We start from the raw sequence: 56,674 nt of genomic DNA, 5'->3' as shown, positions 1-56,674 counted from the left end.
CCACCGCCACAGCATCGTCTTCCCGAAAGGCTCGTCGCTGGCGGGGTTGTTCCCGAAGACGGGCGAGGCACTCGTCAATTCCATCCACCATCAGTCGGTCAAGGACCTGGGGCGCGACATCACGGTGGAAGCGTATTCGCAAGGGGACAATATCGTCGAAGCCATCCGCTACCAGCGGGCGCGCTTCGTCATGGGCCTGCAGTGGCACCCGGAATTCCATTCGGCGGGCGGCGTCGAACTGCTCGATTGCACACCCATCCTCGATAACTTTTTGCGCGCGGCGCGGGAGACGCGGTTTTGAGTACGCACCTGATGCGCCGGCGCATTGTGCTGGCCGGCCTGCTGGCGCTGCCCCTGGCTGGCTTGCGCGCGGCGCCGCGTCCGCATGAAGGCGCGCTGCCGTTTGCGCTGACGTCCGCCGCGCGCGCCCGCACGCTCAAGGCGCGGGTGGTGCCGGCCATTGCGGAACAGGTGGTCAAGGCGGCGCGCAAGGATGCGGCGCGCCCCGTGCACCTGATGGCCGAAGTGCGCACGGGCGGCTTGCTGAAGGGCGAGGGCGGACGCGAGACCAGCCAGCAGGCGCAGGAAGACTGGCGCCAGGCGCGCCTGCAGGCGCTGGCCTGGAGACTATCGGGCGAGATGGCGCATTTCGAGGCGGCGCGCCAGCTGCTGCTGGCCTGGAGCGGCGCCTACCAGCCGTCGTTCAGTCCCGTCGACGAGACGGAGCTGGCCAGCCTCCTGATGGGCTTTGACCTGGTGCAGGAACGCTTGAACGGCGTCGAGCGCGAACAGGTGCAGGCGTTTTGCCGCACCCTGGCGCACGGATATCTGAGTGACCCCATCAAGGTGGGCGGCCCGTCCACGGCGCGCAACAACTGGCATAGCCACCGCATCAAGATCGGCACGGCCGCCGCGTATGTCACGGGCGACGCCTTGCTGATCGCGCGGGCGAAGGAACGCTTGCTGGCGCACGTGCCGCGCAATATCGGCGTCGGCGGCGTACCCTTCGACTTCGAGCAGCGCGATGCCCTGCATTACACCACCTACAGCCTGGAGCCGTTGCTGACGACCGCCCTGATGGCGCAGGCGCATGGCGATGACTGGTATGGCGCGCCGGAAGCGCGGCGCCTGGCCGAGGCGCTGGCCTGGCTGGCGCCGTACGCGCAGGGGAGAAAGACGCACGAGGAGTTCGCCAAGAGCGCCGTGCCCTTCGACCGCAAGCGCGTGGCGGCCGGCGAAAAAGGCTTTACGGGGAATTGGGAGCCGAAGGGCGCCGCCAATGTGTATCTGCTGGCGGCGCGCTTCGATCCCGCTTACCTGCCGCTGGCGCTGGAATTGCACCCGCCAGCCTGGGCGCTGGCGCTGTATGGGAGCTGATTAAAACTTCGTGCGCACGGTGAACATCACATTGCGCGGTTCGCCGTAAAAGCCCGTCTGGAACAGGCCGAGGCCCGTGAAGTATTTCTTGTCCAGCAGGTTGTTCACATTGACGCTGGCCGTGACGTTCCTGCTGATTTCGTAGCGCGCCATCAGGTTGAGCAGCGCGTAGCCGCCCTGCTTGATGCGTGAATTGTCCTCGATGGCGGGGTTCCAGATATTGCCGTCGTAGCTGCTTTGCCAGTTGATGCCGCCACCGACGGTCAGCTTGTCCAGGCTGGCCGGCAGGCGCCACGTGCCTTGCACGCGCACCAGGTGGGCAGGCTGCGTCGTTTTCAACATGGTAGAAAAGACATCCTTGCCATCCGCATCGCGCACGTGGGTGTAGGTGTAGCCGGCGCTCAGCCTCACATCCTTGGCCACTTCGCCCGTCACTTCCATTTCCACGCCACGACTGGTGACGCCGTCGATGGCTTTATACATTATCTCACCGTTGACTTCGCCCACAGGGCTGGCCACGTTGCTTTGACGGATCTGGAACAGGGACGCGCTGGCATTGACCTTGCCATCGAGGTACTCTGCCTTCACACCCGCTTCCACACCCTTGCCGCGCACGGGCGACAGGAAGTTGCGGTTGATGTCGCGGCTGCTTTGCGGCGCGAAGATGCTCGTGTAGCTGCCGAACACGGAATACGTCTTGTCGAGGTCATACACGACGCCCGCATACGGCGTGATGACCTTGTTTTCCTCGATGCGCGAGGTGATGCGCGCGGTGCCGGCGTCGAAGAAAGTGCGGTCCTGCTCCTGCTTGTAATCGCTGACGCGTGCGCCGAGAATCACCGACAGCGCGTCAAGCGGATGCAGGCGCACGGCGCCATACAGGCCGCTCTGGCGCGTGCTATCGTTGTCGTTGCCCAGGCGCTTGAACGCCAGTTCCGCGTACTGGCCGCGCCAGTCGAAATAACTGCCTTCGACGGGCGGGTAGACCGAATCATAGACGGGACCATCCTGCTTCGCCGTCGAACTGGAATAACCGATCATCGCTTCATGCTGGCGGCCAAACGCGGTAAACGGGCCGCTGGCGTCGACGTTGACGGTGGTCTGGCGGCGGTCGCCCTTGTATTTGCCCATGAAGAAAAACGCGCCTGCGCCCGTGGCGGGGTCGGGATTGCCGCCGCTGGCCGAACCGAGCACGCTGTCATGCTTGCTGCGCAACTGATTGGCGCTCAATTTCACTTTCCACGCGTTGGCGAAGCTGTGTTCCAGCGACGTAAATAGGGTGGTGTTCTGCATGTCGCGGCGGCTCCAGTCCGTGGCCGGGTTCCACGAGGTGGGGAAATCCGTGCGGGTGCCGTCGGACAGCAGGACGGGGAAACCGGTCCAGGTCGACCCGCGCGGCTTGTAATCCTGGTGCGTGAAGCCGGTCGTGAGCAGGGTGACGGGTGTCAGGTCCGCCTCGATGATGCCGTAGGCGACGGATTTCTGCTGCGTGTAGCGATCCAGGTAGGAGTGCTTGTCCTGGTAGGCGCCCACCAGGCGGCCGCGCACCGTGCGGCTGGCATTGAGCGGGCCGGAGACATCGGCTTCACCGCGGTAGTTGTCCCACGATCCCGCGCCCAGGGTCGCCGAACCCTCAAAGCTGGCGGTGGGGCGCTTGCGCACCATGTTGACGGTGGCCGACGGGTCGCCCGAGCCGCTCATCAGGCCCGTCGCGCCTTTCAGCACCTCGATGCGGTCATAGATGGCCATGTCGCTGTTCGTCGTGCCCCAGTCGTAGACGCCGTCATAGATGGCCGACACGCCGTCGTACTGGAAATTGGTGACGGCAAAGCCGCGCGCCTGGAAGCTCCAGCGGTCGCTGTCGTAATTTTGCACGCTCACGCCATTGACGTTTTTCATGACGTCGGAAACGGCATTGCTGTTCTGGTCATCCATCTGCTGGCGCGTGACGATGGTCAGCGACTGCGGCGTTTCGCGCTGGCTCAAGGCCAGGCCCGTGGCGCCGCTGGCGGGGCCGCCCATGTAGCTGCCGGTGCCGCCCGTCACGGCGCTGCGCTCGGCCGCCGCCACCACGGTGACGCCGCCCATGACGGCCACGCCGCGGCTATCCGCAGTGGAAGCGTTCGCGCTGGTGGCGATCTTTTGCAGCAGGTAGCCGCCGTTCGATTGCGGCACGGCTTGCAGGCCGCTGCCAGCCAGCAGCACGCGGAAACCATCGTGCACGCCATAGCTGCCTTGCAGGCCGGCGCTGCGCAAGCCTTGCGTGGCGTCGCTGGAGAACGACAATAAAATGGCGCTGTCGCTGCCGAAGCGCGTCAGCGCATCGCCCAGCGCGCCGGCGGGGATACTGTAGACGCGCACTTGCTGGCTTTGTGCCTGGGCCAGCGCCGGCAGGGTGAGAGCCATGCCGATCTGCGACAGGGCGCAGGCCAGGACGGTGCGGGTAAGGAGGGAACGCGAAGCGTGGTACATGGAATAAAACCTTTCGTGGATGCGCAAGATGGAGACTACCTATCTTCCAAGTCACGCGAGCACGCCGAAACAGCTCACTTTGCAGAAAATTTAATTCAGCGGGCCACCAGTTCGATCCTGACGACTTGCTGACCCCAGAAGCGCGTAACGGTATTGCGCCGCAATTGCAGGCTGGCGCTGACGGCGTCGAGGATGGCGCCGACATTGGCCAGCGGGAAGGAACCGGAGACGCGCAGGTCGGCGATGCCGGGCGCGCAGGCCAGCGGATGCTCGCTGTAGCGCGCCAGCTCGGCGAGGAAATCGGCCAGGCGCATGTCGCGCGCCACCAGCATGCCGTCGAGCCAGGCGCCGCCATATGGCGCCAGCGCCTGGCGATGATGGCTGTTGCTGTCGAAATGGGCACCTTCGCCGGGATGCAGCACCAGACGCTGGGCGCCATCGCTGGCCAGCACGGCGACGGCCCCTTCGAGCACGCCGGCGCTGGCATAGTCATCGTGCAGGCGCACGGTGAAGCGCGTGCCCAGTGCCTGCAGGCTGCCATGCGGCGTGGCGACGAAGAAGGGGCGCCGCGCTGCATCTATGCCGGTGGCGATGAAGATTTCGCCGGCCAGCAGTTCGATGCTGCGCCGCTCGCCGTCGTAAGCGATGTTCACGGCGCTGCCGGTGTTGAGCGTGAGTTGGGTGCCGTCATCGAGGGTCGCCATGCGGCGCTGGTTGACTGCCGTGCGGTAATCGGCCATCCAGCCGCGCCATGGGCTGCGGCGCTCAAACGCATACAGCGAGGCGCCGCAGGCCAGCAGCAGGGCCAGGGTCTTGACGGCATGGCGGCGCGGCGCATTCGCTTGCACGCAGGCGCGCAGTAGGGAAGCGTGCATGGCGGGCGGCAGGTGTTCATGCTGCGTTTGCAACTGCTGCCACGCCTGCGTGGCGCTGCCGGCGCGCTGCAGGTGGCGTTTCACCGTGGCCAGCGAGATGCCGAGCTGGCGCGCGATGTCTTCCTGCGGCAGCTCGTCGAGCTGGCGCAGTAAAAAAGCCCGTTTCACGGGAGGCAGCAAGCCGTCGAGCATGCGGTCCAGTTCAAACACGGTTGCCAGCAGCAGTGCCCGCTCCTCTGGCGATGGCGCATGCCGGGGCGGCAGTTGCGCCAGTACGTCGAGGTAAGCCTGTTCGAGTTTCTGACGGCGGTAATGGTTGAACAGCACGCGCTGCGCGACGATGGCGAGAAAGGCGCGCGGCTCGCGCGCGGCGATGGCGTCTTCGCGGTCGAGCAGGCGCATGAATGTGTCGTGCGCCACATCGGCCGCGCAGGCGGTGCTGCCCAACTTCTTGCGCAGCCAGCCTTGCAGCCAGCCGTGGTGGTCGGCATACAGTGTCGCGATGTCCTGGCGTTGTAGCGGCTCTGCCAGCGGCATCGCATTCCCCTTGCATGGCCGGCCCGGGTGGGCTGGTGTTTTTAAACAATAATAAGAATCATTCTCACTTATTGTAACAAGCGGTGGTGGCGGATGTAAACGATGGGGAGATGGGGTGTGGTTTTTTTGGGTTTGACGTTGTTGAATGCTGGGGGCTGACCCGGCAGGTCAGACCCCATGGACGCGACGTTGGCTGGACCGGACAGCGTCAATAGTTCATCGGTTCACCGCGAAAACATCTGATCGCCGAATCGACCATGCCCTCGGCACTGCCCTGCAAGCTGTGCTGCTTGCGCAGGTATTGCGCGTCGCTCCATTGCTTGGCCACGTCCGACAGGTGTTTCAGGGCTGGCGTGCCGCCCAGCGCCTCGGCGTGCGGTTCCATCTTGCGCAGGGTGGTCATGATGTCTTCGCGCAGTGACATCGTTTCGTAGGTTTTCGGATGCGTGATGGCGCCATCGAGGCCGAAGCGGCAAGCCTGGAAGCGGTTGTAGTTATATACGAGATAATCGTCTTCCACCGGCGGGGTTTCGCGGCGTTCGAGCAGGTAACGGCACAGCGCTTGCAGGTAGGCGGCCAGCGCGGCGGCCCGTTCCACCGTCAGCGGCGTGTCGCACACGCGCAGTTCGATGGTGCCGAATTCCGGCTTGGGACGGATATCCCAGTAAAAATCCTTCATGCTCTTGATGATGCCCGTGTTCTCCATCTTGGCGAAATACTCGTTGGAGAACTGGTCCCAGCTCAGCGTAAACGGCGCGCGCCCGCTCATGGGAAACGCGAACACGGAATTGAGGCGGGCCGAATCGAACAGGGTGTCGCGTCCCTGCACGTAGGGCGAGGACGCCGACAGGGCGATGAAGTGGGGGATGTAGCGGTTCAGCGAATGCAGCAGGAACATGGCGTCGTCGCCCGAGGCGCAGCCGATGTGCACGTGCTGGCCGAAGATGGTGAATTGCTTGGCCAGGTAGCCGTAAAGTTCCGAAATCTCCTGGAAGCGGGGCTTGGAAAAGATCTTTTGCGACGACCATTGCTGGAACGGGTGCGTGCCGCCGCCCGCGATGCCGATATTGAGCTTGTCGCCGGCCGTGATCAAGGTGTCGCGGATTTCCTGCAGCTGCTCCAGCAGGGGGCCGTGATGCGTGTGCACGCTCGAGTTGATCTCGATCATGCTCTCGGTGATTTCCGGCGTGACGTTGCCGGGGAACGGTTTTTTGTTCAGCAGATGCAGCAGGTCGGGGCTGGCGGCCGTCAAGTCATAGTCCGACAGGTTCACCAGTTGCAGTTCGAGTTCGACGCCGAAGGTCAGCGCGGCCGATTGGCCAAAGGGTTCCAGCGGCATTTAGCGCTCCTTGATTTCGTGGGTTTCTTTGGCCAGCATCAGCACGCGCTGCACCAGCACGGGGCCGACCAGTTCCAGTCCCAGGGTGATGGCGGCCAGGGCGTTCAATTCGTCGCCGAAGTTCACGCCGTGCTGGCGCGCGTGCTCCAGCAGCAGGATGATGAAGACGGAGACGGGCGTCAGCGCCACGCCCGTCAGCACGCCCTTGCGCCAGGAAATGCCGCTCACATGCGAGAACGCGGCCACGCCGACGACCTTCGTCAGCAATCGCCCGCCGACGACGGCCAGGGCCAGGCCCGCGCCGGCAGCCACGCTGGCCCATTCCAGGGTCGAGGCGGCATACACGAACAGCAGCACCGTCAGCAGCTCGCCCAGCGCGCCGAAATTGCGCTGCGCCTGGCTGAAGGCGACACGGCGGTGGCGCGCCACCAGGCCGAAGGTGAGGGTGGCCAGCAGCGGCGACAGGCTGGTGGTGTAGGTGAGGGCGACGAGCAGCATCACCGACAGCGCGAAGGCCACGGTGGCATCCTGCGCCATATTGCCCAGGCGGCGCAGCATGGCCGGCACGACGATGCCGAAGACGGTACCGGCGGCCACCGAGGCGGCCAGCACGGCGGCGCTGCTGCTGCTCGCTTCGATCAGGTCGGTGGAACTCTGGAACATCCAGAAGCCGACGATGATGTTGAACGTGAAGACGGCCAGCACGCAATTGAGAGCGGTGAGGTGGACGATGCGTTCCGTGACCTGGCCCGAACTGCGCTCCTCGTTGATGACGCGCATGATGGTGGCCGGCGAGGTGGACATGGCCAGGGACGCCAGCAGCAGCGCCGTCATCGAGGTGGAACCGAATTCGATGCCGATGAAGTAGACGACGGCAAAGGTCAGCAAGGATTCGACCAGGCCCGTGACGGCGATCCACGGATTGTTCTTCAGCCAGCGCAGGTTGATGCGGTAGCCGACTTCGAACAGGATCAGGCCGAAGGCCACGTCGGCCAGCACCAGCATGGGGCCGGCGTCCGTCTGCGGCAGGATGCCCACCTGGGTTTGGGCGAGGACGAAACCGATCACGCCGTAAAAACTGATGCGCGGCAGGCCAGTCCAGCGGTGGCCGAATTCGCCCACCACCCAGGCCAGGGTGATGGCGAACGGCCAGGACAGGTCGGCGGCGATCGAGATCAGACTTTGCATGCTCATTCCTTTGAAAATGGCGCTGGCACCGGCCGGCAGCACGGGGGCTGGCGCGGCAATGTCATGGTGCAGCGATGGTGCATGGTTTGCGCAGAGCGATGCGCCGATTCTACCGGAGCAGAAGGCGCGCACGATGTGCGCAATCGAACAGTGTCGCGGCCATGGCGGCCGCGCACAGGATGCAGCAGGTTGGGCAGGGCTGGTATCAGCGTATGGTACCCGCCCGCAGCGGAGAGGCTCCGCACGGTAGTGCCGTGTCGCAGTGTACGGCATGGCGGCCCCCTGCCGCCATGGACTTTTTGTTGCGTGCTTTTATTTACTGAGCAGACGCATGCCCCGTTCCAGCCCGTCGATCGACAGGGGGAACATGCGGTTGTTCATCAACTGCCGCATCACGCCGATCGACTGGCGGTACTGCCACAATCCCTCCGATTCGGGGTTGAGCCAGATGAATTTCGGGAACGCCTGGGTAAAGCGCGCCAGCCACGTCGATCCCGCTTCCTCGTTGTTGTATTCGACGCTGCCGCCCGGCTGCAGGATTTCATAGGGGCTCATGGTGGCGTCGCCGACGAAAATCAGCTTGGTGTCGGGCGGGTACTTGCGCAGCACATCCCATGTGGGAAAACGCTCGGCGTTACGGCGCCGGTTGTTCTTCCACAGGTAGTCGTAGACGCAGTTATGGAAGTAAAAGAACTCCATGTTCTTGAATTCCGTCTTCGCCGCCGAAAACAGTTCCTCGGTGCGCTCGATATGGTCGTCCATGCTGCCACCCACGTCGAGCAACATCAGCACCTTGATGCGGTTCTTGCGCTCTGGCCGCATTTTGATATCCAGATAGCCGGCGTTATTGGCTGTGGCGGCGATGGTGGCGTCGAGCGCCAATTCATCTTCCGCGCCTTGGCGCGCGAACTTGCGCAGGCGGCGCAAGGCCACCTTGATGTTGCGCGTGCCCAGTTCGCGCTCGCCGTCGTAATCCTTGTAGCTGCGCGCTTCCCACACTTTCACTGCCGTGCGGTTGCCGCCCTTGCCGCCGATGCGGATGCCTTCCGGGTTCGTGCCGCCATTGCCGAACGGCGACGTGCCGCCCGTGCCGATCCACTTGCTGCCGCCCTCGTGGCGCTCCTTCTGCTCCTTCAGCAGCTCGTTCAGGCGGTCCATCAGCTTGTCGTAGCCGAATTTTTCCAGCTGCGCCTTCTGCTCCTCGGACAGCTCGCGCTGCATGCGCTTGAGCAGCCAGTCGAGGGGAATGGCCGCATTCGTGTCGAAGGCAGCGTTGACGCCCTTGAAGTACTGGGCAAACGCGCGGTCGAACTTGTCGAAATGGGCTTCATCCTTGACCAGGGTCAGGCGCGCCAGATAGTAAAAATCGTCCATCGAGGCGTCGATGACGTTCTTTTGCAGCGCCTCAAGAAGGGTCAGGAATTCCTTGATCGAGACGGGAATCTTCGCATCCTTGAGGGTGAAGAAGAAATCGATCAGCATGGCGCTTCCTCTGTCCCGGCGTCGCCTGCGCGGGGCAGTGCGGCGATGGGGCGCTGCGCCAGCTTGTAGCGCAGATGGGCGGCGATTTCCGGCCACTCGCCACGCGTGATGCTGTACATGACCGTGTCGCGCACGGTGCCGTCGCGGCGCAGCGCATGGTGGCGCAGCACGCCATCCTTTTTCGCGCCCAGGCGTTCGATGGCCGCCTGCGAGGCATGGTTGAAATTGTCGGTGCGCAGGCCCACCAGCGCACAGCCGAGCGTGTCGAAGGCGTGCGCCAGCAGCAGCAATTTGCAGGTGGTGTTGACGTGGCTGCGCTGGCAGCGCTTCGCATACCAGGTGTAGCCGATTTCCAGGCGTCCGATGGCTGGCACCACGTCGTGGTAGCTGGTGGTACCGAGCACCTCGCCGCTGGCCACGTCGATGACGGCAAAGGCGAAGCGCGAAGGGCGCATCTCGATACCCTTGAAAATGTACTGGTCCACCTGGTCCGGCTCGGGCACGGAGGTGACGCGCAGGTTCCACAGTTCGCCATCCATGGCCGCCGCGCGCAAGCCGGGCGCGTGGTGCGGCGCCAGCGCTTCGAGGCGGATGCCGTGCAGTTCCAGGGGGACGAAGACCTTGTCCGGGCTGATGTCGTTCACCGGCGCTCCTTAGCGGTTGGTGCGCGACATGAACATCAGGCGCTCGAACAGGTGCACGTCCTGCTCGTTTTTCAGCAGCGCGCCGTGCAGCGGCGGCACGACGGCCTTGTTGTCCTTGCTGCGCAGCGCGTCAAAGGGGATGTCCTCGGCCAGCAGGAGCTTGAGCCAGTCGAGGAATTCCGACGTCGACGGCTTTTTCTTCAGGCCCGGTACGTCGCGCACTTCATAGAAGGTTTGCAGCGCCTGCGCCAGCAATTCCTGTTTCAGGTGCGGGTAGTGGACGGCGACGATCTGCTCCATCGTGTCCTTGTCCGGGAATTTGATGTAATGGAAGAAGCAGCGGCGCAGGAAGGCGTCCGGCAATTCCTTTTCGTTGTTCGAGGTGATGATGACGAGCGGGCGATGGCGCGCCGTGACCATTTCGCGCGTTTCGTAGACATAGAATTCCATGCGGTCCAGTTCGCGCAGCAAGTCGTTCGGGAATTCGATGTCGGCTTTGTCGATTTCATCGATCAAGAGCACCACCGGTTCGGGCGCCGTGAACGCCTGCCACAGCACGCCCTTGACGATGTAGTTCTGGATGTCGCGCACGCGCTCGTCGCCCAGCTGCGAGTCGCGCAGGCGCGAGACGGCGTCGTATTCATACAGGCCCTGCTGCGCCTTGGTGGTCGATTTGATATGCCATTGCATCAGCGGCATGTTCAGCGCGGCGGCCACTTCCTCGGCCAGCATGGTCTTGCCCGTGCCCGGTTCGCCCTTGATCAGCAGCGGGCGTTGCAGGGTCAGCGCCGCATTCACGGCCAGTTTCAGGTCGGCGGTGGCGACATAGCTGTCGGAACCTTCGAAGCGTTGGCCTTGCTGGGTGTGCTGTGCTTGCATGAGCGGTCTGCCAAAGTAGGGAAATGGTGAGTATAAACAGAACTGTGGCGCACCGCCACGCGGACGGCCTGTGCCTGCCTGCCTACAATGCGGGTTTTATAGGTGGACTTGCAAGAATATCTTGGCTAGAATCGGCAAGCAGCAGATTAATTGTCAACCTTAATTGTCAACACATAAAATCAATAAAAACCAGCTCTGGCGTTTCTCCGATTACCTTTGTTCACATTGCCACTATGAAAAAAATATTTGCACTTCTCGTGCTTGCCGGCATAGCAAATGCCGTCACAGCGGCTGACATTGTAGGAAACGCCAAGGCAGCGACTGCCAAGGTGGAAATGTGTATCGGCTGCCATGGCATCCCCGGTTACAAGGCAACCTTCCCCGAAGTGTTCCAGGTGCCGATGATCGGCGGCCAGCCGGCAAAATATATCGAGAATGCGCTGCAAGCCTACAAGAAGGGCGATCGCAAGCACCCGAGCATGAAGGGCATCGCCAGCAGCCTGTCGGACCAGGATATCGCCGATGTCGCCGCGTATTATGCGCAACAAGCCAAGCCGAACTGAGGACCAGCCAGATGATGAAAACACTACTCGCCGCCCTCGTTTGCGCCACCGTCTCGTTGTCCGCCAGCGCCGCCGGCAATATCAACACGGGCAAGGCCCTGGCCGAAAAATACAGCTGCGCCACCTGCCATGGCAAGGATTACGGTTCGCCCATCGACCCGTCCTATCCGAAATTGGCGGGTCAGCACAAGGATTACCTGGAACACGCCTTGACGGCGTATAAGCGGGGCGACAAGGCCAATGGCCGAAACAACGCCATCATGACGGGCCAGGTGAAACCGCTGAGCAACCAGGACATCAAGGACCTGGCCGCCTACCTGCACAGCCTGCCGACCACCCTGGTCATTCACCGCTGAGCGGTATCGCAGGGGTTATTAGTTGTTCTGACATCTGACAAAACCGTAGCGAGCGGAAGGGAGAGGCGGCCGAGACGCGGAACTGTGCTGAAGCACAGTGAGCATCGCAGGTTGCCTATACCGACGCGCAGTAGGTTTGGTTAGGTGTTCTTCAGCCCCACCCGGCGCGCCAGCTTGTGCAGATTGCTGGCGTCCAGCCCCAGTTGGCGCGCGGCAGCGGCCCAGTTATCCTGATGTAGCACCAGCGCTTGCCGGATGGCCTGGCGCTGGCTCGCTTCCACGATCTGATGCATGGACAGCAGCGGCGCTGCTGGCGCTCCGCACGCGGCCGGCGCAGGCAGCGACGCGTTCGCACCGGCTGGCGCCTCCAGCGCATCGAGGTCGAGCATATCCGTTTCCAGGGTCACGATGTCCTTGCGGTCCGCGCCGCGGATCACGGCTTTCAGCGCGGCCCGGCTGATCACATGTTCCAGTTCGCGCACATTGCCCGGCCAGCGGTAGTGGCACAGGGCGTTTTCTGCCGCGGCGGACAGGCGCAGGCTGCGCAAGCCCAGGCGCGCGCGGTTGAGCTCAAGAAAACCACCGGCCAGCAGCAGCACGTCATTGCCCCGCTCGCGCAGCGGCGGAATCGGCACGGGATACACGGACAGGCGGTGATACAGGTCGGCGCGGAAGGTGCCGTCGCGCACATGCTCGCGCAGGCTGCGGTTGGTGGCGGCGATCACGCGCACGTTGACCCGGCGCGGCCGGTCCGCGCCCAGGCGCTGGATTTCGCCATTTTGCAAGGTGCGCAGCAGCTTGGCCTGTATCGACAGCGGCAATTCCCCCACTTCATCGAGAAACAGGGTGCCCCCTTCGGCTGCCTCGAAACGCCCGGGCCGGTCGCTGACGGCGCCGGAAAACGCGCCGCGTACATGGCCGAACAATTCGCTCTCGGCCAGGGACTCGGGCAAGGCCGCGCAATTGACATGGATCAAGGGCTTGCCTGCGCGGCGCGACAGCCGGTGCAGGCGGTGCGCGCACAGTTCCTTGCCGACGCCCGTCTCTCCCAGCAGCAGCACGGGCAGTTCGGAATCGGCGACCACTTGCAATTCGTGCAGCAAGTGCGTGATGGCGCTGCTTTGGCCGACGAAATCGTGTTCCTCGCGCGGCGCTTGCGCATCGGCCAGTATGGCGCCGCCCGACAGGCGCAGGGCGCGGATTTCCGTTTCCAGGCGGGTCACGCGCACGGCCGCCTCGATGGCGCAAGCCAGTTCACCGAGGTCGCGCTGCGCCTGTCCATTGAAGGTGCCTACCTGCAGGGCGTCGAGCGTGATCACACCCCAGCGTTCGCCTTCCAGGTCCAGTGCCATGCCCATGCAGTCGTGCACGGGCAGCGGCTCGCCGGCCCGCTCGGCGATCAAGCCATCGTAGGGATCGGGCAGGGAGCTGTCGTGATGGAAGCACAGCACGCCGCGCCGTTGCAGGATGGCGGCCAGACGCGGATGGTCGGCGACGGCGAAGCGACGCCCCAGCGCGTCGCTGGCCAGGCCGGCCATCGCCACGGGGCGCAAGTGCTCGCCATCGAGCTTGAGCAAGGCCACGGCTTCGCAGCCGAAGTGCGCGCGCAGGCTGCCGACCAGGCGCTGCAGTCGCACTGCCACGGGCAGGTCGGCGACCAGGTCGGTGAGCAGCAGCAGGTGGATGGCGGTGACGGTCATAAGTACCATGCAGGGTACAACGAACCACGGCAAACAAGGGTCATTACGACCCTGTGTTTTTCAAATCGTTGATTTAAAACAAGTTTTTCCTGGCACACGGTTTGCCTAGGTATGAGTGCCAAACCGGCATACAAGACCAAGGAAAGCTTGATGAAAACGACTCCCTCCCTCCGCGCCATTGCCGCCGCCGTCTGTGTCCTGGCCATGCCCCTGTCCGTGCAGGCCCAGGCGGGCCTGCCTGCCAGCGCTGCCGCCACTGCCGCCAAACCTGCCGCCGCCGCGGTCAAGCGCTATGAACTGCAAACCAATATCGTCGACGGCAAGATGGTATTCATCGACGCCAAGGGCCAGGTCAACCCCGTGCTGGCGGCCAAGGTGGGGGAAACGGTCGAACTCGTGCTGAAAAGCGGCGAAGGCGCCGAACACGACCTGCTGATCCCCGAGCTGAACGTGGCTTCAAGCAAATTCAGCGCCAATAGCGGCAGCACCACCGTGCGCTTCAAGGTCACGCGCGCCGGTACGTTCACCTATTACTGCTCGATTCCCGGCCACCGCCAGATCGGCATGGAAGGCAAGCTGGTCGTGAGCGGCACTTCTCTGGCCGAAGCGGGAGCACCGAAGGCTGCCGGCGCCGGCAGCGCTGCCAGCGAATCGAGCCAGGCCGCCGCGCTGGCCCTGTACACGCCCGCGCCATCGCCGATGCGCGGTCCCGATCCATCGGCTGTCAGCGTGGCGGCCAATCCTGCCTCCGTGCCGGCCGCCATCGGCGCGCGCGCGCCGCAAACCCTGAAATACCGCATGGAAACGGTGGAACTGCCGGGCAAGCTCGATGACGGCACCAGTTTTACGTATTGGACTTTCAACCGGCAAGTACCCGGTCCGATGCTGCGCGCGAAGGTGGGCGATACGGTCGAACTGACCCTGTTCAACGCCAGGGACAGCAAGATGATCCATTCGATCGATCTGCATGCCGTGACGGGCGGCCATGGCGGCGGACAGCACACGCAGGTGGCGCCGGGGCAGGAAAAAACGGTGACCTTCAAGGCGCTCAATCCGGGCCTGTTCGTCTACCACTGCGCCACACCCCTGGTGCCGCAGCATATCGCCGCCGGCATGTACGGCATGATCCTGGTCGAACCGGAAGGCGGCCTGTCGAAGGTGGACCGCGAGTATTACGTGATGCAGGGCGAGATGTACACGGGCCGTCCGCATGGCGCGCCCGTGCACCAGGAACCGAACCTGGAAAAAATGGCCAATGAGCTACCCGACTACTACGTCTTCAATGGCGAAGTGGGCGCCTTGAGCAAGACGCACAAATTGCAGGCGAAAGTCGGTGAGACGGTGCGCATCTATTTCGGCGTCGGCGGCCCGAACAAGATTTCATCGTTCCACATCATCGGCGAGATCTTCGACAAGGTGTACAGCGAAGGCTCGATCAGCAGCCCGAAACACGACGTGCAAACCACCCTGGTGGCACCGGGCGGCGCGACCATCGTCGAACTCAAGGTACAGCACCCCGGCAGCTACCTGCTGGTCGACCATGCGCTGTCGCGCGCCGGCAAGGGCGCCGTGGGCGTGCTGGAAGTGACGGGCGAACCCGTACCCGGCGTCTACCACGCAGGCGCGGTGCAATAAATCTACCTATTCATCCTCAAGGAACTGTTATGGAAATGATCGAGCTATCCCTGGGCCAGCTGGCCCGCCGCATCCCTGGCGCCACGCGCCTGTTCGATGCGCACCGCCTGGATTTTTGCTGCGGCGGCAACAAGACCCTGCGCGCAGCAGCCGAAGCGGCCGGCGTGGATGCGGCACCCATCGTCGAGGAATTGCGGCTGCTGGCAGGGCGCGCAGATACCAGCGGCGAGCGTGACTGGCAGGAAGCCTCGGCCACCGAGCTGGTGGAGCACCTGCTGGCGCGCTACCACGCCGTGCACCGCGAGCAGCTGCCCGAGCTGATACGCCTGGCACGCAAGGTCGAGCAGGTGCATGGCGACCGCGCCGACTGTCCGCACGGGCTGGCGGAACACCTGTCGGCCATGGCGCAGGAGCTGGAAAGCCATATGCGCAAGGAAGAAGACGTGCTGTTCCCGATGATCGTGCGCGGCCAGGGCCCGCGTGCCGGCGCGCCCATCAACGTCATGCGCATGGAACATGACGACCATGGCGTGGCCTTGCGCGCCATGGAGGCAATGACGAACGATATCACCGCCCCTGGCGGCGCCTGTACCACCTGGCGCGCGCTGTACACGGGCTTGCGCACCTTCCGTGCAGACCTGATGGCGCACATCCATACTGAAAACAATATCCTGTTCGAGCGCTTTGCGCCGGCCGCGGTGCACTGACAAAGGAATGACCCATGGGTCCGTACAAAAAACTCTGGTTCACCCTGATCGGTGTGCTGATCGTGACGTTTTCGCTGCTCGGCTACTACGGCACGGAAGTCTACCGGCAGGCGCCGCCTATCCCCGCGCAAGTGCTGGCGCAGGATGGCCGGCAACTGTTCGACCGCGAGGGCATCCTCGACGGCCAGACGGCCTGGCAATCCGTCGGCGGCATGCAGCTCGGTTCGATCTGGGGCCACGGCGCCTACCAGGCGCCCGACTGGACGGCCGACTGGCTGCACCGCGAATTGACGGCCTGGCTGGAACTGGCCGCGCAAGAGCAGCATGGCAAGGCGTACGGGGCGCTCGATGGCCCTGCGCAGGCGGCGCTGCGCGAAGCGCTCAGGCTGGAATACCGCGGCAACCGGGTCGATGAGGCGCAGGTGCTGCGCCTGTCGCCGCGCCGCGTGCAAGCCATCACCAGCACGGCGCACTATTACGACCAGCTGTTCTCCGACGCGCCTGCGCTGCACGCCAGCCGCGAGCATTTCGCCATGAAGGAAAACACCTTGCCCAGCGCCGAGCGGCGCGCACAGATGACGCAGTTCTTCTTCTGGACGGCATGGGCCGCCGCCACCGAGCGTCCTGGCCAGAAAGTGACCTATACGAACAACTGGCCGCATGAACCGCTGATCGGCAACCAGCCCAGCGGCGAAAACCTCGTCTGGTCGGTCGCCAGCGTGGTGGTGCTGCTGGCCGGCGTGGGCTTCCTCGTCTGGGGCTGGGCCTTCCTGCGCGACCACGACGAAGCGCTGCCGGCGGCCGGTCCGCGTGATCCGCTCACCACGTTCGCGCTGACGCCTTCGCAGCGGGGACTGGGAAAATACCTGTTCCTGGTGGTGGCCCTGTTCATCTTCCAGGTCTTCATCGGCGGCTTTACGGCGCATTACACGGTGGAAGGGCAGCAGTTCTACGGCATCGACGTGTCGCGCTGGTTCCCGTATGCGCTCACGCGCACCTGGCATATCCAGGCCGCGCTGTTCTGGATCGCCACGGGCTTCCTGGCCGCCGGCCTGTTCCTCGCGCCCCTGATTAATGGCGGCAAGGACCCCAGGTGGCAGCGCCTGGGCGTCGACGTGCTGTTCTGGGCCCTGGTGCTGGTGGTCGTCGGTTCGTTTATCGGCAATTACCTGGCCATCGCGCAAGTGATGCCGCCCGAGTGGAATTTCTGGCTCGGCCACCAGGGGTATGAATATGTGGACCTGGGGCGCTTGTGGCAGATCGGCAAATTCGTCGGAATCCTGCTGTGGCTGGTGCTGATGTTGCGCGGCGTCATACCGGCCCTGTGCCAGAAGGGCGGCGACAAGAACTTGCTGGCGCTCTTGACCGCATCCGTGGGCGCCATCGGCCTGTTCTATGGCGCCGGCCTGTTCTACGGCGAACGCACGCATTTATCGGTGATGGAATACTGGCGCTGGTGGGTGGTGCACCTGTGGGTGGAAGGCTTCTTTGAAGTGTTCGCCACCACGGCGCTGGCCTTCATCTTCTCGACCCTAGGCCTGGTGTCGGTGCGCATGGCCACGACGGCCAGCCTGGCGTCGGCCTCGCTGTTCATGCTGGGCGGGATTCCCGGCACTTTCCACCACCTGTACTTTGCCGGCACCACCACACCCGTGATGGCCATCGGCGCGAGTTTCAGCGCGCTGGAAGTGGTGCCGCTGATCGTGCTGGGACATGAAGCGTGGGAAAACTGGCGCCTGAAGGAACGCGCGCCATGGATGGAAAACCTGCGTTGGCCCATGATGTGCTTTGTCGCCGTCGCCTTCTGGAACATGCTGGGTGCGGGCGTGCTGGGCTTCATGATCAATCCGCCCGTCGCGCTGTACTACATCCAGGGCTTGAACACGACCCCCGTGCATGCGCATGCGGCGCTGTTCGGCGTGTACGGCTTCCTGGCACTGGGCTTTACCTTGCTGGTGCTGCGCTATCTGCGGCCCGACTACCGTTTCAGCCCTGCGTTGATGAAGACGGCGTTCTGGGGCTTGAACGCGGGCCTGGTGCTGATGATCTTTACCAGCCTGCTGCCGATTGGCATCATCCAGTTCCACGCCAGCGTGACGGAAGGCCTGTGGTATGCGCGCAGCGAAGCGTTCATGCAGCAGCCGCTGTTGCAGAACCTGCGCTGGATACGCACCTTTGGCGACGTGGTCTTCATCGTCGGCGCCATCGCCATGGCGTTGCAGGTGGTGCTGGGATTGCGGGACAAAGGGCCGGCACAGGTCTTGCCTCAGCGCATGAAGGAGGCAGTAAAACCGATGTGAGGTAGTACTGGTACAACACCTGGCAAAACCGTAGCGAGCGGCAGCGATTTGTGGCTAAGAAGCGCAACCGTACTCTAGTACGGTGAGCATCGCAGGCCGCAAAGCGCGACGCGCAGCAGGTTTTGACAGGTGTTCCTACCGGCGGCGGACGCAGTCGATATAGGCGTCCGTGTCCGGCGGCAAGCCCGAGCGCTGCGACGCCCAGATCATCTGGCCCAGGCATTCCATCACTTCGTGCTGGGCGGCATGGGCCGAATCGAGGCGCTGGGTGAGCTGCTGGACGGCCGGGCGGATGCCGCGCGGCTGGTCCACCTGCACCTGTTCCGTGATCGATAGATGCATGGACAGGTGCAGGAAAGGATTGGCTTGTCCCCCTTCGACGGAATAGTCGCGCGCCAGCGCCGCTTCGACGTCGGAGAGCTCGTTTTCATACTCGGGGTGTTCGAGGATCCAGTCGAGCGCAATGGCTTCCATCGGCGTGAGGATTTCATGGGCGCGGTGCTTGCGCAATGTTTCGCAAAAGAAACGGCGCACATCGTCGGAAGAGGGGTTGAACATGGCTGAAGGACTATGGCTAAAGGGCAGCCGGCATTGTACCGCGTACATAAATAAAGGGCATCGAGGATGCCCTTTTTGCCGTCTGGCGGCCGCTTGCATGACCCGATAGTCACCGTCATTTAATACCCTGCAGTAAGTATTATCCACTACCGCCACGGCCCGGCGGCGCCAAATAACGGTGATAAAATCGCCGTTCTTGATATTTGCACTGGACATGACGGCGATTTCATTGCCGGTTTTTCAGCCGACAACGAGGTCCGCGCTGTCCATTGCCCGCACCTTTGCCACCAGATCATGCTCTTGGGATATCCCTGAGCGCGGCAGCATGCCTATCACCATCGACATTGACCTGTCCGGCCGCCCTGGCGTTCCGGCTGGCCGGCTGTTTTTCATTCAATACGGCGATGGTGCCGCCACGGTGGCGCGCAAGAATCATCCTTCAGTATTCATAAACGGAGTTACGTATGCGTAAATCGCTATTACTTTTGATGTCGTGCCTGATCCTGGCGGCATGTGACAAGACCCCTCCGGCCTCGTCCGAAAAACCGGTCGACGTGCTGCTGATCGGCGCCGGCACCATGAGCGCCACCCTGGGCAGCATGCTCAAGGAACTCGATCCCTCGCTGACGATGGAAATGGTTGAGCGCCTCGATTCCGTGGCCGCCGAAAGCTCGGATGCGATGAACAACGCAGGCACGGGCCACTCGGCGTTTGCCGAACTGAACTACACGCCGGAAGCGGCCGATGGCAGCATCGAGACCAAGAAAGCCGTTGCCATCAACGAGCAATTCGAAATTTCCAAGCAATTCTGGGCTTATCAGGTTGCCAACAGGCACCTGGGCGCGCCGCAAACCTTCATCAATAACGTGCCGCACATGGCGTTTGTGTGGGGTGACGACAATATTGCCTTTTTGAAGAAGCGCTACGCCGCGCTGCAAAAGGAAAACCTGTTCAAGGGCATGCTGTTCTCGGAAGACCAGGCGCAGATCGAGCAATGGGCGCCGCTGGTGATGCAAGGCCGCGACAAGGGCCAGAAAGTGGCCGCGACGCGCATGGAAATCGGTACCGACGTCAATTTCGGCAACCTCACGCGCGGCCTGGTCAAGTACCTGACGGACAGCCATGGCATGGTCCTGCACCTGCGCCACCAGGTGGAAAACATCCAGCGCGGCGCCGACGGCGTATGGAACGTGACGGTGAAAGACTTGAACGCCGGCAAGGAAAAGACCATGCGCGCCAAGTTCGTCTTCATCGGCGCCGGCGGCGGTTCGCTGCCGCTGCTGGAAAAATCGGGCATTCCGGAAGCCAAGGGCTACGGCGGCGTGCCGGTGGGCGGCCAATGGCTGGTCACCACCAATCCGGAACTGGTGGCGGCGCATGCGGCCAAGGTCTACGGCAAGGCGTCCGTCGGTTCGCCGCCGATGTCCGTGCCGCACCTGGACACGCGCATCATCGACGGCAAGAAAGCCCTGCTGTTTGGCCCGTTTGCCACCTTCTCGACCAAGTTCCTGAAAAACGGTTCGTGGATCGACTTGCCTGCCTCGATCGGCACTGGCAATGTGAAACCCATGCTGCAAGCCGGTTACGACAATATTCCGCTGACGAAATACCTGGTCGAACAGGTCATGAACACGCCTGAAGACCGCCTGAAGACTTTGCGCGAGTACCTGCCGAACGCCAAGATGGAAGACTGGACCTTGCAAAACGCGGGCCAGCGCGTGCAAATCGTCAAGGATGACCCCGTAAAAGGTGGCTTGCTGCAGTTCGGCACGGAAGTCGTCGGCGCCGCCGATGGCAGCATCGTCGCCCTGCTGGGTGCATCGCCAGGCGCCTCGACCGCGCCGCCGATCATGATCAAGGTGCTGCAAACGGCATTCAAGAGCCGCCTGGCAACGCCGGAATGGCAAGCCAAGATGGTGGAAATGGTGCCGTCGTACGGTCAAAAGCTGAACAATGACCCAGCCCTGGCCAACAAGATCCGCCACTACAGCAGCAATATCCTGGGCTTGAAGGCGATCACGCTCGACGTGCCAGCCGCTGCGCCAGCGCCGGCAGCAAACTAAGTCAGCCTTGCCGGCAGGGGAGTTTCCTGCCGGAATGAAAAAAGGGGCAGCCTGTTCAGGCTGCCCCTTTTGCGTGGGAGAGTGCGTTCATTGCGGTGGACTACCCCTTGCCCGGCAAGATCAGCTCCGGCGTACACCCTTCGGCGGCAATGCCGTCGCAAGGCTTGGCCAGTGAAGCCCCATCCTGTGCCCGTGGCGCATGGGGCTGGCGCAGGTAGCGCGACGTGTGGCGGTGCGCTTGCTGTGCGTTGCCATGCACGGGCCAGGTCAGGAAGCGGGACAGCTCCTGCAAGGCGCGCTGGTAGACATCGCGTTTAAATTCAATGACGACATCGAGCGGGACCCAGTATTCATGCCAGCGCCAGGCGTCGAACTCCGGATGGTCGGTCAGGCGCAGATTGACGTCGTTATCGCGCGCGCACATTCTCAGCAGAAACCAAATCTGCTTCTGGCCACGGTAATGGCCGCGAATCTCGCGCTTGATGAAGTGGTCTGGCACTTCATAGCGCAGCCAGTCGCGGGTGCGGCCGACAATTTTGACGTGTTCCTGTCTGAGTCCGATTTCCTCTTCAAGTTCGCGAAACATGGCTTGTTCCGGTGTTTCGCCATATTTGATACCGCCTTGCGGAAACTGCCATGAGTGCTCGCGCACCCGCTTGCCCCACCACACCTCGTTCTGGGCGTTTAGCAGGATGATGCCGACGTTGGGCCGAAACCCTTCACGGTCGAGCATAATGCACCTCAAACTTTCTGCGACAGTGCATCCTTTTTTACATAATTACCCACAACTTCGCAAGCCGGTGACCTTTTCGGGGTGCGAAAAGCGCCGGAATCGCACCAATTGAGCGCATTTGTGTAAAGTATGGACGCATCAGCCAGCTAATCCTTTAAAATTAGGTTGATTATAACCCTCTCTTTTTAAAAAGAATTCACCGTTATGCGCGCCTCCCGTTTTTTTATTTCCACACTTAAAGATGCACCTTCTGACGCGGAAATCGTCAGCCACCAATTGATGATGCGTGCAGGCATGATCAAACGCCTCGGTTCCGGCATCTATACCTACATGCCGATGGGCTTGCGCGTGATCCGCAAGGTGGAAGCCATCATCCGTGACGAGATGAACAAAGCCGCCGGTATCGAACTGCTGATGCCGCTCGTGCAGCCGGCCGAACTGTGGCAAGAGACGGGCCGCTGGACCAAGATGGGCGACGAACTGATGCGCGTGAAAGACCGCCACGGCCGCGAATACGCGATCCAGCCTACATCGGAAGAAGTCATCACGGACGTCGTGCGCACGGAAATCAAGTCCTACCGCCAGCTGCCGTTGAACTTTTATCACATCCAGACGAAGTTCCGCGACGAGCGCCGCCCACGCTTCGGCCTGATGCGCGGCCGCGAATTCACCATGAAGGACGCCTACTCGTTTGACCGCGACCTGACCGGCATGCAAGCGTCGTACAAGGTCATGTTTGACGCCTACACGCGTATCTTCACGCGCTTTGGCCTGCAATTCCGCGCCGTGGCAGCCGATAACGGCGCCATCGGCGGTTCCGGTTCGCATGAATTCCACGTCATCGCCCACACGGGTGAAGACGCGCTCGTGTACTGCCCGACCTCCAATTACGCGGCCAACATGGAAGCGGCCGAAGCGCTGCCGCCAGCGGGCGAGCGCCCGGCAGCAAGCCAGGCGCTGACGAAAACGGCCACGCCGGATACCGTCAAGTGCGAAACCGTGGCTGCCTTGCTGGGCATAGCCCTGTCGCAGACCGTGAAAACCATCGCCCTGACGGTGGAAACCGTTGGCAAGGATGAAAAAGTTACGAAACAGCATTTTATGCTGCTGCTGCGCGGTGACCATGAATTGAACGACATCAAGGTGGGCAAGGTTGCCGGCCTGGCCGGTCACCGTTTCTCGACGGAAGCGGAAATCCTGGAAGTCTACGGCACGATTCCTGGCTACCTGGGCCCGATCGGCACGCAAGCGCCCGTCACCGTGGTGGCGGACCGCACGGTCGCCCATATGAGCGACTTCGTTTGCGGCGCGAATGACGCCGGCTTCCACTACACGGGCGCGAACTGGGGCCGCGACGTGGCCGAGCCTGCCATCGTGGCCGATTTGCGCAATGTCGTCGCCGGCGACGCTTCGCCGGACGGCCAGGGCACGCTCGCCATCGAGCGCGGCATCGAAGTGGGCCACGTGTTCCAGCTGGGGACGGCGTACTCGGAAAGCATGAAAGCCACCTTCCTCGATGAAAACGGCAAGCCTGCGCCGCTGCAGATGGGGTGCTACGGCATCGGCGTGACGCGCATCCTGGGCGCCGCCATCGAGCAGAACTTCGACGACAAGGGCATCATCTGGCCGGCGTCGATCGCGCCATTCGAGGTCGTGCTGTGCCCGATGGGCATGGACCGCAGCGAACTGGTCAAGGAAGAGACGGAGAAGCTGTACGCGGCCCTGCAAGGCGCTGGCGTCGATGTCATCGTCGACGACCGCGGCTTGCGCCCTGGCGCCATGTTTGCTGACTGGGAACTGATTGGCGTGCCGCACCGCATCGTCATCGGCGAGCGCGGCCTGAAAGAAGGCAAGCTGGAATACCAGGGCCGCCGCGACGCGGAAGCCACCGGCGTGGCGCCGGACGAGATCGTTGCCTTTATCCAGGGCAAAATGGCGCAGTGAAGCGCTTATCCGTAAGCAAGACGGCCGGCGCGCTCGCGCTGGCCGCCTGCCTGGCCTGCGTCTCTCCGGCGCAGGCCGGCAACCAGAAGGAGGAGGCGCTGGCCGACTCCGTCCGCCTGGCGCTGTCGCACGCGATCCGCGACGAACGCCCGCCGCAACCCAAATTTGCCACTCCCGCCGACTTGCAGCGCTACCAGCAATGGCTGGCGCAGATGTCGTCGCGCCTGCAGCGCAAGCTGCCAGATGCGCAGCTGCGCACGGAATTCCTGGAAACGGTCTGGTATGAAGCGCGCCGCGCGGGCCTGGAACCGGCCCTGGTGCTGGGCCTGATCCAGGTGGAGTCGGCTTACCGCAAATATGCCGTCTCGCTGGCCGGCGCGCGCGGCTACATGCAGGTGATGCCGTTCTGGACAGGTGTCATCGGCGACAGCGACCGCAGCAAGCTGTTCCACATGCAGACGAATCTGCGCTATGGCTGCGCGATCCTGCGCATGTACCTGGATATGGAAAAGGGTGATTTATACCTGGCGCTGGGGCGCTACAACGGCAGCCGGGGGCGGGCCGAGTACCCGAATGCCGTGCGGGCGGCATGGCGGCAGTGGGAATTCAAGCCGGCCAGTTGAACCGCAGGCAAAAAAATGCCCCGCTCGCAGTGATGCGGCGGGGCACTCGCTCGGCTGTTGAAGCCGGCGCGTATCTGATTTATTTCAAATGATCGGAGATCAGTTTCGTCATTTCAAACATGGAGACTTGGGCTTTGCCGCCGAAAACTGCTTTCAGCTTGTCGTCCGCATTGATCATGCGGCGGTTTGCCGGATCTTGCAGATCGAGTTTTTTGATGTAATCCCATACCTTTTTGGTCACTTCCGTGCGCGGCAGCGGTGCTGCGCCAACAACGGCGGCCAGATCTTTCGATGGCGTCATTGCTTTCATGAATGCTGCGTTTGGCTTGCGTGGTGTTGCCGGTGCTGCCGCTTTCTTCGCCGCTGCTGGTTTAGCTGCTGCCTTGGCTGCGGGTGCTGCTTTCTTGGCGGCTGCAGGCTTGGCTGCTGCTGCTTTGGCTGGCGCTGCTACTGGGGTTTTTTTGGCTGTTGCCATCTTCGAGCCTCCTTAACAAACACATGGGAAATTGCGCAATTAATCGCACGGCTAATATTGGTGTGGATTTACCTTGTATGCAAGTGTTTTTCACGTTTTCACGAGGAAAAAGCAGGGAAATGGCAATGCTGTCGCCCGGGCGCACCGCTTGGGAGCGCAGAACGGCGTTTTTGCCCGTAAATGGCATGGTTGCTGGCTGTGCGGGGAGGGGGACTGCGGGGGAGGGAAGTAATGATGCCGGACACATGAAAATGCAATCCGGCATTATTTAGAACGCTGTTTTTAGCCTGTCGAGTTTGCACACGCGGCTTAATGAAGGCCTTCAAAATCACAGCGAGCGGATGGTATTTGTGGCCGAGAAGCGCAACCGTACTGAAGTACGGTGAGCATCGCCGGCCGCAAGGACCACCGCGCAGCGGATTTTGAAGCCTTACCTCATCCCAGGCATCATGCCCTTCATGGAGCGCATCATCTTCATCATGCCGCCACCCGACAATTTCTTCATCATCGTCTGCATTTGCTCGAATTGCGTCAGCATGCGGTTCACTTCCTGCACCTGCACGCCGGCGCCGGCGGCGATGCGGCGCTTGCGCGTGGCCTTGATCAGTTCAGGCTTGGCGCGTTCCTGCGGCGTCATGGAGTCGATGATGCCGCACATGCGGCGTACCTGTTTGTCGGCTTGATCCATGTTCTTGCCGCCTGCCGCCTGCTGGAACTGGGCCGGCAGCTTGTCCATCAGGTTGGCCATGCCGCCCATTTTCTTCATTTGACCCAGTTGCGCCTTGAAGTCGTTCATGTCGAACTTGCCGCCGACCTTGATTTTTTGCGCCAGGTCGGCCGCCGCCTTGCTGTCGACGCCCTTGCGCGCCTCTTCCACCAAGGCGAGGATGTCGCCCATGCCGAGGATGCGGTTGGCCATGCGGGTCGGATCGAACGCTTCCAGGCCGTCGAGTTTTTCCGAGACGCCGGCAAACTTGATCGGTTTGCCCGTGATATGGCGCACCGACAGGGCCGCACCGCCGCGCGCGTCACCGTCGAGCTTGGTCAGCACGATACCGGTCAGCGGCAGCGCATCGTTGAAGGCTTTTGCCGTGTTGATGGCGTCCTGGCCCAGCATGGCGTCGACGACAAACAGGGTTTCGATCGGTTTTACGGCGCCGTGGACGGCGGCGATTTCGCGCATCATCTCTTCGTCGATACCGAGGCGACCCGCCGTATCGATGATCAGCACGTCGTGGTAATGCTTTTTCGCCCAGTCCAGAGCGGCCAGGGCGATATCGACCGGCTTGTCCGTGCTGGTGGACGGGAAGAAGTCGGCACCCACCTGGGCGGTGACCGATTGCAGCTGGGCGATCGCGGCGGGACGGTACACGTCGGCCGAGACGGTCAGCACTTTCTTCTTCTTTTCTTCCTTCAGGTACTTCGCCAGCTTGCCGACGGTGGTGGTTTTACCCACACCCTGCAAACCGGCCATCAGGATGATGGCGGGCGGCTGCTGGGCAAAACTGATCTGCGACGCTTCCGGTCCCAGGTCGGCGCCCATCAGGGCGGCCAGCTCGCGCTGCACCACGCCAACCAGGGCCTGGCCTGGCGTGAGCGAGGAAATGACATCCTCGCCCATGGCTTTTTCTTTGACTTTGGCGATGAATTCGCGCACGGCGGGCAGGGCGACGTCGGCTTCGAGCAGCGCCAGGCGCACTTCGCGCAGCATGTCGGCGGTGTTCGCTTCGGTCAGGCGCGCCTCGCCGCGCATGGTCTTGACGACTTTGGCAAGCCGTTGGGTGAGATTATCTAGCATGATGAACCTGCAATGAAAAGCTTGGGAGTGGGCGGCGCAAGCCGGACGATGGCCGTCATTTTACCTTATCGCGGGTGGCTGGCGGTCCTGCGCTGCATCGCCTGGCGGTTGGCCTGCTTTTGAATTAGTTGGTATTTCTGGCAATGCCGCGATTGCATGAAAGGCATTGCGCGGTTAAAATGAGAATAATTCTTATTTACATTCTCGGGCGCCGCACGCCTGAGCGGAAAGGGATGCCATGTCGGCTGCCGATTTTGCACAGCAACAAGACCTGCACGCGCTCTACAGCAGCCATCACGGCTGGCTGCAGGGCTGGCTGCGGCATAAGCTGGGCAATGCGGGCGACGCGGCGGATCTGGCGCAAGACACCTTCATCAGCGTGTTGACGGCCGATTCCGCGCCGCAGATCCGCGAAGCGCGGCCTTTTTTGGCCACCATCGCGCGCCGCCTGGTGGCGCACCGCTACCGCCGGCAAGTGCTGGAAGACGCCTATCTGGAGGCGCTGGCCTGCCTGCCGCCCGACGTGGCGCCCGCGCCCGAGGAGCGGCTGCTGGCGCTGGAAGCCTTGCAGGAAATCGACCAGGCCCTCGACGGCTTGCCTGCGCCCGTGCGCACGGCGTTCTTGCTGGCGCAGCTGGAAGGCCTCAGCTATGCCGAGATCGCCGCGCGCCTGAACGTGTCGGCCAGCTCGGTCAAGCAATATCTGACGCGGGCCAACCGCCAGGTGTTTTTCTCCCTGCCAGCATGAGCACGGTGGCAGAACCCGCAGCCGCGGCAGCCATCCGCGCAGAGGTGCAGCAGCAGGCGGCCGAGTGGCTGACGGTGCTGATGTCGGAGCAGGCCAGCAAAGCGGAACACGCCGCCTGGCAGCGCTGGCGCGGGGCCGACCCGGAACACGAACGGGCCTGGCAGCATATCGAAGCGGTGTCGCAGCGTTTCAACGGCTTGCACCGCGGCGCGGCCGCGCAGGCGCTGGCCGGTACGCAGCAACAAGCCGTCAATGGCAAGCGGCGCCAGTTGCTGGCGTGGCTGGGCGTGGCGGCAGGCGGCGGCATGCTGGCCGCGCAGACGGGCGCCTGGGATGGCGTGCGCGCCCTGCGTGCCGACTACCGCACGGCCACGGGCGAGCGGCGCGTGGTGGCGCTGGCCGACGGCAGCGTGCTCAGCCTGAATACGGGATCGGCCGTGAACGTGCGTTTCGACGCCAGCCGCCGCCTGATCGAGTTGCTGGCCGGCGAGATCCTCGTCACCAGCGGTCACGGCGCCGGCAGCGACGCGCCTTTGGTGGTAGCCACGCGCGAAGGCCGGGTGCGGGCGCTGGGCACGCGCTTTGCCGTGCGCCAGCAGGATGGCTACAGCACCGTGGACGTATTTGAAAGCGCCGTTGAAATCCGTCCCCGCGACGATATCGGTGCGCCCTTGTTGCTGGCGGCCGGGCGCGGCACGGCATTTTCCCGCCATGCGCCGGATGCGCCGCACGCCATCGATGTACATGCGCACGCCTGGTCGCACGGGCAGCTGATCGTCGACGACGTGACCCTGGGCGATTTTCTGGCCGACCTGGCCCGCTACCGCCCCGGCGTGATTCATTGCGCGCCGGAAGTCGCCCAGCTGCGCCTGTCGGGTGTGTTCCCGCTGGCCGACACCCAGCGCATCCTGAACATGCTGCCCAACTCGCTGCCCGTGCAGGTGCGCAGCCGCACGCGGTATTGGGTCAGCGTCGAACCGGCGCCGTAGTCCCCGCAAAATATATTTGCAGCCGGACTGCCCGTTTTTCGTTTTCGCGGCACCTACAGAGTAGGCGCCTGTTTTTTACCGTCCCATGACGCCACCATCAGGAACTTTCATGTCGCACGCTTTGCCTTTTGTCAGTTTGCCATCGTCTCACTCCGCGCTGCGCCCGCTGGCTCAAGCGGCCGCGGCCCTGTGCCTGGCCGCCAGCCTGCCGGCGCTGGCGCAGCAGGCCGTGCCTGCTATTCCTACCTCGCCCGCCACCGAGCAAACCATGCTCGGCGTATCCGTCACGGCAGGGCGCGATGCGACGACGGAAGGCAGCGGCTCCTATACGACGGGCGTGAGCAATACGGCAACCAAGCTGAACCTGTCGCTGCGCGAGACGCCGCAGTCCGTCAGCGTGCTGACGCGCCAGCAGATCGATGACCTGGGCATCACGACACTGGACGACGCCGTGCAGTCGATCACGGGGTTGGTCATGCAGAAGGGCAACTTTACGGGCGATTCGGGCAGTTTCAGCGCACGTGGTTTTCCAATCGACAACATCCTGTTCGATGGCTTGCCCACCAGCCTGGGCGCGAACGGCACTTTCAATGGCGACAATGACGACCTGGCCATCTATGACCGCATCGAAGTGGTACGCGGCGCCACGGGCTTGATGACGGGCAGCGGCACGCCCAGCGCGGCCATCAACATGGTGCGCAAGCGCCCGACGGCCACGCCGCAAGCGTCGTTCTCGGCCAGCATCGGCAGTTGGAGCAACTACCGCCTGGAAGCGGATGCGGCCAACGCGCTCAACGAAGCGAAGACCCTGCGCGGGCGCATCGTCGCGACGGTGCAGGACAAGAAGGATTTTGTCGACGTGCTGCATGGCCGCAACCACCAGCTGTACGGCATCATTGAAGCCGACCTGCGCCCCGACACCACGGTGACCCTGGGCGCGCATTACCGCAAGACCGATAACGACGGCGTCACGACAGGCGTGGTGACGGCAGCCGACGGCCGCTTTTTGAATTTGCCCCGCTCGACTTACCTGGGCGCCGACTTCGACGACTGGCGCCAGACAGACAAGACTATCTTCGCCGAACTGGAACACCGCTTCGGCAACGGCTGGAAGGCCAAGCTGGCGGCCACGCGCAAGACGCCCGAGATCGACACGACGTTTTCCGGCATCAACCGCCGTGACGACACCCTGCGCTTCAATTCGCAAAGCTACCGCGCCGAACTGGCCAACACCAGCTATGACGCGTATGCCAGCGGCAGCTACAGCCTGTTCGGCCGCGAACATGAGCTGACGGTCGGCGCCAGCCACCGCCGCTCGTCGAAAAACAGCTATGGCGGCTGGGCGTCGTACAGCAGGCAAGAGAGCGCGCCGGTGATCGATCCTTTCAACTGGGATGCGGGCAGCGTGGCGCGCCCCGTCATCAATTACGCGCAGTGGGGCACGGCCAGCATCACCGAGCAAAGCGGCGTGTATGCGGGCACGCGCATGCGCCTGGCCGATCCGCTGTCGCTGGTGCTGGGCGGGCGCGTGAGCTGGTACAAGGACGACGCTGGCTACTCGGTGGCGCGCGAATTCACGCCCTACGCCGGCGTCGTGTATGACCTCGACAAGCAGCACTCCGTGTACGCCAGCTGGACCGAGATCTTCCAGCCGCAAGCGTCCACGGACGCCAATGCACAACCCTTGAAGCCGGTCAGCGGCACCAACTATGAAGCGGGCGTGAAGGGTGAATACTTCGGCGGCGCCCTCAATGCCAGCGCGGCCGTGTTCCAGATCCGCCAGCAAAACCGCGGCGTGGACGACCTGGCAGGCCCGAATCCTTGCCCCGGCAGCACCTGGGGCTATTGCCAGCGTGCGTCGGGCGAAGTGCGCAGCGAAGGCGTGGAGCTGGACGTGGCGGGTGCGCTGACACCCGACTGGCAGCTGTCGGCCGGTTTTACTTATGTCAAGGCGCAATTTACGCGCGACAGCGATCCGGCCAATATCGGCAAGGATTTCAACAGCCGCTATCCGCGCCAGCAGCTCAAGCTGGCCACCAGCTACCGCCTCTCCGGCGCGGCGCAGGGCTGGCGCGTCGGCGCCTCGGTGTACGGGCAGGGCGCGACGGAATCGGCGGACGGCGAGGCCCGCCTGCGCCAGGGCCGCTACGCGATTCTCGGCTTGAACGCGGCCTGGCAGATCGACAGCCGCGCCGAGCTGCGCCTGAACGTCAACAATGCGCTCGACAAGCACTATTACCAGAGCATTTATTCCGATGTCTTCGGCAACCTGGTGGGTGCGCCGCGCAACCTGATGCTGACCTTGAACTACAAGCTGTAAATAATCACTTTTGAACGACCTATCTTGATGAAGGATGCATGGCTTATGGATGTGCAGTTGAATCTGGCCCACGCCAGCAATGGCGTGAACCCGCGTATGGCACGGGGAGCGCCGCGATGATGAAATCGGCCCACATGATGTTGTTCTCGCGCGTGCTCGCCGCCATCTTTGGCGGCTATGCGCTCACGTCCGGCGTGGCCGTGCTGCTGTCGGCCGTGCTGCCGCTGTCGCGCGCCGAAGCCGTGCTGACGGCGACCCTGAGCGCCTTCGTCGTCTACACTTGCGCCGTGATCTGGGTCTTTGCCGTGCAAGACCTGCGCCGCGCCTGGCTCGGCATGCTGCTGCCGGCCATCGTCTGCGGCGGCATCGGCATGCTGCTGTCGCGAGGTGCCGCATGAACGCCGTCAAGGCAGGCAAAGTGGTGAAAACGCCGCAGCAGGGCGGCTTGCGCCAGGCCATGGCATGGCTGCACACGTGGAGCGGCCTGTGGATTTCCTGGCTGCTGTTCGCCATCTTCCTGACCGGTTCCCTGGCCGTCTTCGACGATCCGATCGGCCACTGGATGACGCCCGAGCACGCTTTGGCCGAGGCGGCGCACGCGAACGATCCGCCGCTGCCGAAGGTCACGGACCGCGCGCACCGCCTGGAGCTGGCGCTCGACTTCATGGGGAAGGAACACCCGAAGGCGGACATGTGGGAAATCTGGCCCGTGCAGCGCCCCGGCCAGGGCCTGTCCGCCTACTGGTTCCAGCCCAGCGGCGGCTATGGCTCGGCGGACCTCGATCCGTTGACGGGCGCCGTCATCGAGCCTGCGCGCGAGGCAACGGAACGGGAAACCATCGGCGGCCACCATTTCGTCGATTTCCACTATGAACTGCACGCGGGCCGCATCGGCGTGTGGATCGTCGCCATCACCACCATGATCATGCTGGTGGCGCTGGTGAGCGGCGTCATCACGCACAAGCGCATCTTCAAGGATTTCTTCACCTTCCGCCCGGCCAAGGGCCAGCGCTCGTGGCTCGACGCACACAACGCGGTGGCCGTGCTGACGTTGCCGTTCCAGTTCATGATCGCCTACACGGGCCTGGCATTTTTCAGCGATGACTATGTGCCGGCCCCCGTGGTGGCGCAATACGGCATGGACAATCCCAAGAAAGCCTTCCTGGCCGACTGGAACGATGCGGGCAAGCCCGTGAAAACAGGCCAGCCGCTGGCCATTCCCGCGCTGGAATCGTTCGCGCTGCGCGCCGAACAGGCCATCGGCCAGGAAATCCGCGCCGTGGTGCTGGACAATCCGAACGATGCCTCCATGCGCGTGTGCATGTACGGCTGGAATGAGGACACGGAACTGCTCACGCGCCTCAGCGCCAATTCGGGCCGGGCCTGTTATGCGCTGGCCACGGGCGAACAGGTCGCCGTGCGCCTGCCGGGCAAGTCGGATACGGGCGGCGCGGGCCTGACGCGCTCCGTCATGTCGAACCTGCACATGGTCGGCTTCGGCGGCACGCCCATGCGCTGGCTGTACTTCTTCTGCGGCCTGGCCGGCACGGCCATGATGGGCACGGGTGCCATCCTGTTCATGGTCAAGCGCCGCCAGAAGTCCGGCGGCGAGTTCGGCGCCTACACGCAGCGCGTGTACCGCGTCATCGCATGCCTGAACGTGGCGGCCATCGCCGGCCTGGCGATCGCCTGCGTAGGCTTCCTGTGGGCCAATCGTTTGATCCCCGTCGGCCTCGAGCAGCGCGCCGGCTGGGAAGTGCGCGCCTTCTTTGGCGTCTGGTTCCTGATGCTGGTACACGCCTGCCTGCGCGCGGAAAAACGCGCGTGGATCGAGCAATTGGGCTTGCTGGCGGCCCTGTGCCTGCTGCTGCCCGTATTGAATGTCCTGAGCACGGGCGACAACCTGGCGGCGCAGATTGCGCGCGGCGACTGGGAAAGCGCCGGCGTGGAACTGGGCAGCATGGCGTTCGGCCTGCTGGCCGCCTGGGGCGCGTGGAAAGTCCACAAGCGCAAGGAAAAACCGGTGAAAAAGGCTGTCGCCAGGGAAAGCGCTGTGCCCTCGGCCAGCCTGCAAGTCAATACGGAGGGACAGTCATGATCAATACCATCCTGTGCGCGCTGGGCCTGTCGTATGCGGGCATGGCCAGCCTGTCCCTGGCGATGGACCGCCACCATGGCCAGGTCTGGGGCCGGGACGCGGCGCCGAACGTGCGGCGCGCGCTGCAACTGGCCGGCGCTCTGTTGCTGGCGCTGGCCATCTGGCCTTGCGTGGCCGGCTGGAGCGCCACCGTCGGCGTGGTCGCCTGGCTCGGATTCATCGGGGTGGGCGCGCTGCTGGTGGCCCTGCTGCTGCCGTATGCCCCCCGCTTGCTGTTTCGTAGTTCCCTGCTGGCAGCCGTCGCCGCGCTGGCAGGTCTTGTGACGTTCCTGCGGTGATGTTCACCGCCATTTTCAAGGATAGACCGATGTACTTTTCACGCCTGGCGACACCGTTTGACGTTTGTAATTTCGTTTTGACTGCATCCAAGGCGGCAGCCTGATGGCGGCCCGCCTGCCTTCCCGCCGTGCCCGTATCCTGGGCGGCGTGGTCTTGCTGGCGCTGTTCGGCGCCGGCGCATTGTGGGCCACGCGCGGCCCGGCAACCGTGTTCGACACGGCCCCCGTCAAGCGCGGCAATATCGAGGCCAGCGTCACGGCCATCGGCACCCTGCAGCCGCAAACCTATGTCGACGTGGGCGCGCAGGTGTCGGGCCAGATCACGCGCCTGCACGTGCAGCCGGGCAGCGCCGTGGAAAAAGGCCAGTTGCTGGCCGAGATCGATCCCAGCGTGCAGCAAGCCACGGTCGATGCGGGCCGCGCCGCCCTGGCGGGCTTGCGCGCGCAGCTGGCCGACCAGCAGGCGCAGCACCGCCTGGCGGGCCAGCAGCACGTGCGGCAGAAACAGATGGCCAAGTTCGATTCCACGCCGCTGGCCGACCTGGAAACGGCCGAAGCCACGCTGGCCTCGGCCGGCGCCAAGATCGACCACCTGAAGGCGCAGATCGACCAGACCCAGGCCAGCCTGAAGGCGGACGAGGCGCGCCTCGGCTATACGCGCATCTATGCGCCCATGGCGGGCAAGGTGGTGGGCCTGGACGCGAAGGAAGGACAAACCCTGAACGCCACCTACCAGACGCCGAACATCCTGCGCATCGCCGACCTGTCGGCCATGACCGTGTGGACGGAAGTGTCGGAAGCGGACGTGCGCCGCGTGCGTCCGGACATGCCCGTGTATTTCACCACCCTGGGCGGCGACCAGCGGCGCTGGAGCGGCAAGGTGCGGCAAGTGCTGCCGGCCCCGCCCGTACCCGGTGGTTCCGCCGCCGGCACGGCCCTGGCGCCGTCGACCAGCAAGGTGATCTTGTATACAGTGCTGTTCGACGTGGATAACGCGGACGGCGAGCTGATGCCGCAGATGACGGCGCAAGTGGTGTTTGTCACGGCCGCGGCGAACAATGTGCTGGCCGTGCCCTTGCCGGCCCTGAAACCATCGAAGGAAGAGGGAGCCAAGCCGGGGCAGTTTACGGCCCGCGTGATGGATGCGGACGGCAAGGTCGATACGCGCACCGTCACCGTGGGCGTGCGCAACCGCCTCAGCGCGGAAGTGCTGCAAGGCTTGCGCGAAGGCGAATTGCTGGTCACGGGCGAGCAGCCGGCCGGCAGCGGCAGCAGCAGGTTCCAGCTGTGAGCGCCATGAGCGAGGCCAGGTCGCTGGGGCAGCCAGGGGAACCTGGCCAGCCGGTTCCCCTGATTGAACTGCAGGGCATCCGCAAGCGCTACGGTGGCCATGACGGCGCGCCGGCCGTGGAAGTGCTGCGCGGCCTGACCTTGTCGATCGGTGCCGGCGAATTCGTCGCCATCGTCGGCGCGTCCGGTTCCGGCAAATCGACCCTGATGCATTTGCTGGGATGCCTGGACCGGCCCAGCGACGGCACCTACCGCTTCGCCGGCCAGGACGTGGCCAGCCTGAATCCCGATGAACTGGCGTGGCTGCGGCGCGAAGCGTTCGGCTTCGTCTTCCAGGGCTATCACTTGATCGCCACCGAATCGGCGCGCGAAAACGTGGAAGTGCCGGCCCTGTACGCGGGCATGCCGGCAGCCGCCCGCCACGCCCGCTCGGAAGCGCTGCTCAAGCGCCTGGGCCTCGGCGAGCGGCTCGATCACCGGCCAAACCAGTTGTCGGGCGGGCAACAGCAGCGCGTGTCGATCGCCCGCGCCCTGATGAATGGCGGGCGCATCATCCTCGCCGATGAACCGACGGGGGCGTTAGATAGCAGCAGCGGCGCCGAAGTCATGGCCCTGCTGGGCGAACTGGCCGACGCGGGCCACACCATCATCCTGATTACGCATGACCGCAATGTGGCGGCCCAGGCGCGCCGCGTGATCGAGATCAGCGATGGCGAAATCGTCGAAGACTCGGGCGCCATCGCCATCCCTGCCACGTCGACGGCCCTGCCGCCGCTGGACATGTCGCGCGCCGCCCACGACACGGGCGCTTCGCTGGGCACGGAATTGCTCGACGCGGCGCGCGCCGCCTGGCGCGTGCTGTGGATCAACCGCTTCCGCACGGGCCTGACCCTGCTGGGCATCGTCATCGGCGTCGCTTCCGTGATCGTCATGCTGGCCATCGGCCTGGGCACGCGCCAGCAGGTGATGGCGCAGCTGGGCGCGTTCGGCTCGAATCTGCTGTACATGGCGTCGCGCGGCGAAAGCTCGCGCATCCCCGGGCGCAGCATCACCCTGGCCGACCTCGATGCGCTCAAGGACGTGCCGGGCATCACCCACGTGCTGCCGAATGTCACGGGCAACAAGGTGATCCGCCATGGCAACCTCGATGTGCAGACCTATGTGCGCGGCACGGGGCCGGCCCTGCCGCAGATCCAGACCTGGCCGGTCGCCAAGGGCGGCTTCTTTACCGAGGAGGACGAGCGCGAGATGGCCACCGTGGCCGTGCTGGGGGCGCATCTGGCGGAAAAGCTGATGCCCGACGTGGCCAACCCCGTGGGGCAGAGCATCCTGATCGGCAATGTGCCGTTCCAGGTGATCGGCGTGATGAGCGCGAAGGGCGCGCTGACGGGCGAAAAGGATGAAGACGACGTGCTGCTGCTGCCGTTTTCCACGGCCGGCATCCGCGTCTTCGGCCAGCGCGAGCCGACGTACACTGTCATGGCGGTGGCTGACGTCAAGCGCGTGACGGAGGTGGAGGCGGCGGTCGACGCCACCATGTTCGAGCGCCACCGCATCCGCGACTACGGCATCAGCAACGCGGCCGCGTCGATCGCCGCGGAAGCGAAGACGCAGGACAACATGACCGTGATGCTCAGCCTGATCGCCGCAGTCTCCCTGGTGGTGGGCGGCATCGGCGTCATGAACGTGATGCTGATGACGGTGCGCGAGCGCACGCGCGAAATCGGCATCCGCATGGCGACGGGCGCGCGCCGGCGCGACATCCTGCGCCAGTTCCTCACCGAAGCCGTGCTGGTGTCGGTGGTGGGCGGCGTGGCCGGCATCGTGGTCGGCGTGACGGTGGCCGGCTTGCTGCTGGTATGGGACGTGCCGGTGATCTTTTCGCTGAGCGCCGTCGGCGGCGCCTTTGCCTGCGCCGTGGTGACGGGGCTGGTGTTTGGCTTCATGCCGGCGCGCAAGGCGTCGGGGCTCGATCCGGTGGTGGCGCTGGCGGGGCAGTAGTGACAATGCCGGCAGCGTGGCTGCCGGCAAAAAAAATGTTGCCCTGGCTCCAACACACGGTACTATCTCCTCATAATAAAAGCGCCGTGTTTTATGCCCTTGCGGGCACACACCAACCACCACAGGAGAACCCGATGCAGAAAAAATCAACTTTGAAGACCGGTATTGCCGCCGCCCTCATGCTGGCCTTCGGCATGGGCGCTGTCCAAGCACAGGCGCAGGAAGTCGTGCGCCTGGGCAATTTGAAGTTCGCCCATTACGGCGCCGTGTCGTACATCAAGGAAATCGCGCCCAAGTGCGGCATCAAGGTCGAAGAGCATGTCTTCGCCAAGGGCCTCGACGTGATGCAGGCGATTATCGCGGGCGAGTTGGACGTGGGGGCGACGGCCTCCGAAGCGGCCATTTCCGGCCGTGCCGGCGGCGCACCCATCTATGTGGTGGCAGGCTTTGCCAAGGGCGGCGCGCGCCTGGTGGCGGGCGCTGGGCAAAAGATCGCCAGCGTCAAGGAACTCAAGGGCAAGCGCGTGGGCGTGACGCGCGGCGGCATCCAGGAAGTGCTGCTGTTGGCCGAGCTGGCGCAGGCGGGCCTGACGTATTCCGAAACCAAGGGCAAGGATGTGCAACTGGTGTTCCTGGCTTACGCCGACTTGAACCAGGCGCTGATGGGCAAGAATATCGACGCCATGATGCAGTCGGAGCCGCAATCGTCGCAGGCGATCAACAAGGGTTTCGGCACCGAAGTCATCAAACCGTACGACACGCCGATCGGCGAACCCGTGCGCACCATGGTGATGACGGAAAAGTTTTACAAGGAACGCCGTCCCGTGGCGGAAAAATTCATGCGCTGCTTCGTCGAAGCCACCAAGACCTTTATCGACAACAAGGCGACGGCGGAAAAGTATGTGCGCGAAGTGGTGTTCCGCGGCCAGATCACGAAGGATGACTTCGACGATGCGATCAGCAATTCGCCGTATTCGTATGACATCTCGCCCGAACACATCCAGATCACGACGGACGTGATGGTGAAAACGGGCGTGGGCCGCATGACGAAGCCGCCCGTGGCCAGGGACTGGGTCAAGACGGACTTGCTGGAGCAGGCGAAAAAGAGCCTGAATGTGAAGTAAATCAGGAAACCATGAAAAAAACCTCCGCGCCAGTGCTGGTGCGGAGCTTGTGGCGGGTTGCCTTTAGCGGGCGTTAAAACCCATCCAGCCTTTCTCCGTCTGGCGGAAGCTCAGCGTGTAGATGCGGGTCAGCTCATCGCCTTTCTTGAGCTGGCGGCTGATGATGGCGCCGTAATTGTCTTGCACGATCTGGTCCGACCACTGCATCAGGTTCTCGAAACGTTCTGCCGTCATCGCCGCCTGGCGCGCCAGCAGCGGCGCGGGGATCGCCTTCTTTTCCTGCTGCTGCGCCCAGAATTCGCGGAAAACCTTGTTTTCACCGCCCATGCCGCGCGCCATCAGGCCCAGGCCCATGGTCATGCCCACGGAGCCATCCGTCTTCGCCTCTGTTTCGAGCCTGTCGACCACGTCGGCCAGCAATTCCAGGTAGCCCACCTTGGCGCGCAGCACGGCCGAGCCCTTGATTTCGTACTGTTCGTTCTCTTTCCAGCCATTCAGCTTTTCCAGCGTCGCGATGTCGAAGTACTGTTTGTACAGGTCATAGCTTTGGATGGACGTGCGGAAGTATTCCTCGTACGTGGATTGGGAAGGTGCATCTTTCATGCAGCCGCCTAATATAGTACAGGCGGCCAGCAAGAGACAGGTCCAGGACAATTTTAGAAAAGACATGGCGAGGGGCGGTGGCGTCAGGGTGGATAAATATTGCTTTGTGGACATAATTATAGGACTGGCTAATCAGGATGGCAACATACCCGCAGCGCGGCGACAGTGTGCCGCAGGAAAGATTGCCGAAATCTTGAGGGTGCGTCACCCCGTCATGCCTCAGGCGCGATATCATGACAGGCTTGCGGCATTGGATGGCGGCGTCGTGCCTGTCACCCGGGCTGTCGCCTGAATCGCGCTTGTCGGCTATGGTGTAAACTTAAACTATGCAGATCTATTTCTTTTTCATCGCCGCCCTGTTGTATGCGGTGTGTGCGGTGCTTCCCTCGTCCCGTGCCCGGCTCATTGCCGGCCTGACCGGCGTCGCCTGGCTGGCGCACGCCGCCACCCTGTGGTTCGACCTGATGGCGCCGGGCACCTTGCGCTTCGGTTTTTCCGCCATGCTGTCGGCCGCGCTGTGGGTCTCGGTGGGCGCCTACTGGATAGAGAACCGCAATTTCAGTCTGGACGGCTTGCGCCGCATGGTCATGCCCAGCGCCGTCATCGCCATCGGCCTGGCCTGGGCCTTTCCCGGCAGCCAGGTCAGCATGGAAGGCAAGTCGGCCGTCTTCGGCTGGCATATTGCCGTCGCCGTGCTCGCCTACAGCACCCTGACGATTGCCGCCTTTCACGCCGTGCTGATGGCGCTGCAGGAATCGCGTTTGCACACGCGCAGCGAAAGCCGCGGCTTCATCGGCAGCGCGCTGGACCAGTTGCCAGCCCTGCTGACGATGGAAAAGTTGCTGTTCCGCATGATTGGCCTGGGGTTTATTTTGCTCAGCCTGACCGTGCTGTCGGGCATCGTGTTTTCCGAGCAATTATTTGGCAAGGCGCTCAACTGGGATCACAAATCCGTGTTTACCATGCTGTCGTGGCTGCTGTTTGCCTCGCTGCTGGCAGGCCGCCGCTTCCGCGGCTGGCGCGGCAAGACGGCCCTGAGTTTTACGCTGGCCGGTTTCGCCACCTTGCTGCTGGCCTATGTCGGCAGCCGTTTTGTACTGGAAGTGGTTTTACACCGAGGATTCGCATGACACGTGTTTTATTCTGGCTGGCGTTGGTGTTCCTGGTGCTGTTCGCTATCCGCAGCAAGATCCGTGGCATGCAGCAGCGGGCTCGTGCGCAACAGCAACAGCGGCCGAATCCGTTTACGCCGCCGGTGCGGCCGCAGGAATTGCCGGATGCCGAGCTGATGCTCTGCTGCGCCCATTGCGGCGTGTACTACCCGGCCTCGGAAAACGTGCAGGCCAAGGGCCACGACTACTGCAGCCACGCGCACGCCACGCTGTAAGGGGCGGTCCGCAGGCGCGCGTGCGTTGCTCATCCGTATCGTAACGTCCTCCGGCATCCGTCCGGCGTAGCATCTGCAGCAGGCGGTTCTTCGCCGCCATTGCAGAAAGGCGCGCTCACCATGTCCCGTCCCAGCCCTCGCTCCAGCCCGCCGACCGCCGACGGCATGCCGCCGGCGCCGCAACTGAGCGGCAACTCGCTGCCCATGCAGGCGCTGCGCGCGCAGATCGGCCGCATCGCCCGCTGCGGCGCGCCGGTGGCCATCCGCGGCGAATCGGGCACGGGCAAGGAACTGGCGGCGCGCGCCATCCATGCGCAGGGCGCGCGCGCCAGCTTCCCGTTTATCGCCGTCAACTGCGGCGCCATTCCCGAAGCGCTGATGGAAGCGGAATTCTTCGGCTGCCGCCCGGGTGCCTATACGGGCGCGCTGCACGAGCGCCAGGGCTTGTTCCAGGCGGCCCATGGCGGCAGCTTGCTGCTCGACGAAGTCGACGATCTGCCGCTGGCCATGCAGGTGAAACTGTTGCGCGTGCTGCAAGAGCACCGCGTGCGCAAGCTGGGCGGCAGTACTGACGAAGCCGTCGACGTGCGCATCCTGTGCGCCAGCCAGCATGGCCTGACGCGCGGCGTGGCGGCCGGGACGTTTCGCCAGGACCTGTTTTACCGCCTGAATGTGATCGAGCTGGCGCTGCCGCCGCTGCGCGAACGGCGCGGCGATCTGCAGGTATTATGTGAGGTGATCCTCGCACGCCTGTCGCCGCACCGGTCCGTGAGCCTGGCGCCGCCGGTGCTGGCGGCCCTGGCCGCATATGCGTTTCCCGGCAATGTGCGCGAACTGGAAAACGTACTGGAACGGGCGCTGGCCTTTGCCGATGGCGGCGTGATCGCGCTTGACGGGCTGGCCTTGCCCTCCGCGGCGGGCAACGTGCCCTTGCGGGCGGCGCCGGCCATGCCGGCTGTGTCGGAGCGGCAACAGTGTCTGCCCGGCATGGCGGCGTATGGCGTGGCCAAGGTCTTGCCGCTGGACGTGTATTTGCGCCAAGCCGAGCGCGACATGATCATGCTGGCGCTGGTGCAGGCGCGCTACCACCGCGCACGGGCGGCGCGCCAGCTGGGCCTGAGCGTGCGCCAGTTGCGTTACCGCATGCAGAAATTGACGATACAGGAAGCCCTACTTGATGAGCGCATGGACGATAGATGAAGATGGCTGGTGCGACGGCGCGCTGCGCTATGACTCGCCGTACTGGGATGCGCGCCCGGACGGTGCGCAAGTCGATTTGCTGGTGATCCATAACATCAGTTTGCCGGGTGGCCGCTTTGGCGGGCCGCATGTGTCGGACTTGTTTACGGGCCGGGTAGATTATAATGCCGATCCTTCTTTCGCCGACCTGCGTGGCTTGCAGGTGTCGGCGCACTTTTTTGTGCGGCGCGATGGTGCGTTGTTGCAATATGTTTCTGCTGATCAACGTGCCTGGCATGCGGGCGCGTCCGCCTTCGAAGGGCGCCCGCAGTGCAATGGCTATTCCATCGGTATCGAAATGGAAGGCGCGGACGATGTGCCGTTCCAGCGGCGGCAATATCATGTGCTGGCGGCGCTGACGGCGGCGCTGGTGGCGCGCTACGGGCTGTCCCAGGTGCGCGGCCACGAGCATATCGCGCCGGGCAGGAAGACGGATCCGGGGCCGTTTTTTGACTGGCATTTTTATCAAGAATGCTGGCTGGAAACCCTTAACGGACAAGCTGCGTTAGCGCTTACTTCGCGGGGATTGGGCTTCCCAGCCATGCCCTGAAAAGTCAACCGAAATCGTATATGAAAATACAAAAAATTACGCCGACGGATGCCGGAAAACTATTGCATCGCCCTTCGATGGGTACTACAATTAGTGCAGAAGTTGGATGTAAAGACTATATGTAGTGCCATCACAGACGTTTTCAGAATTATTATCAAAGCTACCCGGATTGCTGATAAAGCACTGGAACTGGCGGTTTATCACCCTTGATCGTGTTTTGCGCCAGCCGGGCAGTGCGGTGTGGCGAGATGGATACTGAGCTGTTTTATGCACTATTAATTTACTATTTAGCAACAAATACCTGAAGAAACCCTGACCATCGGGCGTTCTATTCAACAACACACGCGGCAGCAAAACTGCAGGCTGACTTTAGCTGACAACGGGAGCTTCAATGCAATCACCACAAGATATTTCCATCCATCCAACGCCAGTATCGCCAGCGCCAAGCGCGGCCAACAGCGTGGCGAGCACGGGCGCGGCATTGGGCGACTATCGCATCATCCGCCGCAACGGCGCGGTGGTGGCATTTGAGCCTTCGAAGATCGCCATCGCCATGACCAAGGCGTTTTTGGCCGTTAACGGCGGCCAGGGCGCAGCCTCGGCACGCATCCGTGAACTGGTGGAACAATTGACCGACGGCGTGGTCGCTGCGCTGGTGCGCCGCCACCCGGGCGGCGGCACCTTCCATATCGAAGACGTGCAAGACCAGGTGGAACTGTCGCTGATGCGTTCGGGCGAGCACGACGTGGCCCGTGCCTACGTGCTGTACCGCGCCAAACACATGGAAGAGCGCCGCCTGCAGAAGGAAGCGCAAGGCGCGTCCGCGCAAGTTTCCGCACCGCAATTGAACGTGACCGACAACGGCGTGCGCCGCCTGCTGGACATGCAGGAAGTCCGTGACCTGATCAACGCCGCCTGCGCCGGTCTGGAAAAGCACGTCGATGCCGACGCCATCCTGGCCGAAACCGTGAAAAACCTGTACGACGGCGTGCCTGTTGAAGAGCTGCACAAGTCGGCCATCCTGGCAGCGCGCGCGCTGATGGAAAAAGACCCGGCCTACAGCCAGGTCACGGCCCGCATCCTGCTGCACACGGTGCGCAAGGAAGTGTTCGGCAAGGAAGTGCCGCAAGCGGCCGCTGCTGCCGAATACCTGACGTATTTCCCGCAATATATCGCCAAGGGCATCGCCGCCGAGCTACTGAACCCGGTACTCGCCAGCTTCGACCTGGAACGCCTGGCCAAAGCCATCGTGGCCGACCGCGACTTGCAATTCGGCTACATCGGCCTGCAAACCCTGTATGACCGCTACTTCCTGCACATCCAGGACGTGCGCATCGAAATGCCGCAGGCGTTCTACATGCGCGTGGCCATGGGCCTGGCGCTGAACGAGGCGGACCGCGAAGCGCGCGCCATCGAGTTCTACAGCCTGCTGTCCTCGTTCGACTTCATGAGCTCGACCCCGACCCTGTTTAACTCGGGCACCCTGCGCTCGCAGCTGTCGTCGTGCTACCTGAGCACCGTCTCGGATGACCTGGAAGGCATCTACGACGCCATCAAGGACAACGCGCTGCTGGCCAAGTTCGCCGGCGGCCTGGGTAACGACTGGACGCCAGTGCGCGCCCTGGGCGCCCACATCAAGGGCACCAACGGCAAGTCGCAAGGCGTGGTGCCGTTCCTGAAAGTGGTGAATGACACGGCCGTGGCAGTCAACCAGGGCGGCAAGCGCAAGGGCGCCGTCTGCGCCTACCTGGAAACCTGGCACATGGATATCGAGGAATTCCTCGACCTGCGCAAGAACACGGGCGACGACCGCCGCCGCACGCACGACATGAACACGGCAAACTGGATTCCCGACATGTTCATGAAGCGCGTCATGGAAAAAGGCGAATGGACCCTGTTCTCGCCGTCGGACACGCCAGATTTGCACGACAAGGTCGGCAAGGCTTTTGAACAGGCTTACGTGGGCTATGAAGCCAAGGCCGCCGCTGGCGAAATCCGCGTCTTCAAGAAGATCGCCGCGCTGGACCTGTGGCGCAAGATGCTGTCGATGCTGTTTGAAACGGGCCACCCATGGATCACGTTCAAGGACCCTTGCAACATCCGCAGCCCGCAGTCGCACGTTGGCGTCGTCCACAGCTCGAACCTGTGCACGGAAATCACCCTGAACACCAGCAGCGATGAAATCGCCGTCTGCAACCTTGGTTCCGTGAACATGCCGGCGCACATGAAGGAAGGCAAGCTCGATCACGTCAAGCTGGCCAAGACCGTGCGCACCGCCATGCGCATGCTCGACAACGTCATCGACATCAATTACTACGCCGTCGACAAGGCGCGCAATTCGAACATGCGCCACCGTCCGGTCGGCATGGGCGTGATGGGCTTCCAGGACTGCCTGCACATGATGCGTATCCCGTTCGCCTCGGACGCCGCCGTGTCGTTTGCTGACACCTCGATGGAAGCCGTCTGCTACTACGCCTACCTGGCGTCGACGGAACTGGCCGAAGAGCGCGGCCGCTATGAATCGTATGCCGGCTCGCTGTGGGACCGTGGCATCCTGCCGCAAGACTCGGTCAAGCTGCTGGCTGAAGAGCGCGGCGGCTACCTGGAAGTCGATTCCTCGTCGGCCATGGACTGGACACCGGTGCGCGAACGCATTGCCAAGTTCGGCATGCGCAACTCGAACTGCGTGGCGATCGCCCCGACGGCGACGATTTCGAACATCATCGGCGTCTCGGCCTGTATCGAGCCGACGTTCCAGAACCTGTACGTGAAATCGAACCTGTCGGGCGAATTCACCGAGATCAACGGCTACCTGGTGCGTGACCTGAAGGCGCGCGACCTGTGGGATGAAGTCATGATCTCCGACCTGAAGTACTTCGACGGCTCGCTGGTGAAGATCGACCGCATCCCGCAAGACCTGCGCGATATCTACGCCACCGCCTTTGAAGTGTCGCCAAGCTGGCTGGTGGAAGCGGCTTCGCGTCGCCAGAAGTGGATCGACCAGGCCCAGTCGCTGAACATCTACATGGCTGGCGCATCGGGCAAGAAACTGGACGAGACCTACAAGCTGGCATGGCTGCGTGGCCTGAAAACCACCTACTACCTGCGTACCATCGCCGCTACCCACATGGAGAAATCGACCTCCAAGACGGGCGCCCTGAACGCCGTGGCAGTCGATGGCGGCATGTCGGCCAGCGCGCAGAGCGCCCAAGCGGCGGTCGTGGCGGCGGCAGCAGTGGCCGTGGCGCCGGTAGTGGCAGCGGCAGCGGACGACGCCGATGGCGAAGCTTGCTACCTGCGTCCGGGTGACGATGGCTTTGAGGAATGCGAAGCCTGCCAGTAAGATTTTAGTTGTCAGCCCGGCACGGTCGGGCTGATTCAATGTTGTCAATGTCCGCATTGTCCGATACAACGGGCCTGTTGCGGATCGCCGGCTCGCCGGCATGGAAAGGAAGAAGAATATGTCGTTGTCATGGGATGATGAAACCACGTCGGCAGCTGCGCCGCGTCCGGCGCAGCAAGCGCCACTGGGTAATACCGAATTGAACCTGCCGGCCGGTGCCGAGCCGTCCGAAGCGAACGCCGAGCAAGTCGCGCGCCGCGTGAATGCCGACGACAAGCGCATCATCAACGGCAAGACGGACGTCAACCAGCTGGTGCCGTTCAAGTACAAGTGGGCGTGGGACAAATACCTGGCCGGCTGCGCCAACCACTGGATGCCGCAGGAAGTGAACATGCAGCGCGATATCGAGCTGTGGAAAAACCCGAACGGCCTGACGGACGACGAGCGCCGCCTGGTCAAGCGCAACCTGGGCTTCTTCGTGACGGCCGACTCGCTGGCCGCCAACAACATCGTGCTGGGTACCTACCGCCACATCACGGCGCCGGAATGCCGCCAGTACCTGCTGCGCCAGGCGTTCGAGGAAGCGATCCACACGCACGCCTACCAGTACATCGTCGAATCCCTGGGCCTGGACGAAGGCGAGATCTTCAACGCCTACAACGAAGTCAAGTCGATCCGCGACAAGGATGAATTCCTGATTCCGTTCATCAACACCCTGACCGACCCGGCGTTTGTCACCGGCACGGTGGAAAACGACCAGAAGCTGCTCAAATCCCTGATCGTCTTTGCCTGCTTGATGGAAGGCCTGTTCTTCTACGTCGGCTTCACGCAGATCCTGGCGCTGGGCCGCCAGAACAAGATGATGGGCGCGGCCGAGCAGTACCAGTACATCCTGCGCGACGAATCGATGCACTGCAACTTCGGCATCGACTTGATCAACACGATCAAGATGGAAAACCCGCAACTGTGGACGGCCGCCTTCCGCGAAGAGATCAAGGACCTGTTCATGAAGGCCGTCGAACTGGAATACGCGTACGCGGAAGACACCATGCCGCGCGGCGTGCTGGGTCTGAACGCGCCGATGTTCAAGGGCTACCTGCGCTTCATCGCCAACCGCCGCGCGCAGCAGATCGGCATCGAGCCGCTGTTCGCCCAGGAAGAAAATCCGTTCCCGTGGATGAGCGAAATGATCGACATGAAGAAGGAACGTAACTTCTTCGAAACGCGCGTGACCGAGTACCAAACCGGTGGTGCGCTGAACTGGGAGTAACCCTTTTTCAGTCAACGCCCAAAAGCGCCGTCATCGAGACGGCGCTTTTTTTTCGCCTGCATGGCGGCGGAAAAATGCGTGCCTCATCGCGTCATGCGATGAGGTTTGCACTAGGATTTTCGGCTGCCGCGAATGGCCGCATCGCGGGCCCCAAAAATCATTTCCGGAGACGCTGGCGGCGGCATTTGCCGCGCGATTGTGCGATAGCACGCGTAACGTGCAAAAAAGCGGGCGAAAACGTGTCGTGCCGGTTGCGCATTGACAAGGTTTTCGTGTACTTTATGAGATTGCAAATGCGAGCGTTAGAATGCGGGGTTTTTTAACCAGCGCGGTAGCGAAAAAACCTCGCAAAACAGGGATACAGATTTACACGGATATGCACAAAACCACACCGTTTTCGTCTGCCGCCGTGCCCGAATTTTTTCAGGCATGGCGGTTTTTTATTTGACGGATGGGTGTTGTGGCGAGCGCGATGCGAGGAGCGAAAAAACGCACGGCATCGAAAACGAATGACCGAATTCAGACTTTGCCACCAGCTGCGAGATAAAGCAGGGTGGCACCGACGATGGCTGAAGTGCTGCAAACGTGAGGAGTTGCAGCAGTTCAGCTGGTGCCGAATTCATTAGCGCAAACGACCGTTTGTGCCGATGAATAATTCGCCTGGCCTATCCCTGTGGTGGGTCGGACGGGTTTAAATCTTGTAGCTTAAATTTCTCATCTCAGATGAAGGAGAGACAAATGGCAACAGCCGCTAAGAAATCAGAAGTAAAGAAACCAGCCGCCAAGGCTGCTCCTGCCGCGAAGAAGCCGGCAGCCGCAGCGAAGACGGTTGCCGCTAAACCAGCTGCCAAAGCCGCAGCAAAACCAGCCGCCAAACCAGTCGCCAAAGCCGCAGCCAAGCCTGCAGCAAAAGTGGCTGCCAAGCCAGTAGCGAAAGCCGCAGCGAAACCAGCGGCCAAGGCAGCAGCAAAACCGGCCGCCAAGCCGGCAGCGAAAGCCGCAGCGAAACCTGCAGCCAAGGCAGCAGCCAAGCCAGTCGCGAAAAAAGCCGCAGCCAAACCGGCCGCCAAGCCAGCAGCAAAAGCCGCAGCAAAACCAGCGGCCAAGGCAGCAGCCAAGCCAGCGGTGAAAAAAGCTGCAGCGAAACCTGTAGCCAAGGCAGCAGCCAAGCCAGCAGCGAAAAAAGTCGTCGCCAAGGCAGCAGCCAAGCCGGCCGCCAAAGCCGCAGCGAAACCTGCAGCAAAAGCAGCAGCCAAGCCAGCGGCAAAAGCAGCAGCGAAGCCAGCAGCAAAAGCAGCAGCCAAGCCAGCAGCCAAGCCAGCAGTGAAAAAAGCGGCAGCGAAACCTGCAGCCAAGGCAGCAGCGAAACCGGCCGCCAAGGCGGCAGCCAAGCCAGCAGCGAAAAAAGTCGTCGCCAAGGCAGCAGCAAAGCCGGCCGCCAAAGCCGCAGCCAAGCCAGCGGCCAAAGCAGCAGCCAAGCCAGCAGCCAAGGCAGTAGCGAAGCCAGCAGCAAAAGCTGCAGCCAAGCCAGCGGCCAAGGTAGCAGCGAAGCCAGCAGCGAAAGCGGCAGCCAAGCCAGCGGCCAAGGTGGCAGCGAAGCCAGCAGCCAAGGTAGCAGCCAAGCCAGCAGCGAAAGTCGCAGCCAAGCCGGCAGCCAAAGCAGCAGCGAAACCTGCCGCCAAGGTCGCAGCAAAACCTGCAGCCAAGCCAGCAGCCAAGGTAGCAGCGAAGCCAGCAGCAAAAGCTGCAGCCAAGCCAGTCGCCAAGCCGGCAGCGAAAGCCGCAGCGAAACCTGCCGCCAAGCCAGCTGCAGCGCCAGTCGTGGCAGCCGCACCAGCCGCAGCGCCGGCAGCAGCTCCAGCGGCACCAGCCGCCGTGGCAGCCAAGCCAGCAGCCAAGAAGGCCGCGCCTAAAAAGGCCGCACCGAAGAAGGCAGCTCCTGTCGCCAAGCCATCGGCGCCTATCGCACCTGTAGCAAAAACCGTGTTGGCACCGGCTGCAGCCTGGCCATTCCCAACCAGCACCCGCCCATCGTAATTTCTGCGATACGGGTGCCTGGATGAGGCAACACGCCGCTGTGTGACTCAATCACACAGCGGTTTTTTTTTGGAGAATTAGTCGTGCTGATCGTTATCCTTACATTGATCGTTGATACCATCGCCACCTTGCTGGGCGGCGTGTTGCTGCTGCGCTTCTGGATGCAGGCGGTGCGCGTGCGGCCGCCCTCGTCGGTGGCGCAATTCACGTTTCAATTGTCCGACTGGCTGGTGCGCCCCCTGCGCCGCGTGGTGCCGGGCGTGGGCGGGTATGACTGGGCCAGCCTGATCGGCGCCTTCCTGATCGTGCTGCTGGCCAGCTCGGTGCTGTTTATTGCCGGCTATCCCGTCGAGGTGGTACTGCTCAAGTCGCTGCAACGCTTCCTGCAATGGATACTCTACGGTTTCATGGCCTTGCTGATCATTGAGGCCATCTTCAGCTGGGTCAACCCGCATGCGCCGCTGGCGCCGTTCGTACGGGCCCTGAACGAGCCGCTGCTGCGTCCGATCCGCAAGGTCGTGCCGCTGGTCGGCAGCCTGGACCTGTCTTTGCTGGTGGCGTTGATCTTGCTGCAGATTGCGCAAGTGCTGGTGGGAATGATTATTGTATTGAGGTAAAACGAGGAGGTCGGCCTGGCGCTAGCGCACAAGCCGACCGGACTACATATTAATAGCGGTAACCGAACGCCGCTTCGAACTGGTCGGCGATGCTTTCCGGCGTAAATACGTGGTTTTGCGCGCCCTGGGTGGCGATCTTGATGGCGCCCAGCAGGCTGGCCAGGCGGCCGCTGGTTTCCCAGCCCAGGTCGTTGGTGATGCCGAACAGCAAGCCAGCACGGTAGGCGTCACCGCAACCGGTCGGATCCAGCACTTCCTTGGCGGCCACGACAGGAATGTCGATGCGCTTGCCGTCCGTATAGATTTCCGATCCTTTTTCGCCACGCGTGACGATCAGCGCCTCCAGGCGGCTGGCGATGTCCGGCAGGGTCAGGCCCGTGCGTTCCATCAACATTTCCATTTCATAGTCGTTGGCCGACACATACGTGGCTTTGTTGATGAAGTCGATCAACTGTTCGCCATTGAAGCGTGGCAACTGCTGGCCCGGGTCGAACATGAAGGGAATGCCCAGCTCGGCCAGGTCTGCGGCGTGCTTGAGCATGCCCTGGTCGCCATCCGGCGAAATGATGGCCACCTTGGCCGGCCCCGCATTGGCGATCGGGTTTTCATGCGCAAACGACATGGCGCCCGGGTGGAAGGCGTTGATCTGGTTATTGTCCGCGTCGGCCGTGACGAAGCACTGAGCGTTGTAGCTGTCGGCCTTGATCAGGATGTTGGCGGTGGAAATGCCCAGCTTTTGCAGACGCTCCAGGTAGGCGGCGCTATCTTGCCCCATGACGCCGACGATGCGCGGGTCGCCGCCCAGCATTTTCAGGCTGTAGGCGATGTTGCCCGAGCAGCCGCCGAACTCCGTGCGCATGGTTGGCACGAGGAAGGAGACGTTTACCTTGTGCAACTGGTCGGCCAGCAGGGATTCGCCGAAGCGGCCGGGGAATTGCATGATGGTGTCGGTGGCAAGCGAGCCGCAGATCAGCGATGTTTTGGTCATGATAGTGTCTGTTAAGGGTAAAAGATGGCGATATGGTAGCCAGACGCCGTGAGCTGGTCTAATGCAAAGTACAGTTTGATGGCTTGTTCCGAACGCGGCGCAAACCCCGTGCTCACGTCGATCGTGGCCGGCAGGTAGTCGCGCGGCGCGATTACGCGGCGCAAGACCGGTTTGTCGTTGGCGTCGTTGAGGATCAGTTCGATGCTGGGCCAGGCTTGCACGCTGCGGCCCTGGTTGCGCAGCAGCGAGACGTAGGAAAAGGTTTGGTCCTTCAAAGTTTGCAACTCGCCTTGCTCGATGGACAGCGCCTCGATCTGCGCCGGCAAGTCGACTTGGCAGCCACTGAGCTTGCACAGGGCTACCAGGGTCGGTTTCCACTGGGGAAATTGCGCCGCCAGCGGATTGCGGAAAGTGGTCATCACTTGCAGTAATAATAATAGCAGCAGTACCACCGAGCCGAGGGCCATGGCCACGCGCAAGGCCTTGCCGCTCTGTTCGCGGCGCCGGCCCAAGGTCACAAAGGCCGGCTCGTCGTCGGCCGGCGGCTGGACGGGCTCTTCCTGCTCTTCGGCGGCATCCGGCGCAATGGGGGGGACGGGCAGCGGGTCGGCCTGCGTGGGTTCCCGGCGCGCGGGGCTGGTTGCGGCAGGCGCCGCCGGCAGGGGCTTGTCCAGGTTGACTTTTTCGGCGGCAGGCAATGTCGGGGCCACTGGGGCTGCCGCCGCTTCCAGGTTCGGTTCGCGGCGGCTATCGCGCAAATACGTGGCGAAGGCGGGGGCGTCATCGACCTGGCGGCGCTTGAACGGCGCCATTGGCTGGGGCAACGGTGGTTCGGGCAGTTCTGCCGGTGTTTCTACTGGTGTTGCTTCAGGTATCTCGAGCGGTGCGGCGGCCGGCACGTGGTTCAGCGCCTCGTCGGGCAGGGCCACGTCGAGGTCCAGCTCGATGTGCTCGCCATCGTCTGCATCGTCCTTGAGCTGCGCCGTTTCCGGCAAGATGCCGAACGGGTCGAACGAGGTATCGAAGTCGAGGGAATAAATGGGTTCGTCGTCCGTGGCGGATGGCAGGCTGTTGTCGACCGGGTAACTGGTCGACAGGGGGGCGGCAGTGCCGGGGCCGGATGTTAAAAACGGCGATGCCGCAGCTGGATCGACCAGCGCGGCATTGCCGTCAAAGACTTCCCTGCACGTGCCACAGCGCACGATGCCCCCACGTAACTTCAACTGGTCAGCAGCGACCCGAAATATCGTGTTGCAATGGGGGCATTTGGTGGCGAGGGCCATTGCTGTGCTTATGCACCTTCCGCGCGGGGCGCAGGTGCTTGCGTGCTGCCCAGGCGGCCATGCAGGGCGACCCAGCCGTCTTGCTCGGCCCATACACCCAGCTGGATGAACGGTGCGTAGGCAGCGGCCACTTCTTCCGCCTGACGTGCCAGCACGCCGGACAGGATCAGGGCGCCACCGTCGGCAACGCGGCCCGACAGCATCGGTGCCATCAGTTTCAATGGGCTCGACAGGATGTTGGCGACGACGATGTCAAACTTGGCCGTGGCGTGTGCCGAGGTGGCAAACGTGTCTGGCAAGAAATATTCGATCTCGCACTGGTTGCGTTCGGCATTGTCGCGCGCCGATTCGATCGCTTGCGGGTCGATATCGACGCCGGCCACCGTTTGCGCGCCGAGTTTCTTGGCCACCATGGCCAGGATGCCGGAACCGCAACCGTAGTCGAGCACGGTCTTGCCGGGAGCAGGGTTTGCTTCCAGCCATTCCATGCACAGGCGCGTGGTCGGGTGGCTGCCCGTGCCGAAAGCCAGGCCCGGGTCCAGTTCCAGGATCAGGCCGTCAGGATCCGGTGCCTCGTGCCAGCTGGGCACGACCCAGATATTCTTGCCGATGTGAATCGGTGCGAATTGCGACTGGGTCAGGCGCACCCAGTCCTGCTCTTCCACGGGGCGCATGGTAAAGACAGGTACGTCCGTCATGCCGACCGCCTGGGCGGCGGCGGCCACGATGGCGGCCTGGTCGGCGTCGACGTCCGTCAGCGCCACCACGCGGCTGCGTTCCCACGCCGCTTCCTTCGGTTCCATGCCTGGCTCGCCAAACAAGGGCTGCTCGGCATCCGTGCCTTCATCGGCGTCTTCCACCGAGACCGACAGGGCGCCCGCTTCCATCAACGCGTCGGACATGGCCTCGGCGTTGTCACGGGCGATTTCAATGACGATTTCCGTCCAGCTCATGCGCCCGCCTTGATTTCGGATTTCTTGGCGATGCTGGGGCTGCCGCTATTCAGGTTCTTGCCCAGGTCCGGCATGTCGGCCAGTTTCTGTTCCAGATAGTGAATGTTGGTGCCGCCTTCGATGAAGCGCGCGTCGATCATCAGTTCGCGGTGCAGGGCGATATTCGTGTTGATGCCTTCGACCACCATTTCGGACAGGGCGATCTGCATGCGGCGGATCGCTTGCTCGCGCGTGGCGCCGTAAGCGATCACTTTGCCGATCATCGAGTCGTAGTGCGGCGGTACGTAGTAGCCGGCGTAGGCGTGCGAGTCGACGCGGATGCCGGGGCCGCCCGGTGCATGCCACGAGACGATCTTGCCTGGCGATGGCGTGAACTTGAAGGGATCTTCCGCGTTGATACGGCACTCGATGGCGTGGCCCGACAGCAGGACGTCGCGCTGGCGGAAACGCAGTTTTTCGCCGGCGGCGATGCGGATCTGCTCTTGCACGATGTCGATGCCGGTGATCATCTCGGTGACCGGATGCTCCACTTGCACACGGGTATTCATTTCAATGAAGTAGAACTCGCCGTTTTCGTACAGGAATTCAAACGTGCCGGCGCCGCGGTAGCCGATCTTGCGGCAAGCTTCGGCGCAACGGTCGCCAATTTTCTCGATCAGCTTGCGCGGGATGCCCGGCGCTGGTGCCTCTTCGATCACCTTCTGGTGGCGGCGCTGCATGGAGCAGTCGCGCTCGCCCAGCCAGACTGCGTTCTTGTGTTCGTCGGCGAGGATCTGGATTTCCACGTGGCGCGGATTTTCCAGGTACTTCTCCATATACACTTCAGGATTGCCGAAGGCCGTGCCGGCTTCCGTCTTGGTCATCGCCACGGCGTTGATCAGGGCCGCTTCCGTGTGCACCACGCGCATGCCGCGTCCGCCACCGCCGCCGGCAGCCTTGATGATGACCGGATAGCCGATCTTGCGGGCAATTTGCACGATCGCTTTCGGATCGTCCGGCAACGCGCCTTCCGAGCCGGGGACGCACGGTACGCCAGCCTTGATCATGGTTTGTTTGGCCGACACTTTGTCGCCCATCAAACGGATCGATTCGGAGCGGGGGCCGATGAAGACGAAGCCCGATTTCTCGACGCGTTCGGCAAAGTCGGCATTTTCCGACAGGAAGCCATAGCCTGGGTGAATCGCTTGCGCATCCGTCACTTCAGCGGCGCTGATGATGGCGGGCATGTTCAGATAGCTCAGGGACGACTGGGCCGGGCCGATACAAACGGATTCGTCGGCCAGCTTGACGTATTTCGCGTCCTTGTCGGCTTCGGAGTGGACTACAACCGTTTTAATGCCCATTTCGCGGCAGGCGCGCTGAATACGGAGGGCAATTTCACCACGGTTGGCAATCAGGATTTTTTCAAACATGGTAGGTTCGCGTATGTCTGTGAGAGCCGGCGAGCCGGCGAAACAACAAGTGTGAGGGGCTAAAACTGCAAACGGCCGTTGCCGGCCGTGTGGACTGGGTTTTAGCCGATCACAAACAAGGGTTGACCGAATTCGACCGGTTGGCCGTTTTCGACCAGGATCTGGGTCACGACACCGGCTTTATCGGAGTCGATTTCATTCAGGAGCTTCATCGCTTCGATGATGCACAGGGTATCACCTTCCTTGACGGTCGAGCCCACTTCAACATAGGCGGCGCTGCCAGGAGCGGAAGAGCGGTAGAAGGTACCGACCATCGGCGACTTGACCACATAGCCCGTTGGCTCGGCGGCGACCACGACGGCGGCTGCCGCAGCGGGAGCGGCGGCTGGCGCGGCTGGCTGGTATTGGGCTGGCATGCCTTGCGGCTGCATCATGACCATCTGGTTTTGCGGCATGGCCGACGATTTGACGATGCGAACCTTGCTTTCGCCTTCGGTAACTTCCAGCTCTGCGATATCCGATTCGGCGACCAGGTCGATCAAGGTCTTGAGTTTTCGTAGATCCATGTAAAACCCCTAGGAATGTAGTTTGTTTTATGAGTGATGCGGTGATGTCCAAGAACCTATCGCCGCGCTAAATGCGTGCAGATCGCGTAGATTAACGTTTTTTAAGCGCAAAGTCGATGGCAAACCGATATCCATCGATACCCAGGCCGCAGATCGTCCCCTGCGCGATCGCGCTGAGAAATGAGTGATGTCGAAACGTTTCGCGTTGATAAATATTCGAGATATGGACTTCCACGAACGGGATGGCGACCCCGGCCAGCGCATCGCGCAAGGCAACGCTGGTATGGGTCAGGCCGCCCGGATTGATGACGATGGCATCGATCCCTTCCGCTCGCGCGGCATGGATGCGGTCGATCAGCGCGCCTTCATGGTTGCTTTGAAAGCAAACCAGGTCGGCACCGGCCGCCATGGCTTGCGCCATTGCTGCCTGCTCGATATCGGCCAAGGTGCTGGCGCCGTAGACCTCAGGCTCGCGCGTTCCCAGCAAATTCAGGTTGGGACCGTTGAGCAGAAGGAGGTTTTTTGCCATGTATGGAAGACCGTTTTAGCGAAAGTTCCGCATTTTGCCGCCAAAGATACGCATTGGCAAGAGAAAAAAGCACGCTCCGAATTTACAATTTATCCAGATCGGCGCGCAACTGATCAAATTTCAAGCGGCCCAGATAGGTCTTTTTGACTTCGCCATCGGCGCCGATCAGCACCGTAAAGGGCAAACCGCCCGTGGCATTGCCAAAATGACGCGACAGGTCGGTGCCGCTCATGCCGGACACATACACGGGATAGGCGATCTTGACCTTGCTGGCAAAAGTGGCAATATTACTGGCCGAATCGATACCGATGCCGATCACCTGCAGGTTTTTCGCCGAATAATGGCCTTGCACTTCGGATAACTCTGGCATTTCTTCCACGCAAGGCGGGCACCACGGCGCCCAGAAATTCACCAGCAGGTTTTTTCCTTTCCATTGCGATAACGCCTGCGTGACGCCCGCCGCGTCCGGCAGGGACAGCGCATACAGTTCGTTGACGGGACCCGTCGCGCCTGGCGCGATGGCGGTCGTCTGCGGTCCCGCTTCTTTCCCCGCTTCTTTCGCTTTTTCCTTGCTCAAACCGACGTAAGCACCCATGCCGCCGAACATCAGCGCCACGATGGCGCAGGCGATCCAATTCTTTTTTGTCATAACTTTATCTATATCAATGTTAGTCGGCAGCCGGTACGCCGTCGGCGAGGCTGGCGGCCAGCAGGCTGCGCAACCCGGCGATGTCGGTGCGCAGCACTTTTCCATCCGCCTTGGCTTTCAGCGCGCCGCGCATATCGTCGAGCTCATACATGGCCGCGTGCACGCCTTCGTTTTTCCACAAGAAACTGGCTGTCTCGACCGCATCATAACGCGCTCCCTTGAAATGCGGGCTTTCCGACATGTCGAGCACGACATTTTTATTCAGCAAGAAGATGTGGATGTCCTTGGCGCTCTCGGCAAACAGCTGCAAGTAGATCTCGTCGTGGGGGCCGGCCGTGCCATTGAGCACGGGGCCGCTGAGCAGGGGATGAAATTGTTGCAACGCTTCCATCACCTGCAGCGCAATCGTGCGCAGCTGGAACAATCGCGCCGGCTGGCTGTCGGCCAGGAACAGGGCATTGTATTGCCGCACCTGTTCTTCGATCATGTCGTTGTCCGGCAAGATATTGGGGCGGTTCGGCGCGTCGCCCAGGACTTGCCGCGCCGCCTTGCGCTTGGCGCTGCCATAGTCGGCGCCATCCTGCGCCACGAGGCGCGCGGCAGCGGCGGCGATTTCCAGGCGCAACTGCGCGCTATCGTCAAATGCATCGTTCGTCATGAACGAGATGATACTCCGAAGCGGAAAAAGTCATGGCGTCAGGTAAAATCCTGCACTTGCTGTTTTTTATCTCACCGTCTTACTTACTTAAGCGTGCACCTTTCGCACTGATCACATGCATATTCATATTCTCGGCATTTGCGGTACCTTCATGGGCGGCCTGGCTGTCCTGGCCAAGGAAGCCGGCCATAAAGTCACTGGTTGCGATGCCAACGTGTATCCGCCGATGAGCACCCAGCTGGAATCGCAGGGAATCGAACTGATCCAGGGCTTTGATCCGGAACAAACCAAGCTGAACCCGGATTTGTATGTGATTGGCAATGTGGTCTCGCGCGGCAACCCGCTGGTGGAAGAAATCCTCAACCGCAGCCTGCCGTATGTGTCCGGCCCCCAGTGGATCGGCGAACACATCTTGCGCAACAAGTGGGTGCTGGCCGTGGCCGGCACGCATGGCAAGACGACAACGTCGGCCATGCTGGCCTGGATACTCGAAGACGCGGGCTACGCGCCGGGCTTCCTGATCGGCGGCGTGCCGATGAACTTTGGCATTTCCGCCCGCCTCAGCGGCAAGATCGACGGCAAAAGCGCCGATTCGGACTTCTTCGTCATCGAAGCCGATGAATACGACACGGCCTTCTTCGACAAGCGCAGCAAGTTCGTGCATTACCACGCGAAGACGGCCATCATGAATAACCTGGAATATGATCACGCCGACATCTTCCCCGATCTGCACGCGATCGAGACACAATTCCACCATCTGGTACGCACCGTGCCCGGCATCGGCCGCCTCGTGTTCAACGGCGACGAAGCGTCGCTGCAGCGCGTGCTGGCGCGCGGTTGCTGGAGCGAAAAAGAAAGTTTCGGCCAAGATGCCAACTGGCAACTGCAAGAGCAGGCCGATGGCAGCTTCGACGTGTACTTCAATGGCCAGCAGGAAGGCCATGTAGCGTGGGCGCTCACGGGCAAGCACAACCGCAGCAATGCGCTGGCGGCCATCGCCGCCGCGCGCCACGTGGGTGTGCCGATTGCCCAGGCGTGCGTCTCGCTGGCCACGTTCGAGAGCGTCAAGCGCCGCATGGAAGTGCGCGGCGAGGTCAACAACATTACCGTGTACGACGATTTCGCGCATCACCCGACGGCCATTGCCACCACCGTGGGCGGGCTGCGCCAAAAAATGAACCAAACCATCGGTAACATCGGCCGCATCCTGGCCGTGCTGGAGCCGCGTTCGAACACCATGAAGCTGGGCGCCATGAAAGATGCGCTGCCCGGCAGCCTGAAGGATGCCGACCTGGTCTTCGGTTTCGGCAGCCATGCCGCGCTGGGCTGGAGCCTGGGCGACGCGCTGGCGCCGCTGGGCCAGATTGCCAGCGCCTATGAAGACATCGATGCGCTGGTAGCGGCCGTGGCAGCTGCCGCCCGTCCCGGCGACCA

The 56,674-nt window shown here is 62.7% G+C and carries 50 protein-coding genes and 1 pseudogene (2 of these 51 running past the window's edge); 28 read left to right on the top strand and 23 right to left on the bottom strand.

Annotated features, from left to right (window positions below):
* Together O3298_RS05970 and O3298_RS05965 are read left to right on the top strand one after the other, a co-directional pair.
* Positions 1–301 carry the 3' portion of a gamma-glutamyl-gamma-aminobutyrate hydrolase family protein gene (locus O3298_RS05970; protein WP_289917341.1) on the top strand. It extends 704 nt beyond the left edge of the window, so only the last 301 of its 1,005 coding nucleotides appear in the window; the start codon falls outside the window, past its left edge; the stop codon is at positions 299–301.
* A complete protein-coding gene (locus O3298_RS05965) occupies positions 298–1,377 on the top strand; it encodes an alginate lyase family protein (RefSeq protein WP_289917339.1) in 1,080 nt (359 codons plus the stop codon). The genes O3298_RS05970 and O3298_RS05965 overlap by 4 nt, the downstream gene beginning before the upstream one ends.
* Here the strand turns inward: O3298_RS05965 and O3298_RS05960 are convergent, their stop codons facing one another.
* From O3298_RS05960 to O3298_RS05925, 8 genes and pseudogenes are all read right to left on the bottom strand, one after another.
* Positions 1,378–3,849: a TonB-dependent receptor gene (locus tag O3298_RS05960; RefSeq protein ID WP_305058749.1), complete on the bottom strand. Its 2,472-nt coding sequence runs from the start codon at positions 3,847–3,849 to the stop codon at positions 1,378–1,380.
* Between the two features lie 95 nt (positions 3,850–3,944).
* Positions 3,945–4,589, bottom strand: a complete 645-nt coding sequence (locus O3298_RS05955; protein ID WP_305058975.1) for a FecR domain-containing protein — start codon at positions 4,587–4,589, stop codon at positions 3,945–3,947.
* Between the two features lie 189 nt (positions 4,590–4,778).
* Positions 4,779–5,261: pseudogene (locus O3298_RS05950) on the bottom strand (sigma-70 family RNA polymerase sigma factor); the annotation flags it as partial.
* A gap of 208 nt (positions 5,262–5,469) precedes the next feature.
* Positions 5,470–6,600, bottom strand: coding sequence for a YbdK family carboxylate-amine ligase (locus tag O3298_RS05945; RefSeq protein ID WP_289913144.1), 1,131 nt, complete (start codon positions 6,598–6,600; stop codon positions 5,470–5,472).
* Positions 6,601–7,788 carry a cation:proton antiporter gene (locus tag O3298_RS05940; protein ID WP_034780723.1) on the bottom strand — a complete coding sequence of 396 codons (1,188 nt, stop codon included), beginning with the start codon at positions 7,786–7,788 and terminating at the stop codon, positions 6,601–6,603.
* A 312-nt stretch (positions 7,789–8,100) separates the two neighbouring features.
* The gene (locus O3298_RS05935; RefSeq protein WP_305058748.1) at positions 8,101–9,270 is read right to left on the bottom strand and encodes a VWA domain-containing protein; all 1,170 of its coding nucleotides are present in this window, start codon (positions 9,268–9,270) and stop codon (positions 8,101–8,103) included.
* Positions 9,264–9,914 (bottom strand): GNAT family N-acetyltransferase, encoded by a 651-nt coding sequence (locus O3298_RS05930; RefSeq protein WP_305058747.1) that lies wholly within the window; start codon positions 9,912–9,914, stop codon positions 9,264–9,266. The genes O3298_RS05935 and O3298_RS05930 overlap by 7 nt, the downstream gene beginning before the upstream one ends.
* A gap of 9 nt (positions 9,915–9,923) precedes the next feature.
* Positions 9,924–10,793: a MoxR family ATPase gene (locus O3298_RS05925; protein WP_034780284.1), complete on the bottom strand. Its 870-nt coding sequence runs from the start codon at positions 10,791–10,793 to the stop codon at positions 9,924–9,926.
* A gap of 233 nt (positions 10,794–11,026) precedes the next feature.
* Between O3298_RS05925 and O3298_RS05920 the strand changes: the two genes are divergently transcribed.
* Positions 11,027–11,356: a cytochrome c gene (locus O3298_RS05920; protein ID WP_092796428.1), complete on the top strand. Its 330-nt coding sequence runs from the start codon at positions 11,027–11,029 to the stop codon at positions 11,354–11,356.
* Positions 11,357–11,370: 14 nt separating this feature from the next.
* On the top strand, positions 11,371–11,712 hold the full coding sequence (locus tag O3298_RS05915; protein ID WP_215409088.1) for a cytochrome c: 342 nt from the start codon (positions 11,371–11,373) through the stop codon (positions 11,710–11,712).
* Positions 11,713–11,852: 140 nt separating this feature from the next.
* Here O3298_RS05915 and norR read toward each other — a convergent pair whose 3' ends face one another.
* Complete coding sequence (gene norR / locus O3298_RS05910; RefSeq protein WP_305058746.1) at positions 11,853–13,412, bottom strand: nitric oxide reductase transcriptional regulator NorR; 1,560 nt, start codon at positions 13,410–13,412, stop codon at positions 11,853–11,855.
* 150 nt (positions 13,413–13,562) lie between these two features.
* On the opposite strand from norR, the gene nirK reads away from it, so the two are divergent.
* Genes nirK through O3298_RS05895 form a run of 3 tightly spaced genes read left to right on the top strand, consistent with a single transcriptional unit; the run spans position 13,563 to position 18,054 of the window.
* The gene (gene nirK, locus O3298_RS05905; RefSeq protein WP_305058745.1) at positions 13,563–15,047 is read left to right on the top strand and encodes a copper-containing nitrite reductase; all 1,485 of its coding nucleotides are present in this window, start codon (positions 13,563–13,565) and stop codon (positions 15,045–15,047) included.
* 29 nt (positions 15,048–15,076) lie between these two features.
* Positions 15,077–15,754 carry an iron-sulfur cluster repair protein YtfE gene (ytfE, locus tag O3298_RS05900; RefSeq protein ID WP_289917327.1) on the top strand — a complete coding sequence of 226 codons (678 nt, stop codon included), beginning with the start codon at positions 15,077–15,079 and terminating at the stop codon, positions 15,752–15,754.
* A 14-nt stretch (positions 15,755–15,768) separates the two neighbouring features.
* On the top strand, positions 15,769–18,054 hold the full coding sequence (locus O3298_RS05895) for a nitric-oxide reductase large subunit (RefSeq protein WP_305058744.1): 2,286 nt from the start codon (positions 15,769–15,771) through the stop codon (positions 18,052–18,054).
* A 135-nt stretch (positions 18,055–18,189) separates the two neighbouring features.
* Here the strand turns inward: O3298_RS05895 and O3298_RS05890 are convergent, their stop codons facing one another.
* Positions 18,190–18,612, bottom strand: coding sequence for a DUF1841 family protein (locus O3298_RS05890; RefSeq protein ID WP_034780276.1), 423 nt, complete (start codon positions 18,610–18,612; stop codon positions 18,190–18,192).
* 214 nt (positions 18,613–18,826) lie between these two features.
* On the opposite strand from O3298_RS05890, the gene O3298_RS05885 reads away from it, so the two are divergent.
* Complete coding sequence (locus O3298_RS05885; RefSeq protein WP_305054025.1) at positions 18,827–19,084, top strand: hypothetical protein; 258 nt, start codon at positions 18,827–18,829, stop codon at positions 19,082–19,084.
* Positions 19,077–20,675, top strand: a complete 1,599-nt coding sequence (gene mqo, locus O3298_RS05880; protein ID WP_305057425.1) for a malate dehydrogenase (quinone) — start codon at positions 19,077–19,079, stop codon at positions 20,673–20,675. Before O3298_RS05885 ends, mqo begins: the two co-directional genes overlap by 8 nt.
* A 100-nt stretch (positions 20,676–20,775) precedes the next feature.
* Here mqo and O3298_RS05875 read toward each other — a convergent pair whose 3' ends face one another.
* Positions 20,776–21,408 (bottom strand): RNA pyrophosphohydrolase, encoded by a 633-nt coding sequence (locus O3298_RS05875; RefSeq protein WP_305057426.1) that lies wholly within the window; start codon positions 21,406–21,408, stop codon positions 20,776–20,778.
* 204 nt (positions 21,409–21,612) lie between these two features.
* Here O3298_RS05875 and O3298_RS05870 point away from each other — a divergent pair, with 204 nt between their 5' ends.
* Both O3298_RS05870 and O3298_RS05865 read left to right on the top strand, forming a co-directional pair.
* Positions 21,613–23,352, top strand: a complete 1,740-nt coding sequence (locus O3298_RS05870; protein ID WP_305058742.1) for a proline--tRNA ligase — start codon at positions 21,613–21,615, stop codon at positions 23,350–23,352.
* Complete coding sequence (locus O3298_RS05865) at positions 23,349–23,975, top strand: lytic transglycosylase domain-containing protein (protein ID WP_369811482.1); 627 nt, start codon at positions 23,349–23,351, stop codon at positions 23,973–23,975. The genes O3298_RS05870 and O3298_RS05865 overlap by 4 nt, the downstream gene beginning before the upstream one ends.
* A gap of 79 nt (positions 23,976–24,054) precedes the next feature.
* Here O3298_RS05865 and O3298_RS05860 read toward each other — a convergent pair whose 3' ends face one another.
* A complete protein-coding gene (locus O3298_RS05860) occupies positions 24,055–24,450 on the bottom strand; it encodes an SWIB/MDM2 domain-containing protein (RefSeq protein WP_071650146.1) in 396 nt (131 codons plus the stop codon).
* 430 nt (positions 24,451–24,880) lie between these two features.
* A complete protein-coding gene (ffh, locus tag O3298_RS05855; protein WP_034746567.1) occupies positions 24,881–26,248 on the bottom strand; it encodes a signal recognition particle protein in 1,368 nt (455 codons plus the stop codon).
* A gap of 238 nt (positions 26,249–26,486) precedes the next feature.
* Here ffh and O3298_RS05850 point away from each other — a divergent pair, with 238 nt between their 5' ends.
* The 9 genes from O3298_RS05850 to O3298_RS05810 all read left to right on the top strand — a co-directional run bounded on the left by O3298_RS05850 (position 26,487) and on the right by O3298_RS05810 (position 37,156).
* Positions 26,487–26,996: a sigma-70 family RNA polymerase sigma factor gene (locus O3298_RS05850; protein WP_099666508.1), complete on the top strand. Its 510-nt coding sequence runs from the start codon at positions 26,487–26,489 to the stop codon at positions 26,994–26,996.
* Positions 26,993–27,985, top strand: coding sequence for a FecR domain-containing protein (locus tag O3298_RS05845; RefSeq protein WP_369811481.1), 993 nt, complete (start codon positions 26,993–26,995; stop codon positions 27,983–27,985). The genes O3298_RS05850 and O3298_RS05845 overlap by 4 nt, the downstream gene beginning before the upstream one ends.
* A gap of 109 nt (positions 27,986–28,094) precedes the next feature.
* Positions 28,095–30,305: a TonB-dependent siderophore receptor gene (locus tag O3298_RS05840; protein WP_305058740.1), complete on the top strand. Its 2,211-nt coding sequence runs from the start codon at positions 28,095–28,097 to the stop codon at positions 30,303–30,305.
* Between the two features lie 116 nt (positions 30,306–30,421).
* Entirely contained in the window at positions 30,422–30,703 is a 282-nt protein-coding gene (locus tag O3298_RS05835) for a hypothetical protein (RefSeq protein ID WP_251350264.1), read from the top strand.
* The gene (locus O3298_RS05830; protein ID WP_305058739.1) at positions 30,700–32,403 is read left to right on the top strand and encodes a PepSY domain-containing protein; all 1,704 of its coding nucleotides are present in this window, start codon (positions 30,700–30,702) and stop codon (positions 32,401–32,403) included. Before O3298_RS05835 ends, O3298_RS05830 begins: the two co-directional genes overlap by 4 nt.
* The gene (locus tag O3298_RS05825) at positions 32,400–32,741 is read left to right on the top strand and encodes a DUF3325 domain-containing protein (protein ID WP_289900285.1); all 342 of its coding nucleotides are present in this window, start codon (positions 32,400–32,402) and stop codon (positions 32,739–32,741) included. The genes O3298_RS05830 and O3298_RS05825 overlap by 4 nt, the downstream gene beginning before the upstream one ends.
* A 103-nt stretch (positions 32,742–32,844) precedes the next feature.
* Positions 32,845–34,032 carry an efflux RND transporter periplasmic adaptor subunit gene (locus tag O3298_RS05820; RefSeq protein WP_305058738.1) on the top strand — a complete coding sequence of 396 codons (1,188 nt, stop codon included), beginning with the start codon at positions 32,845–32,847 and terminating at the stop codon, positions 34,030–34,032.
* 5 nt (positions 34,033–34,037) lie between these two features.
* Positions 34,038–36,032 carry a MacB family efflux pump subunit gene (locus tag O3298_RS05815; protein ID WP_305058737.1) on the top strand — a complete coding sequence of 665 codons (1,995 nt, stop codon included), beginning with the start codon at positions 34,038–34,040 and terminating at the stop codon, positions 36,030–36,032.
* 134 nt (positions 36,033–36,166) lie between these two features.
* A complete protein-coding gene (locus O3298_RS05810) occupies positions 36,167–37,156 on the top strand; it encodes an ABC transporter substrate-binding protein (RefSeq protein WP_369811480.1) in 990 nt (329 codons plus the stop codon).
* 63 nt (positions 37,157–37,219) lie between these two features.
* Here the strand turns inward: O3298_RS05810 and O3298_RS05805 are convergent, their stop codons facing one another.
* Positions 37,220–37,759, bottom strand: coding sequence for a hypothetical protein (locus tag O3298_RS05805; protein ID WP_289917306.1), 540 nt, complete (start codon positions 37,757–37,759; stop codon positions 37,220–37,222).
* A gap of 326 nt (positions 37,760–38,085) precedes the next feature.
* On the opposite strand from O3298_RS05805, the gene O3298_RS05800 reads away from it, so the two are divergent.
* From O3298_RS05800 to O3298_RS05775, 6 genes are all read left to right on the top strand, one after another.
* The gene (locus O3298_RS05800; RefSeq protein WP_305058736.1) at positions 38,086–38,889 is read left to right on the top strand and encodes an inner membrane protein YpjD; all 804 of its coding nucleotides are present in this window, start codon (positions 38,086–38,088) and stop codon (positions 38,887–38,889) included.
* Positions 38,886–39,146 carry a PP0621 family protein gene (locus O3298_RS05795; RefSeq protein WP_077408507.1) on the top strand — a complete coding sequence of 87 codons (261 nt, stop codon included), beginning with the start codon at positions 38,886–38,888 and terminating at the stop codon, positions 39,144–39,146. Before O3298_RS05800 ends, O3298_RS05795 begins: the two co-directional genes overlap by 4 nt.
* A 120-nt stretch (positions 39,147–39,266) precedes the next feature.
* Positions 39,267–40,346, top strand: a complete 1,080-nt coding sequence (locus tag O3298_RS05790; RefSeq protein ID WP_369811479.1) for a sigma 54-interacting transcriptional regulator — start codon at positions 39,267–39,269, stop codon at positions 40,344–40,346.
* Entirely contained in the window at positions 40,324–40,935 is a 612-nt protein-coding gene (gene ampD / locus O3298_RS05785; RefSeq protein WP_289903502.1) for a 1,6-anhydro-N-acetylmuramyl-L-alanine amidase AmpD, read from the top strand. Before O3298_RS05790 ends, ampD begins: the two co-directional genes overlap by 23 nt.
* Before the next feature lie 391 nt (positions 40,936–41,326).
* Positions 41,327–44,278 (top strand): ribonucleoside-diphosphate reductase subunit alpha, encoded by a 2,952-nt coding sequence (locus tag O3298_RS05780; RefSeq protein WP_305058735.1) that lies wholly within the window; start codon positions 41,327–41,329, stop codon positions 44,276–44,278.
* 118 nt (positions 44,279–44,396) lie between these two features.
* The gene (locus tag O3298_RS05775; RefSeq protein ID WP_071322017.1) at positions 44,397–45,548 is read left to right on the top strand and encodes a ribonucleotide-diphosphate reductase subunit beta; all 1,152 of its coding nucleotides are present in this window, start codon (positions 44,397–44,399) and stop codon (positions 45,546–45,548) included.
* 835 nt (positions 45,549–46,383) lie between these two features.
* Here the strand turns inward: O3298_RS05775 and O3298_RS05770 are convergent.
* A complete protein-coding gene (locus O3298_RS05770; protein WP_305058734.1) occupies positions 46,384–47,415 on the bottom strand; it encodes a hypothetical protein in 1,032 nt (343 codons plus the stop codon).
* Between the two features lie 253 nt (positions 47,416–47,668).
* Here O3298_RS05770 and O3298_RS05765 point away from each other — a divergent pair, with 253 nt between their 5' ends.
* The gene (locus tag O3298_RS05765) at positions 47,669–48,202 is read left to right on the top strand and encodes a YggT family protein (RefSeq protein ID WP_305058733.1); all 534 of its coding nucleotides are present in this window, start codon (positions 47,669–47,671) and stop codon (positions 48,200–48,202) included.
* A 49-nt stretch (positions 48,203–48,251) separates the two neighbouring features.
* On the opposite strand, the gene O3298_RS05760 is transcribed toward O3298_RS05765, so the two are convergent.
* The 8 genes from O3298_RS05760 to O3298_RS05725 all read right to left on the bottom strand — a co-directional run bounded on the left by O3298_RS05760 (position 48,252) and on the right by O3298_RS05725 (position 55,240).
* On the bottom strand, positions 48,252–49,190 hold the full coding sequence (locus O3298_RS05760; protein ID WP_099666521.1) for a carbohydrate kinase family protein: 939 nt from the start codon (positions 49,188–49,190) through the stop codon (positions 48,252–48,254).
* Positions 49,191–49,201: 11 nt separating this feature from the next.
* Positions 49,202–50,473 carry a DUF3426 domain-containing protein gene (locus O3298_RS05755; RefSeq protein WP_305058732.1) on the bottom strand — a complete coding sequence of 424 codons (1,272 nt, stop codon included), beginning with the start codon at positions 50,471–50,473 and terminating at the stop codon, positions 49,202–49,204.
* An 8-nt stretch (positions 50,474–50,481) separates the two neighbouring features.
* Positions 50,482–51,426, bottom strand: a complete 945-nt coding sequence (gene prmA, locus O3298_RS05750) for a 50S ribosomal protein L11 methyltransferase (RefSeq protein WP_099666523.1) — start codon at positions 51,424–51,426, stop codon at positions 50,482–50,484.
* A complete protein-coding gene (accC, locus tag O3298_RS05745; RefSeq protein WP_099666524.1) occupies positions 51,423–52,838 on the bottom strand; it encodes an acetyl-CoA carboxylase biotin carboxylase subunit in 1,416 nt (471 codons plus the stop codon). The genes prmA and accC overlap by 4 nt, the downstream gene beginning before the upstream one ends.
* A 101-nt stretch (positions 52,839–52,939) precedes the next feature.
* Positions 52,940–53,404 carry an acetyl-CoA carboxylase biotin carboxyl carrier protein gene (accB, locus tag O3298_RS05740; RefSeq protein WP_077408497.1) on the bottom strand — a complete coding sequence of 155 codons (465 nt, stop codon included), beginning with the start codon at positions 53,402–53,404 and terminating at the stop codon, positions 52,940–52,942.
* A 91-nt stretch (positions 53,405–53,495) separates the two neighbouring features.
* The gene (gene aroQ, locus O3298_RS05735) at positions 53,496–53,933 is read right to left on the bottom strand and encodes a type II 3-dehydroquinate dehydratase (RefSeq protein ID WP_034746628.1); all 438 of its coding nucleotides are present in this window, start codon (positions 53,931–53,933) and stop codon (positions 53,496–53,498) included.
* Positions 53,934–54,015: 82 nt separating this feature from the next.
* Positions 54,016–54,582 carry a TlpA disulfide reductase family protein gene (locus tag O3298_RS05730; protein ID WP_305058731.1) on the bottom strand — a complete coding sequence of 189 codons (567 nt, stop codon included), beginning with the start codon at positions 54,580–54,582 and terminating at the stop codon, positions 54,016–54,018.
* 19 nt (positions 54,583–54,601) lie between these two features.
* Entirely contained in the window at positions 54,602–55,240 is a 639-nt protein-coding gene (locus O3298_RS05725) for a hypothetical protein (protein WP_035822115.1), read from the bottom strand.
* A gap of 115 nt (positions 55,241–55,355) precedes the next feature.
* On the opposite strand from O3298_RS05725, the gene mpl reads away from it, so the two are divergent.
* On the top strand, positions 55,356–56,674 hold the 5' portion of the coding sequence (gene mpl, locus O3298_RS05720; protein WP_305058730.1) for a UDP-N-acetylmuramate:L-alanyl-gamma-D-glutamyl-meso-diaminopimelate ligase. 70 nt of this gene lie beyond the right edge of the window; the window shows 1,319 of its 1,389 coding nt (coding positions 1–1,319); it begins with the start codon at positions 55,356–55,358; its stop codon lies beyond the right edge, outside the window.

Source organism: Janthinobacterium sp. SUN137 (assembly GCF_030587265.1).
GTDB classification, from domain to species: Bacteria; Pseudomonadota; Gammaproteobacteria; order Burkholderiales; family Burkholderiaceae_D; genus Janthinobacterium; species Janthinobacterium kumbetense.
This window is presented reverse-complemented; position numbering and strand designations above follow the sequence as displayed.

Excerpts from the sequence above, each read along its gene's own strand:
- O3298_RS05960 (WP_305058749.1), bottom strand. The coding sequence starts at position 3,849 with ATGTACCACGCTTCGCGTTCCCTCCTTACCCGCACCGTCCTGGCCTGC.
- O3298_RS05955 (WP_305058975.1), bottom strand. The coding sequence starts at position 4,589 with ATGGCCGATTACCGCACGGCAGTCAACCAGCGCCGCATGGCGACCCTC.
- O3298_RS05945 (WP_289913144.1), bottom strand. The coding sequence starts at position 6,600 with ATGCCGCTGGAACCCTTTGGCCAATCGGCCGCGCTGACCTTCGGCGTC.
- O3298_RS05940 (WP_034780723.1), bottom strand. The coding sequence starts at position 7,788 with ATGCAAAGTCTGATCTCGATCGCCGCCGACCTGTCCTGGCCGTTCGCC.
- O3298_RS05935 (WP_305058748.1), bottom strand. The coding sequence starts at position 9,270 with ATGCTGATCGATTTCTTCTTCACCCTCAAGGATGCGAAGATTCCCGTC.
- O3298_RS05925 (WP_034780284.1), bottom strand. The coding sequence starts at position 10,793 with ATGCAAGCACAGCACACCCAGCAAGGCCAACGCTTCGAAGGTTCCGAC.
- O3298_RS05920 (WP_092796428.1), top strand. The coding sequence starts at position 11,027 with ATGAAAAAAATATTTGCACTTCTCGTGCTTGCCGGCATAGCAAATGCC.
- O3298_RS05915 (WP_215409088.1), top strand. The coding sequence starts at position 11,371 with ATGAAAACACTACTCGCCGCCCTCGTTTGCGCCACCGTCTCGTTGTCC.
- norR (WP_305058746.1), bottom strand. The coding sequence starts at position 13,412 with ATGACCGTCACCGCCATCCACCTGCTGCTGCTCACCGACCTGGTCGCC.
- nirK (WP_305058745.1), top strand. The coding sequence starts at position 13,563 with ATGAAAACGACTCCCTCCCTCCGCGCCATTGCCGCCGCCGTCTGTGTC.
- ytfE (WP_289917327.1), top strand. The coding sequence starts at position 15,077 with ATGGAAATGATCGAGCTATCCCTGGGCCAGCTGGCCCGCCGCATCCCT.
- O3298_RS05895 (WP_305058744.1), top strand. The coding sequence starts at position 15,769 with ATGGGTCCGTACAAAAAACTCTGGTTCACCCTGATCGGTGTGCTGATC.
- O3298_RS05890 (WP_034780276.1), bottom strand. The coding sequence starts at position 18,612 with ATGTTCAACCCCTCTTCCGACGATGTGCGCCGTTTCTTTTGCGAAACA.
- O3298_RS05885 (WP_305054025.1), top strand. The coding sequence starts at position 18,827 with ATGACGGCGATTTCATTGCCGGTTTTTCAGCCGACAACGAGGTCCGCG.
- mqo (WP_305057425.1), top strand. The coding sequence starts at position 19,077 with ATGCGTAAATCGCTATTACTTTTGATGTCGTGCCTGATCCTGGCGGCA.
- O3298_RS05875 (WP_305057426.1), bottom strand. The coding sequence starts at position 21,408 with ATGCTCGACCGTGAAGGGTTTCGGCCCAACGTCGGCATCATCCTGCTA.
- O3298_RS05870 (WP_305058742.1), top strand. The coding sequence starts at position 21,613 with ATGCGCGCCTCCCGTTTTTTTATTTCCACACTTAAAGATGCACCTTCT.
- O3298_RS05860 (WP_071650146.1), bottom strand. The coding sequence starts at position 24,450 with ATGGCAACAGCCAAAAAAACCCCAGTAGCAGCGCCAGCCAAAGCAGCA.
- ffh (WP_034746567.1), bottom strand. The coding sequence starts at position 26,248 with ATGCTAGATAATCTCACCCAACGGCTTGCCAAAGTCGTCAAGACCATG.
- O3298_RS05850 (WP_099666508.1), top strand. The coding sequence starts at position 26,487 with ATGTCGGCTGCCGATTTTGCACAGCAACAAGACCTGCACGCGCTCTAC.
- O3298_RS05845 (WP_369811481.1), top strand. The coding sequence starts at position 26,993 with ATGAGCACGGTGGCAGAACCCGCAGCCGCGGCAGCCATCCGCGCAGAG.
- O3298_RS05840 (WP_305058740.1), top strand. The coding sequence starts at position 28,095 with ATGTCGCACGCTTTGCCTTTTGTCAGTTTGCCATCGTCTCACTCCGCG.
- O3298_RS05835 (WP_251350264.1), top strand. The coding sequence starts at position 30,422 with ATGATGAAATCGGCCCACATGATGTTGTTCTCGCGCGTGCTCGCCGCC.
- O3298_RS05830 (WP_305058739.1), top strand. The coding sequence starts at position 30,700 with ATGAACGCCGTCAAGGCAGGCAAAGTGGTGAAAACGCCGCAGCAGGGC.
- O3298_RS05825 (WP_289900285.1), top strand. The coding sequence starts at position 32,400 with ATGATCAATACCATCCTGTGCGCGCTGGGCCTGTCGTATGCGGGCATG.
- O3298_RS05820 (WP_305058738.1), top strand. The coding sequence starts at position 32,845 with ATGGCGGCCCGCCTGCCTTCCCGCCGTGCCCGTATCCTGGGCGGCGTG.
- O3298_RS05815 (WP_305058737.1), top strand. The coding sequence starts at position 34,038 with ATGAGCGAGGCCAGGTCGCTGGGGCAGCCAGGGGAACCTGGCCAGCCG.
- O3298_RS05810 (WP_369811480.1), top strand. The coding sequence starts at position 36,167 with ATGCAGAAAAAATCAACTTTGAAGACCGGTATTGCCGCCGCCCTCATG.
- O3298_RS05805 (WP_289917306.1), bottom strand. The coding sequence starts at position 37,759 with ATGAAAGATGCACCTTCCCAATCCACGTACGAGGAATACTTCCGCACG.
- O3298_RS05800 (WP_305058736.1), top strand. The coding sequence starts at position 38,086 with ATGCAGATCTATTTCTTTTTCATCGCCGCCCTGTTGTATGCGGTGTGT.
- O3298_RS05795 (WP_077408507.1), top strand. The coding sequence starts at position 38,886 with ATGACACGTGTTTTATTCTGGCTGGCGTTGGTGTTCCTGGTGCTGTTC.
- O3298_RS05790 (WP_369811479.1), top strand. The coding sequence starts at position 39,267 with ATGTCCCGTCCCAGCCCTCGCTCCAGCCCGCCGACCGCCGACGGCATG.
- ampD (WP_289903502.1), top strand. The coding sequence starts at position 40,324 with ATGAGCGCATGGACGATAGATGAAGATGGCTGGTGCGACGGCGCGCTG.
- O3298_RS05780 (WP_305058735.1), top strand. The coding sequence starts at position 41,327 with ATGCAATCACCACAAGATATTTCCATCCATCCAACGCCAGTATCGCCA.
- O3298_RS05775 (WP_071322017.1), top strand. The coding sequence starts at position 44,397 with ATGTCGTTGTCATGGGATGATGAAACCACGTCGGCAGCTGCGCCGCGT.
- O3298_RS05760 (WP_099666521.1), bottom strand. The coding sequence starts at position 49,190 with ATGACCAAAACATCGCTGATCTGCGGCTCGCTTGCCACCGACACCATC.
- O3298_RS05755 (WP_305058732.1), bottom strand. The coding sequence starts at position 50,473 with ATGGCCCTCGCCACCAAATGCCCCCATTGCAACACGATATTTCGGGTC.
- prmA (WP_099666523.1), bottom strand. The coding sequence starts at position 51,426 with ATGAGCTGGACGGAAATCGTCATTGAAATCGCCCGTGACAACGCCGAG.
- accC (WP_099666524.1), bottom strand. The coding sequence starts at position 52,838 with ATGTTTGAAAAAATCCTGATTGCCAACCGTGGTGAAATTGCCCTCCGT.
- accB (WP_077408497.1), bottom strand. The coding sequence starts at position 53,404 with ATGGATCTACGAAAACTCAAGACCTTGATCGACCTGGTCGCCGAATCG.
- aroQ (WP_034746628.1), bottom strand. The coding sequence starts at position 53,933 with ATGGCAAAAAACCTCCTTCTGCTCAACGGTCCCAACCTGAATTTGCTG.
- O3298_RS05730 (WP_305058731.1), bottom strand. The coding sequence starts at position 54,582 with ATGACAAAAAAGAATTGGATCGCCTGCGCCATCGTGGCGCTGATGTTC.
- O3298_RS05725 (WP_035822115.1), bottom strand. The coding sequence starts at position 55,240 with ATGACGAACGATGCATTTGACGATAGCGCGCAGTTGCGCCTGGAAATC.